This is a genomic window from Endozoicomonas sp. 8E, from assembly GCF_032883915.1.
Lineage (GTDB): Bacteria > Pseudomonadota > Gammaproteobacteria > Pseudomonadales > Endozoicomonadaceae > Endozoicomonas_A.
The window spans coordinates 4371542-4429212 of sequence record NZ_CP120717.1; the positions used below are offsets into that span (position 1 = coordinate 4371542).

The window sequence follows — 57671 nt, forward strand, 5'->3', positions numbered from 1 at the left end:
GGGGTATTACTCGTATTCCAGAACTGCTTGAGGCCGGTGTAAATGTTTGCTTCGGTCAGGACGACATTGTTGACCAATGGTTCCCGATGCAGGGCTGCAATATGCTACAAGTGTTGTTTACAGGTCTGGTGGGCTGTCAAATGACAGGGCTGGACCAGATTAATCAGGGCATTGACCTGATTACCATTAACAGTGCGAAATGCCTGAATATTCAGGACCAATACGGGATTGAAGAAGGGAAACCCGGCAACCTGATTCTGCTGGATTCAGAGACTGTATTTGATGCTATCAGACGTCAGTCAGTGGTAACCCACTCCTTTCGCAACGGTCAGCTGATTGCACAAACCAGACCTGCAGAATCATCCATCAGTGCTAATCACTCGCTGTCTGGCCATATCGATTATTCTTTCTGCCCTCAATAAGCTTTTCACAGCCTCTAATAGAGATTCTGAGAGGCAGATTCTTCCCTCTCAGAATCTACCTGCTAAAAAAATAATTGCCTCCCTCTTGGGGAGGCAATGTAATTCAAGGTAGAATGACTACCTTAAAATTAAAACATAGCCCGGTGCAGTCGCATCCAGGGCAGCCAACCCGCCCTTTTTAATCGTAACCAAACCATGAAAAACAGCGATTTACAGGCTCGCTTCAACGCCATACGCTCCAACAAGCTATTTGAACTCTTTGTCGTTAGTATCATCATCTTCTCTGCCCTGGTCATTGGCGCAAAGACTTATAACCTGCCACCGTACCTTGAAGGCACTATCAGCGTGCTGGATGTTGGTATTACACTCTTTTTTCTGGTGGAAATACTGATCCGCTTTTTTGGTGAAGAGAACAAAAAAAATTTCTTCAAGTCCGGCTGGAATCTCTTTGACACCCTGATAGTGCTCGTCAGCCTGATCCCGGTCAGCGGTACCGAGATGGCTCTGGTGGGTCGATTAATCAGAATTTTCCGGGTACTGCGGATGATATCTGTCATCCCCGAGCTTCGACTTCTGCTGAACTCACTGCTGAAAGCCTTGCCGCAACTCGGTTATGTCATGTTGCTGATGTTCATTATTTTTTATATCTATGCCGCTGTTGGCAGCACCTTCTTCCTGAAAATCAATCCTGAACTCTGGGGTAATATCTCCATCAGTATGCTAACCCTGTTCAGGGTCATGACTTTCGAAGACTGGACCGATGTCATGTATGAAACCATGACTGTCTATCCACTGAGCTGGGCCTACTATCTCAGTTTTATTTTCTTCACGACCTTCGCCTTTCTGAACATGATCATCGGTATTGTCGTCAATGTTCTGGAGGAAGAGCGTCAAAAAGTGCGCAGTGAAGAAGAAGCTATCAAGAGAGAGGGCCAACCCACCCTTGAACATTTGCAGCAACAGTTGAACGAAATCAAACGCCTGCTGCAAAAGAAAAGCTAATCATCGGGTCTTTGCCAGACTGTTTAGTCTGGCAGGTTGGGGATATTCAGAACAAACGGTTCAAACCATCCAAGGTGGCCACACGGTAGGCTTCCGCCATAGTGGGATAGTTGAATGTGGTGTTCAGGAAGTAGCGGATATTATTAGCCTCCCCTTTCTGGGACATCACAGCCTGACCGATGTGCACGATCTCCGATGCCTGGTCACCAAAGCAGTGGATTCCCAGCACTTCACCGGTCTCACGGTGGAACAGGATTTTCAGCATACCCACGGTTTCGCCGGTAATCTGGGCCCGGGCCAGCCTTGAGAAGAAAGCTTTGCCCACTTCATAGGGCACAGCAGCAGCTGTCAACTCTTCTTCGGTTTTACCCAGCGAGCTGATTTCCGGAATGGTATAGATACCGGTCGGTACTTCGTTGACAAAACGCCACTGTCCGATATTTTCCATATTACCTGCCGCGGACCTGCCCTGATCATAAGCGGCACTGGCCAGACTGGGCCAGCCAATGACGTCACCTGCTGCATAGATATGATCGATCTCTGTCTGATAATTCTCATTAACAGACAGCTGTCCGCGGCTGTTTGGCTTCAGACCTATCAGTTCAAGGCCCATATCCTGAGTATTGCCCGTTCTGCCATTGGCCCACAATAGAATATCCGCTTTCAGCTTCTTGCCTGATTTCAGGTGCATCACCACGCCGTCATCCAGCATTTCCACTTTCTGGTATTCCTCATTGTGGCGAATGATGACGTTCATTTTACGCAGCTGATAGCCCAGAGCATCGGAAATCTCTTTATCCAGAAAAGAGAGCAGACGATCACGGGTATCCACCAGATCCACCAGCACACCCAGACCCGAGAAAATGGAAGCATACTCGGAACCGATAACACCAGCTCCATAAATAATCATCCGGCGTGGAGTGGTGGTTAGCTGAAGAATAGAATCACTGTCGTAAATCCGTGGATGACGAAAGTTGACATCCGCAGGCTGGTAAGGACGGGAGCCGGTGGCAATCAGGATATTGGCACCGTGAAGCTTTTCAACATGACCATTATCCTGCTGAACCTCGATGGTATGCTCGTCAACAAAGGAGGCATGGCCAAAATAAAGATCAATCCGGTTTCGGGCATAATATAAGGTGCGCGACTGTACCTGCTTCTGAATGACGCGTTCAGCCGTTTTCAAAACCTTGGGAAAACTGAACCAGCGAGGCTCACCAATTTCACGGAACATGGGATTGGTATTGAAGTCCATGATCTGTTTGACAGAGTGTCGCAGAGCCTTGGAAGGTATAGTGCCCAGGTGGGTACAGTTACCACCTACAAACGCATTCTGTTCAACGACCGCAACCTTCTTGCCCAGCTTGACAGCATTCATTGCCGCCCCTTCGCCCGCCGGCCCGGAACCCAGCACAACCAGATCGTAGTGACTTACGCCCATCCTTTAACCCCTCAAAGCGGTCCAGACAGCATTGCATCAAGTCATGAACTATGTGCCCAGAGGTCCATGATAATGCAAGGCTCCCATATTTTTATTAATTTTCTCAGAGGCTATCCACGAACTTTAGAAGGAACAGCCTCTTAACATTCAATACCGGAACAATCGGTCATCCGTATTGGGAAACTCCGGTTTTTCCAGATATTATTCGCACTCCTCCTACGGAGCAGAAAGCCCATTCAGAGAGCAAATCAGGTCTTCTTAACAGTCTTTTCGGCAGTCGCATCGTAAAACAGATGCTCCATATCCTTATGCTGAACTTCAGAGAAAGGGTCGTTCTTGTCCCCACCACCACAGATCATGCAGCCATCCTTCAGGCCAAGGGTGCTCAAACCACCACAGGACCCCTTGATAGGCTTGTTGGCAACAATTACACCAATGGCCATCAAGGCCATCAGCAGCAAAAAGATTCCAAATGTTATCAGCATCAGTGTCATGATATTGCCCTCCTGACAAGAGGCCCGTAGCTAAAGAAAACACTCATGTTCATCAAGCACCACACGGGCACTGTTAATTTTATATGACAGCTTTTCATTGCCATGAGTGCGCTGTCGTTTGTAATGGCAGCCAGGGTTATCAGCCTGGTCATCACTCAATTCTGTTCTGGCAGATAGGGTTTGAATGCATCACTGCTGACCGCTTCAAAACCCTTTTCTGTATGATAGGTGAAGTAGGCTGCGATTCCCTCCCTGTTAGCCAGCTTCAGACCTTCTTTATCACCTAAAACCATAAACAGGGTGGCCAGTGCGTCGGCCTCTGAAGCATTATCCTCAATCACAGCCACTTCGGCCAGTCGCCCCATCTCAGGATGGCCGGTTCGGGGATTGATCGTATGGGAATACTTCTGGCCATCCACTTCAAAATAATTGAGATAGTCGCCCGATGTCGCCATGGCCCTGTTTTCCAGCTCAACAATCAGGGCCGGATTACTGCCGGTCATGGCAGGGCCCCGGATACCCAGCTTCCATGGAGAGCCATCTGGTTTAGAGTCACCGACTATCACCTCACCACCGATCTCAACCAGATAACTGTTGATGCCTTCTGACTTGAGCAGATAAGCCACTTTGTCGACACCATAACCTTTGGCAATGGAGCTGAGATCCACAAAGACGTCTTTGGTTCGGGTCAGCTTATCGTTTCGGGTATCTGCGATAACCGCCTGATAACCCACTTTGGCTTGAGCTGCAGCAATCTCTTCATCAGAAGGCAGCTCAGCTGGATAATTATTTATCATCCATTGTACAAACTCCGGGGCTTTTTTATCATCGGAACCGGACGATTCTTTTTTACTTTGTGAGGCTTGCCTGCTGGCATCAGAAGGCCCAAAACCCCACAGATTTACCAGAGGGCCTACAGTCACATCGTAGGCACCATCCGACATACGGGAAACCACCAGACTTCTCTCGACAAGGTCCACCAGCTCACCGGAAGCCTTGAATGGCTTCCCGATTTCAGCGCGGTTGAATTGCATCAGCTCGGAATCTTCACGGTAAGTTGACATGCTGTCGTTGATCGCTTCCAGGAGTGTGTCAACCTGCTTTTTAACCCTGTCTGCCGAATGGGAAAAAGGCGTTGAAACGTAAGTAATACTGTAGGTAGTGCCCATGGTTTCACCCTTTATATGCTTCAGGGTAGGACGCAAAGACAGCGCATAAAAGCCAGCAGCCAGAAGAATTAAGCCGATCAACAGTGACCGCTTATAGGATTTGGACAACAACCTGTTTTCTCCCGTAGAAGCTGGAAATGCCATTCTGACACTTCCAGAGTTCGTTCAAGGGGGCGCAGTGTACCACCGGGAACGGTGAATCGTCATCCGTACAGAGCACCAGTGAGTTTTCTTATCTGATAAGACCACCAATTTTGAGTACTGTGCAAGCCGGAGCAGACCTGAATGCTATTCTTCAGACCACCCTCAGGTGTCTTTCCGGTCGAGTTAATGATCTTTTGCCAGGTCGGCCAGATAAAAACACTCTCTGGCCCGGAAGCCCCTGCTATTTTTGATACGATCGAATAGTCGGTCCGTCAGCCCAGGTAGCATGAGTACCACTACTGATACGGTGCGGAAGCAGAATGCGGCACAGGGCTCCTGCTTCTATATCTTTGGCATCAATCAACACACATTCCGAACGGTTTTCATTCATGTCGGTAATAAATGTCACCAGGTAACCGTCATCTTCATCTTTAGCGTTGATACGCGGTACAAAAGGGGCTTCACTGCCAAAGCGTTGTTTGCCGAAGGGCAGGCTCCAGGACTCACCGGTCTGCGTATCATGTTTGACCATGCCTGAGAACAAAAACATATTGGGTTCACCCCAAACGGAATACACGTATCGAGATTTCTGGCCGGCGTATTGTTGATTAAATGTACCAAATTCCAGGTCCCTGTCATCCAACCTACCCTCAACAACCTCACCTGTTACCAGATTAAATCGCCAACGATACAGCTTCGGCTGAAGATGGTTCAGAGCCAGCTGAGCCATCAGTTTGCCAGCGCCTTTCGACAAGCCAGGGAGGGGGGCCGGATCGGGGTTTTCCTGAAAATATCCTTCCAGAACAACTTCATCACCCCCCTCGTAGGCATTAAGCCAGTGCAGTACATAAGTCGGCTTCGCCTCAAACTGAACAATGTCTTTCTCGGTACCGAACCTGGGGATGATAGAAAATCGCGTAGGCAGCTCAGGGTAATAGCAGGGGAAGTAAATATTGTCCTCCAGCAGCTTGGGATCCCAAAACAGCGGCAGGTCGGCAAAAATCGAGTAGTTTTTAGAGAACGCCATGTCGTGGGGCAAGCGGGGACCAGGCAGCGGCACCGGCGTGTAGTGTACCAACTTGCCGACACGATTAATGACTCCATAGTGTTGATAAGGAGGATACCTGGAATAATTGAAGAACAGCATCTCACCGGTATTTTCATCGACTTTCGGATGGGCGGATATCCCATCGATGGGCGCCCAGCTAACAGTGCCTGACTGGTTCAGGGTATAGGGGTCCAGCTGATATCCATCACCGCATTGCCAAAATGTAGAAATTATCTTGCCTGCATGAACCACCACGTCCGTTGATGAACCATCTTTCAAACTGCCCTGAGCGCCTATCCCCGGGCGCTTGGACATCTTATGGTCGTTGACGAAACCAGCCCACAGCGCTTCTCCGGCCTCTTGCTCGGCCAAAAAACCCTTAGTACGAACAAAGCGGTTACTGTATTCAGCCTTTCCATCGCGAATTGACACCGCATGAATCATACCGTCAGCATCAAAAGGGTGGTAATGACCTATGGGTTCCTGCACAGGATTTTCGGTATTTCTTACATACACGCCGTCAATATCGGTCGGTATTTCCCCAATTACCTCCATATCACTGGCGGTGTATTCCGTGAAATTGGGAGTCCAGGCACCACTCAGATAGGGGTGTGAACTGGGTTTCAGGCTGTGTTTGACCTCATTCTTATGGGTAATCTGCATCATTTACCCCCTCTTCTCTGCTAGTGAAATGCGGGGTTTTGCGACACCCTCTAAACGACGGGGACTCCTGCAGCCAGACGGTCATGCCCGACCGCAGTGTATCCCTTACCCAATATCGGGATACACCTTATTCGACAATCTGCTCTACCCTTCGGATTGCTAAAAAACACGGGCAAAAAGCGGAAGGTATTTTACTTTTCCTGTCAGGTAGCGTAATTGCTAAAAACGCCTGACGGAAATTAAAATAGCACAAGAGGCTTGCTCTGCAGGCCGAGCTTACATCCCCGGACTCAAAGAGGGTGTCGCAAAACTCCAACAGCTCGTTCCCATGCTCTGAGGTCGTCATTCCCGCGAAGGCGGGAATCCAGCGCCAACGGTGGATCTCTGCCTTCCCGGGGATGACAAGGCCAGGGGGGCACCGGGCAATATGGTTCTGGTGGTGAGTCAGTGTGGATTCCCGCCTTCGCGGGAATGACGTGAATGAGAGCCGGGAATGTCGTGAGTCAACTCGTTCCCACGCTGGGGAGAGTTTTGCGACACCCTCTCAAAGAACGGGGTTTACGCTCATTCGATAAATAAAAAATGTAACCGCGCAGGAACTCAGTTTCTAAGCGCAAAGCGTGGCGACGCCTGGCTTTCAGGTGAATGCTGCAAAATTACTGCCCGCGTACAATAAACCAGTCCGTAAGGTAATTGACCTGGGGCTTTCACAGTCCTTGTTGCGCCAGTGTAATAAAGAGTTTTCAACAGTCTGGATAGCAATAGGACCTGTGCCAAACTTACCGATGCAGAAACCGGAGCCTATGTAGGTCATGGAATGAATCCACTCTTGTGTAAAGGTATCTGCCAAGTTTAGATAGCTGAATGGCTTAACTGTTTTTATATCAGTGACTATTGCTTCGTTGTAACAGGTTATAACGTTTTTAATAGAGAATTTTTTTACTCCGCAGTGCAAGAAATGTTCGAACTGATGACATGATGGAAGCTGATCCTTATCGTCTTCGCAAGTCGTACAGTAATTGGCCCCTTGTGAAATCCACTGGACAAATCGTTTTCCCCAGAGAGCTGGAGGGTGATATTCACACTCAATGTCATCCTGCTCTTTGACAACAAAAGAAATATCGTCATCTTTGTCTTGAAAAAGTGATCTTATGTACTCATGAGCGCCCTCATCACAAAATGAGCCATAAGCTCTCCCTCCGATTTCAAAGCTATGGATGGTTGTTTTGTTGGTAATAGAGGGATTTATTAATGACTGATGTGTCTGTATAAACGAATCCTTTATATAAACCCTGACAGTTTTTGCATGGCCTGTTTTTTTACCGTCAAATGAGGTGTTGCTGTTTTCCTCTGGACTATTGTTCACGGTTTTTTCGGGGCGAAACACAGTGTTTGCGGTAGATGATATGTTCATCATATTTCCTGTTTTTTTGCGCAAGTACGACTGCATTGCCAATTGGCCACAAGAACACGCCCCCAGCCTTGTTAGAGTTCATCCCTTAAATCAGGGAGGTTAGGATCAACAACGCCTTTCTCATCCACCACCCGGGTAGTAAAAGAATGAAAGTAGTTTAATCCGCTTAATGGATAGCTCAGCCCCTCCAGCTTGTCGGGCCGGGTGTAGTTCGCAGAAGCTTTTTCCCACTGGCATTGTCTGGGCTCTATCCAGGCACCTTTTTTCCAGGCTTCTGCGGATGTCAGACCGGTATCGCATTGATAGACGTATTGACCAAAACCTTCAAAGTCCGCTTCTGCAGAATAGATAATGCCCTTTTTCATGCTGATCATATGATGATGCGCATAACGTTTCTTCGTCTCTTTAGTGGCTGGCAATAGATCAGATTTATCCTGAAAGTCGTGGGTCACTCTGAATGTTTTGGAATAACCATCTTCAAGCAGCGGCGGTTCTTTGCCATCCAATATTTTTGAACTCACTGTTTTTCCCCAAGCTCCAATATAAGCCATGCTGACTGGTTCTACGGGGTATCGAACAACCACCAGCTGGTGGTGCTTGCCTCTGAGCACCATTGAGCGGGTATAAGGGTCAACATTAAGGCCACTGAAGTCTCCTCTTAAAGAAGAGATCTCACCCACTATGTGTATATCTAATACATCACTGGTTGTATAGCGGGTTTCGCCGAACTGTACCAGACCATCGCCTTTCGCATTAATCGGTTCATCCTCTATATCATACCAACGGCTGTCAGGCTCTCCACCGATGAGGGCAAGACTTTGCAGGAGAGCTCTGGCGTAATGACTCTGCGGTTTCTTCAGATTTCTTTGCATCACACCCAGCACATGGAAAGTTCCTTCTTTATCCTGGTAAATATCTAAACCGGTCATGGGTTTGGAGTGATCAACCCCCACCCGGGCATCTCCCATGGGTAGATAGGTTTCGTCTATCCAGCCCGGAACCGTCACCAGTTGCTTCTTGTCGATGTCGATGATAAACAGATGTCCATGCTGGGCGGCAAACAACCAGTTTTTCTTATAGCGCTGATTAAATTCAGCATTATGCGCCAGATAAACAGGCGAATTGGCATAGGGTAAGTTGAAGAAACCAAGATTTGGTGATGGAGAATCGATTGAGAAAAGCTCCTCTGTGTCGCCCCCAACAAATACCAAACCATTGGAACAACCAAAAGCAAAGCGATTATTTCCCAGAGGCTTATGGAATGAGCTCAGACTGTGATGATGAGCCATGGTTTTTCCGGTTAGAGGAATATTGGTAAATTCATTCATCAGACAACCGGGAAGGTTACCATTAAAAACCGTTTTCCAGACTTTGCTGCCAGGCCTGCTTTCGATAACAACTGCGTTACCGTCACTATTGACGGCGCCAAGCTGAAATACCGGGGTTTCCTCAGCATGTGAATTCAGTGACGATACCAGCGTGACAGATGACAACAACAGGGCTTTAAGTGTCCGAATCATAGAAACCTCCTTATCAGTGCGATGAATGCAACCAGGATTTAATGGCTTTAGAAGTTAGACTCAGTAAATTGCAGAGAGTTCAATGAAACGAACAAGTTTAGACAAGTGGGCTGTTTACGCCATTCAATAGAAGAGGCAGGTCACTCAGGCAGTCACCCAGAGAATAACGGCATCCTCCTCACTGAGTGAAATCAGTGCATGACCCATTTCTGCGTCGTAATAGGTGCTGTCACCCTCATTGAGCTCTACCGGTTGATAAAACTCTGTATAAAGCATGATTTTGCCACTGAGAACCAGCAAAAATTCTTCACCCTCATGCCTCACCCAATCCTGATAATCCTCAAATGAGCGGGCACAAACCGTCGTTTTGAAGGGCACCATCTTCTTGCCCGACAACTCAGTCGCCAGCAGCTCATGTTCATAGGTGGTGGTGGGATGTGGGCGCCCCTGCCCCTTTCGGGTAATGTCCCGACGCCCGCTGGCGGCCTTCTTTTCCGCAGGTTGGGTGAACAACTGGGGGATATCAATACCCAGTCCCCTTACCAGTTTGGTCACAGCGGTGAAGGTGGGCGATATCTGCTCATTTTCTATTTTGGAGAGGGTTGATCGGGCCAGGCCGGTTTTCTGGCTGGCTTCTTCCAGTGTCAGATTGAGGCTCAGACGGATTTCCCGGACTCGCTGTCCCAGTTGCAAAGGCTCAACAGCAGCCTCCCTGTTACTGCGGGAGATGATGACCGACTGCTTTTCCTGCTCCAGAAAGTGCGCTTGCTCTGATATTTCCTGTTCTGACATTTATAGTTATCTCTACTTCCAGACGTACTCGATACTATATAAGCTTCCCGTAAAAAGAAATAAGCTTCCCGTAAAAAGAAATAAGCTTCCCGTAAAAAGAAATAAGCTTCCCGGAAATTAAATTTCTCCAAAAATCTGCCAAAGAACATTCAGCGTTGTATTTGCTCAATTATTTCATTAAGTTAGGCGTACCGTCAGGATAAGAAACTTTAGCACTAAAGGTCTCGTCCTGACCCTGATCATATGACTGAACGGACACCCTTTAGTGTCGTATAACAAAGACCTGAGAATAATAACAGAACATCAAATAGCGTGGAGTAAAGTTTCATAATGGAAACACTGACCGAAATCATCGGCGCCATTAATGGCGTCGTATGGGGGCCCATGATGCTGGTTCTCATGCTGGGGGTAGGACTATTCCTGATGCTGGGCCTGCGGCTGATGCCCATCCTGAAGCTGGGCACCGGCTTTAAGCTCCTCTGGCAAGGCCGCAGCGCCGGGGCCGGCGACTCCGGTGAAATCCCTCCCTTCCAGGCTCTGATGACCGCCCTTTCTGCCACCATCGGTACCGGTAATATTGCCGGTGTTGCAACTGCCGTCTTCATGGGGGGCCCCGGTGCGTTGTTCTGGATGTGGTGTACTGCCCTGGTCGGTATGGCTACCAAATTCTCGGAAGCCGTATTGGCCGTAAAATACCGTGAAGTCGACGAAAACGGCAGGCACTACGGTGGCCCAATGTACTACATCAAGAATGGTCTGGGTTCACGCTGGGCATGGCTGGGTACAGCCTTCGCTATTTTCGGTGCGATTGCCGGCTTCGGCATCGGCAACACCGTTCAGTCCAACTCGGTAGCTGACGTTCTGCAAAGTAACTTCAACCTGCCTCCCTTAGTGACCGGTTTTGTTCTGATGTTCCTGGTGGGTGCTGTACTGATTGGCGGCATCCGTAGAATTGGCGCCGTGGCCAGCACTCTGGTTCCCCTGATGGCCATTGCCTACCTGGTCGCTGGTCTTGTTGTTCTGGCTATTAATGCTGAGCAAATTCCTGCCGCCCTGAGCCTGGTCTTCACTCACGCCTTTACGCCTACCGCGGCTACCGGTGGTTTTGCTGGCGCTGCGGTATGGGCTGCTATCCGCTTTGGTGTCGCTCGAGGTGTTTTCTCTAACGAAGCCGGTCTGGGTTCTGCACCTATCGCTCACGCGGCAGCAAAAACCAACGATCCCGTTCGTCAGGGTCTGATTGCCATGCTCGGTACTTTCCTGGACACCATCATCGTCTGCTCCATCACCGGCCTGGTCATCATTACTTCCGGTGCCTGGACCTCAGGTGCGACCGGTGCCGCATTGACTTCTGCCGCATTTGCTGACGCACTGCCGGGTGTCGGTAACTATGTAGTTGCGATTTCTCTGGCTATCTTCGCCTTTACAACCATTCTGGGCTGGAGCTTCTACGGCGAGCGTTGCGTAGTATTCCTGATGGGCCCAAGAGCTGTGAAAGCCTATCGCTTCCTTTGGATTGTCGCGGTTCCTGTGGGCGCTACTGTGAGCCTGGATTTCATCTGGCTTGTAGCTGACACTATGAACGCTATGATGGCTATTCCCAACCTGATTGCCCTGGCGCTGCTGAGCCCCGTTGTATTCAAGCTGGTGCGTGAATACTTCGGCAAGCAATCTGAAGCATCAGAGGCAGTCACTGAGTAAACAGGCCTCTAACCAGATCTAATGAAGGTGCAAACAGATCTACCCTCTGTTTGCACCTCTCTTCCTCACCCTCTCATCATTAAGTACTTCACTCCTTACCCAAACCCTGACAAATATTCAGAGAGCCATAAAAAAGCGCTACCCGCCAGCTCTGTCACTGCTACTATTCCAGAAACCTGTCGTTTCACTTACCGGTCAGGAGTCTTTTTTATGGCCAGTAAAGATATCAGGAACCATCGAATGTCTGACGAGGTTTATCAGGAGAACTTTTCTGATATCAAGCCTCCGTTATCGTGCCATCAGGCCAATATAGAAGCCAGTCGTTGCCTGTATTGTCATGATGCCCCCTGCATTTCTGCCTGCCCGACAGGTATAAATATTCCCTCGTTTATACACCGAATCGCTGATCATAATGAAGACGGCGCCGCCAGGGTTATTCTGGAAGAAAACATTCTGGGGGGGAGCTGTGCCCGGGTCTGTCCAACAGAAGTCCTTTGTGAGCAGGCTTGCGTTCGAAATCACTCGCCAGAATGTAAACCGGTGATGATTGGTCGTTTACAGAGGTACGCTATTGACCACCGACAGAAAGCTGCTCACCCATTCACACGTGCACAGAAAACAGGCCGAAACGTCGCAGTTGTGGGTGCGGGTCCTGCCGGCCTGGCCTGTGCACACAAATTAGCCAGACTGGGTCATGACATCACCCTGTTCGATGCCCGGAGCAAACCCGGCGGGCTCAACGAATACGGCATAGCCGCCTACAAACTGGTGGAGGATTATGCCCAGGAGGAAATCCGGTTCATTTTCGAAATCGGCGGCATAAACCTTGAGACAGGGAGCAGAATCGACCTTGAGCAACAGCTTGCCGACCTGACCATTCAGTTTGATGCCGTCTTTCTTGGCATTGGACTGGGGTCTGCGAAAGCCATTGGACTGCCCGCTGAGCAATCTGCAGGGATTCAAGAAGCACTGGACGGCATCAAAAGGATTCGTCAAACCAAAAACCTCGCAGAACTGCCGGTGGCTTCAAAGGTAGTTGTGATCGGCGGCGGTAATACGGCCATTGATGTGGCCTGCCAAATGCGCCGACTGGGAGCCGATGAAGTGACGATCGCTTATCGAAGAGGTCTTCAACAGATGTCAGCCACTCATCATGAGCAATCATTCGCAAAAGAAAACGGCGTTGGCATTATTCCCTGGTTGAAACCCAAAAGTTTTGAGACAAAAGCCGGGCAATTGCATGGCGTTCGTTTTGTAAAAACCACTCAGGACTCTGCTGGCCAACTGATTGAAACCGGCGAGCTGAGAGTGATTCCCGCTGACCGGGTTTACAAGGCCATTGGCCAGACAATAACAGCAGAGTGCTTTTCTTCCGGAAAGCTTGTCAGAAGTCAGAACGGAAAAATCAAAGTGGACGATCAATTGAGGACCTCTATAGGCAGTGTCTGGGCAGGAGGCGACTGTGTCGATAAAGGGGAAGATCTCACAGTCCATGCAGTCCAGCATGGCAAACTGGCTGCTGAAGATATCAACCGGTTTCTGCAACCGCTCGAAGTATAGGTAGTAAAAGGTGATGGCAGACCTTAGCACCGGCTTTCTCGGGATTCGCTCCCCCAATCCATTCTGGCTAGCCTCAGCACCGCCCACAGATAAGGCGTACAACGTTTACCGGGCATTTTCTGCAGGCTGGGGTGGTGCCGTATGGAAAACTCTGGGTGAAGATCCGGCGCCGGCCAATGTTTGCTCGAGGTACTCCGCCCACCGGGATACTCATGGGCGGATTCTGGGCATCAATAACATTGAGCTGATTTCTGATCGCCCGTTACAAATCAATCTGGATGAAATCAAACAGACTAAAAAAGACTGGCCCGACCGGGCTTTAATTGTCTCTTTGATGGTGCCCTGTGAAGAAGAAAGCTGGCAACGTATTCTCAATCAGGTTGAGGCAACTGGCTGTGACGGCGTCGAACTCAATTTTGGTTGCCCCCATGGCATGCCGGAGCTCGGTATGGGAGCGGCGGTAGGGCAAGTCCCCGAACTCATTACCAAAGTCACCGGATGGTGTAAACAACATACACGCCTGCCGGTTATCGTTAAGCTGACGCCCAATGTCACCGATATTGTCCAGACAGCCAGTGCCGCTCTCGCAGGTGGAGCAGATGCGGTCTCGCTGATCAATACCATTAACTCCATTACCAGCGTCAATCTCGATACCATGGTCGGCTGCCCAGCCGTCGGCAATTATTACACCAGCGGTGGTTATAGCGGCGAGGCCGTCAAACCTGTTGCCCTGAATATGGTGGGACAACTGGCACGACACGATGAAACAGCCAAACTCACGATATCCGCTATGGGCGGAATCACGACCTGGCGGGATGCTGCAGAATATCTGTCACTGGGGGCAACAACCCTGCAAGTCTGCACAGCGGTGATGCTGAATGGATTTAAAATCATTGATGAACTGGTTGACGGACTCTCAAGATGGATGGATCAGAAAGGTTACCGGGTACTTTCTGAGTTTCGTGGGGCTGCGGTTGCCAGCCTTACTGACTGGAACAGACTGGATCTGACCTACAAAAGTGTTGCTCATATTAACCAGAGTCATTGTATCCAGTGTGGCCGTTGTTTTGCGGCCTGCGAAGATACTGAACATCAGGCCATAGCCTTGCAAACATCTGATGATGGAAAAGACCGGACGTTTGAAGTCATTCCGGGGGAGTGCGTCGGTTGCAACCTTTGTCAGATCACCTGTCCCGTTGAGGGGTGCATCACGATGATCAGTCTTCCTGGCTCAAATCCAGAGCTGTAGGTCATTTGAGCCTGTTGGATTTATTGCGTTCCGGCATTGTGTACAATTCTCCATATATCCATAAACACATCACTGTCGCCTCCTGAATCATCTTCATATTTTCCATATCTCTCTTCTGCTATTTTTATGGCAGGTCTGGGGTCTGCTCCATGATCTAAAAGGCATCTGGCGATTTTATAAAACTCTTTCAAATCCTCATCATTTAATAAACAGTCTGAAATACGAAACATGACTAATCTTAAAGGCGTAATCGGTTGTATAAACCCGTTAGGATCATCCTGATCTGTGGACTGCCTATAACTTGGATCAGCTCCTCTGTTCAAACAGTCTTCAACTCTTTCAAAATCGTGGTAACTTACCGCCTCCATTAATTCTTCGTCAACGGCTCTCTTCTGACTTGCTATTACTACCAAGCCTGGATCCGAGGTCAGTAATCCTGTGTCAGAACTGCTCATTGCAATATGTGTAGTCGCGGATGCTACCGGAAACCCTGAATTATATGTTGCTAAAGAATGATCATTTGATGAAGTTGTTTCTGTGCTACCAGCAGTGGTGCTTTCAGCATAACTGCCTGTATTCGATGGGGCCAACCTGACCGTAAAGGTAAACGAACTGTCATCTTCACTACTGCTATATGGCTTGCTTGAACTCGGCATGATCCTCGAGCGATCAAGCCCAGCACCTAAAAATAAAGCACCCGTCCATAACCTTCCAGCCATCGTTGGAGTTGGAGGCAACGACGAATCGAAATCCTGAGTAAAGCCTGACTGTATAGTTAAAGTAGACAGCAAAGGCAATAGATATGAAGCGGAGTATTTCATAATGACGAAATTCCTCTCAAAAGCTACAACCTCTGTAGCCAGAACGAAGCCAAACTTTCAATATTAATCAAAACTCAGGATTTTTCTATTTAACAACTCGTTCCCACGCTCTGAGGGTGTCGCAAAACTCCAACAGCTCGTTCCCATGCTCTGAGTTCGTCATTCCCGCGAAGGCGGGAATCCAGCGCCAACGGTGGATCTCTGCCTTCTCGGGGATGACAAGGCCAGGGGAGCACCGGGCAGTATGGTTCTGGTGGTGAGTCAGTGTGGATTCCCGCCTTCGCGGGAATGACGAGAATGAAATCGGGAATGACGGGGGTGAAGGCGGGAACCAGAGTTTTGCGACAGCCTCGCTCTGCGTGGGAATGCATACCTCCCCTGATGTTGGAGTTTTACGACAGCCTCAAAGGCGGGAATCATTCAGATTGAGTTAATAAGCTTGCAGTTGTAACTGCTGCCGAGCACCCACTCTCCCATTAACAAAGTTGTCAGATTTACTGTCAGAAACGGAACATTCCATTGTGGAGACTGTCTAGGTTTTATGGGTCATAAATAGACAGGGTCAGCAACAATGAATATATCTTCTACTCCGAGTACTTCCTCATTGAATCTTGTGTCGACAAAAGACGCTGAGGGCACTAAGGATGAAACTGATAAGGCTGGTACAAAATGCAGTATTGTGGCACTGGATCATTGTTATGCCAGACTTTCGCAGGAGCTTACTGATACTCCAACGACCACAGAAGAAATGCCTGTTCTGGAAAGGGTGGCAACTTCTTACGTCACCCCGGAGCCTCCTGCAAAAAAAATATCGATTTGCCCGCAGAATTTTTCATTGACAGGCAAGAGCCTGTCGAGTTGGAGCTCCATCACTGCCTGCCAGCTTGATCAAGTTGTTCAGGTAGCTTGTGTCGTGGAAGTCGAAACAGCAGTCAGGAGCAAGAAGTCAGGGGATAAAAAAGCAAGATCACCTGAAAAAAGAAGGCTGGAGAACAAGGAGGCTGCCCGAAGAACCAGACAAAAGGTACAAACTCGTTTCGCATACCTGCAAGAAGAAGTGGAAAACCTCAAAATGGAGAATTTGTACCTGCAGGTTAAGAACACTGAAATGGCAGAGCACATTTCCAACACGGAGGCAGAAAATAAGATTTTAAGAGGAGTATTGCCAGGGGAGAGATTTGTACCTGTTGCTGCCACTTATAAATTGGATTCTAACAAAATGGGCGATCTGGAGGATGAAGACGAGTGCGCAAAGCAAATACCGCCAAAGAAGGAATTTGAATCTGTTCCTGATTACTTCGAACTGGATGATCAAGCAATATTTGATAGCGATGATGATGCCAGCTAAGGACTCAGCCATACGAAATATTCGATTCCCAATGGCTGAGTGCTTAGTCTCAACTACCAGATGAAGTGACATTAAGTGGTGCGAGCGTGAACGAATGAGTTCATACAGAAGTGGACAGGACAGCAGTACTGCTACCATTACCTTCCCCGGACTCTTGTAACTTATTGATTTTTATTTATTTTTACCCGCTTGGTTTCCTATAGGAAACAAATGGGTTGATGTGAAACCTCCAGATTTGCTACTCTGCCAACTCTCTGAATGTATGTTGAATTGTTTTAATCGTTTGATTCAGGGAACTTATCGAGGAAAAACGTTGGTCTCTTTCAGACCAGAATCGTTAGTCCGATAAAAATCTAAAATACAAAAGGTTTTTATGAGATAAGAATACAGAGGGAGCAGATCATGGGACTGAGCATTTTCGACCTTTTTAAAATTGGCATCGGGCCTTCATCCTCACATACCGTGGGCCCCATGGTGGCTGCCAACCGTTTTCTGGATGAACTCCAGGCCAACCAGCACTTCGAGCAGACACAGCGTATTAAGGCCGACCTCTATGGCTCACTGGCCATGACCGGAGAAGGACACGCCACAGATGTTGCCGTCCTTCTGGGACTCCTGGGCGAACAGCCTGACAGCGTAAGTCCTGACAAAGTGCCTGAATACGTCTCTGATATTAAGAACAACGATCGACTCAAGCTGGGTGGAATCAGGACTATAACCTTTCATTTCGATACTGATCTGCAATTTCATTTTGGAAGCTCCCTGCCCAGTCACCCCAATGGCATGTCACTAACGGCTCTGGATGCCAATGGGCAAGTCCTTTACAAGAACCAATATTACTCGGTGGGTGGCGGTTTTGTTCTCAACGAGCAGGAAGCCTCTTCCAATCTATCCACCAACCTTCAAGCTGCCCCCATCCCCTACCCTTTTGAAAAAGGTCAGGACTTACTGGACCACGGCAAAAACAGTGGTTTATCCATTGCCGAGCTGGTGCTTGAAAACGAAAAACATCTGGGTCGCAGCCAAGACATTCCCAAGGATCTGATGGCCATCTGGCAGGTGATGGATCAATGCATCCAGCGCGGTTGCGAGCAAACCGGAAAACTGCCCGGCGGATTGGATGTTGACCGCCGTGCCAGTGATATTCACAAGCGCCTGATCAACAAGCCAAAAGAGCAATGGGATGACCTGCAAAGCATGGACTGGGTAAGTCTTTTTGCCCTGGCCGTGAATGAAGAAAATGCAGCAGGGGGGCGGGTCGTCACCGCACCGACTAATGGTGCTGCCGGTGTCATACCCGCGGTTCTTGCTTATTATGATCGCTTTGTTCCCGGCAACTCCGAACAGGGTATTCAGACATTTCTGGCTACCGCTGCCGCCATAGGTATGCTGTACAAAAAAAACGCCTCTATTTCAGCCGCTGAAGTGGGCTGTCAGGGCGAGATCGGGGTAGCCTGCTCCATGGCAGCAGGAGCACTCTGTGCCGTTTTGGGTGGCACCAATGAACAGATAGAAAATGCGGCAGAAATCGGCATGGAACATAACCTTGGGCTGACCTGTGACCCGGTTGCAGGTCTGGTTCAGGTGCCATGCATAGAAAGAAATACTATGGGTGCAGTCAAAGCCATTAATGCGGCACGACTCGCCTTACAGGGTACCGGCCAGCATCGGGTCTCACTGGACAGCGTGATAGAAACCATGCACCAGACTGGCCTGGACATGCAGGATAAGTACAAAGAAACCGCCACCGGCGGACTGGCAGTCAATGTTGTCGTGTGCTGAGACTCGTGACAGATGCCAATAAAAGCAAAAATAATCAGCACAAATACCCGGAATGCTCCGTATAACTCAGAGCATCCCCATGGGAGCATGGGCCAAGACCCATGGTTCAGGTGTTTTTAGACCATCATAGGGCTGTCCCATCCACCGACAGCCGTCAGAGAAAGGTAGAAACATGGCTGTTGATAAACAGGCACTCAGCGCTCTGGAACAGAGCAACGCATTTACCGGCCGTCACATTGGCCCGGATCAGGCTCAGCAACAGGCAATGCTGTCCGAACTGAAACTGGAGTCACTGTCTGATCTGATTGAACAGACCGTTCCCAAAGCTATTCGCCCAAACGTTACGTCAGGAGAGAGCACCCTGGCTGTAGCAGCGGGCAAGACGGAAGTTCAGGCGCTGGAATACCTGCGTTCACTGGCTGACCAGAACAAGGTGAACAAGTCCTACATTGGTATGGGCTACTACAACACCCATATTCCAAACGTGATCCTCAGAAACGTTCTGGAAAACCCCGGCTGGTACACTGCCTACACGCCTTATCAACCCGAAATCTCCCAGGGCCGTCTGGAAGCCTTGTTAAACTTCCAGCAAATGGTCATGGACCTGACCGGTATGGAAGTCGCCAATGCTTCTTTGCTGGACGAAGCTACCGCTGCTGCAGAAGCTATGGCACTTTGCTACAGATCCAGCCGCAGCAAGAACACGGTGTTCTTTGTTGCTGACGACGTCCACCCGCAAACCATCGACGTCATCAAGACCCGTGCTGAACACATGGGTATCCAGGTAGAAGTTGGCAACCCCATTACCGACCTGGAAAAACACGACATCTTCGGTGTCCAGCTGCAATACCCCGGCACTTACGGACAGATTACCGATGTCGCCAGCATCGTCACCAAAGCCAAAGAACAAAATGCCATGGTATCTGTCGCCACTGACCTGATGGCTCTGATGCTGTTGAAGTCACCCGGTGAGCTGGGGGCTGACATTGCTTTGGGCAGCAGCCAGCGTTTTGGTGTCCCTATGGGCTTTGGTGGTCCGCACGCCGCTTTCTTTGCCGCCAGCGAAAAACTGAAGCGCTCCCTTCCCGGCCGTATTATCGGTGTCTCCATCGACCGTCGTGGTAATCAGGCTTACCGTATGGCGATGCAGACCCGCGAGCAGCACATCCGTCGTGAAAAAGCGACGTCCAACATCTGTACTGCCCAGGCTTTGCTGGCCAATATTTCTGCATTCTATGCCGTTTATCACGGGCCAGAAGGTCTGAAGACCATTGCCGAGCGCATCCACCGCCTGACCACTATTCTGCATAAAGGCCTGACCACTCTGGGCGTTCAGTGCAATAACACTTTCTTCGACACCCTGACCCTGAAAGTGGGCAGCCAGCAGGAAGCGATCTATAACCGCGCTCTCGAAGCAGGCTGCAATCTGCGTCGCATCAGCTTCGATCAACTGGGTATCAGCATTGATGAGACCACAACAGCGGAAGACATCACGCAGCTGTTCAATGTCATTCTGGGGCAGGGTCAGGATCTGGATATTCAGACCATCGACAGTCAGATTGCAGTGTCCGGTCTCAAAGACGAGCATCGTCGTACTGATGCCGTACTGACTCATCCGACCTTCAACAGCTATCATTCCGAAACCGATATGATGCGCTACCTGAAGCGCCTGGAGAACAAGGATTACTCCCTGACCCACGGCATGATTCCTCTGGGCTCCTGCACCATGAAACTGAATGCCGCCGCTGAAATGATTCCGGTGTCCTGGCCTGAATTTGCCAACATCCACCCGTTTGCGCCCAGAGATCAGGTCAAGGGTTATATGACCATGATCAACGAACTGGAAGCGGCACTGGAAGAAATCACCGGTTACGACAAAATCTCCATGCAACCCAACTCCGGGGCCCAGGGAGAATACGCCGGTCTGCTGGCCATCCGTAACTATCAGGAAGCCAATAATCAGGCTCACAGAAATATCTGCCTGATCCCCTCTTCTGCTCACGGCACCAACCCAGCTTCTGCCGCTATGGTCGGCATGAAAGTGGTCGTCGTTGACTGTGACGAGAATGGTAATGTCGATGTTACGGATCTTCAGGCCAAAGCTGAACAGCACAGTGACAACCTGTCCTGCCTGATGGTTACCTACCCTTCCACCCACGGTGTTTATGAAGAAGAGATTCGCAACATCTGCGACATCGTTCACAAACACGGGGGTCAGGTCTACATGGATGGCGCCAACATGAACGCCCTGGTTGGTATCGCCAAACCCGGCAAGTTCGGCTCCGACGTTTCGCACCTGAACCTGCATAAAACCTTCGCTATTCCTCACGGCGGCGGTGGTCCCGGTATGGGCCCCATTGGTGTCAGAAGCCACCTGGCGCCTTACCTGCCCAACCACTGTGTCAGCCCGATTGAAGGCGATAACGAAGGCATGGGTGCAGTATCAGCAGCGCCATTTGGCAGCGCCTCCATCCTGCCCATCAGTTATCTGTACATTGTCATGTTGGGACAGCAGGGCCTTCAGCAATCCAGTGAAGTCGCCATTCTGAACGCTAACTACATGGCTGATAAGCTGGCTGCACATTACGACGTACTGTACCGTGGCCGCAACAACAAGGTGGCTCATGAGTGCATTATTGATATCCGTCCTATTAAGGAAGCCTGCGGCGTCACTGAAGAAGACATTGCCAAGCGCCTGATGGATTACGGTTTCCATGCACCGACCATGTCCTTCCCGGTTGCCGGCACTTTGATGATTGAGCCGACCGAATCCGAATCCAAAGACGAGATCGATCGTTTCGTGAGTGCCATGATTGCGATCCGCAAAGAAGTTCGCAAGGTACAGGAAGGCGAATGGCCTGCCGAAGACAACCCTCTGTGCAACGCTCCACACACCATGGAAGATCTGGTAGACAGCGAATGGAGCCATCCTTACAGCCGTGAAGAAGCCGTCTTCCCTCTGAAAGGCTCTATCGATGGCAAATACTGGCCCACTGCCAACCGTATCGATAATGTCTATGGCGATCGCAACTTTATCTGCTCCTGCCCGTCTATCGAAAGCTATCAAGAACAAGACTAAAGTCGTCTGAGAGCCAGCCTTGAACCGGGGAAACCACCTCCCCGGTTTTTACATTATTTTCAGGAAGTGTCCCTAATGACCGAACTCAAAAAAACACCTCTGCATGGCCTGCACCTGGAGCTGGGCGCGAAAATGGTTCCTTTCGCAGGCTTCGATATGCCGGTTCAGTACCCTCTGGGGGTTAAAGCCGAGCATCTGCATACCCGTGCACAGGCGGGTCTGTTTGATGTCTCCCACATGGGGCAGGTTCGTCTGACAGGCAATAATCCGGCCAGGGCTCTGGAAGCTCTGGTACCTGTCGACATTATTGATCTGCCTGAGCGCAAGCAGCGCTACGCTCTGTTCACCAATGAACAGGGGGGCGTGATGGACGACCTGATGGTGACCAACGAAGGTAATGACAGCCTGTACGTTGTAGTCAATGCCGCCTGCAAGGATCAGGACATTGCTCACATGAAGGCTCATCTGCCTGAGGATGTTAAGCTGGAGGTTCTGGATGACCGTGCTCTGGTCGCTATTCAGGGTCCTGAAGCGAAATCCGTTATGGCCCGCTTTGCGCCTGAAACAGAGAAGATGGTTTTCATGGACTCCGTTCACATGACCATTGAAGGCGTTGACGTTTACATCAGCCGCTCGGGTTACACCGGTGAAGATGGTTTTGAAATCTCAATCCCGGAAGCAGACGCTGACAAATTCTGTCGTATGCTGCTGGATCAGCCAGAAGTCGAGTTCATTGGTCTGGGTGCCCGCGACTCACTGCGTCTGGAAAGTGGTTTGTGCCTGTATGGTCACGATCTGGATACAGAAACTACCCCCATCGAAAGCAGCCTGATCTGGGCCATCAGCAAAAACCGTCGTAAGGATGGTGAGCGTGCTGGCGGCTTCCCCGGCGCAGACAAGATCCTGAGCCAGATTGAAAACAAGGACTTCACCCGCAAACGTGTTGGCTTGATCGGCAGCAGTCGCGCACCGGTTCGTGAAGGGACTGAAGTGGTCAATGCCGAAGGTGAAAAGATCGGTGTGGTGACTTCGGGAACCTTTGGACCCACTGTTGGTGCTCCGGTCGCTATGGCCTATGTTGCGACTGAATATGCCGCTCTGGAAACAGAAGTTTTCGCACAGGTACGTGGTAAGAAACTGCCTATGACTGTCAGTCGTATGCCGTTTATTGAACAGCGTTACTATCGCGGTTAACCCCCGCAAAAAAGCCCGGCTAACCGGGCTTTTTTTCGTTCATTGAAAACTGGTTTCTGCTTTGCCCACTTAAATAACCATTGGTGCAAAAGCAAAACCAAAGGCAACACAAAGTGCAATACAGACTGTGCCCGGCAGAAAGAATGGGTGGTTAAACACCAGTTTGCCGATACGGGTAGATCCTGTATCGTCCATTTCTACAGCTGCCAGCAGTGTTGGATAAGTAGGCAGAACAAACAGAGCGGATACCGCTGCGAAAGAAGCGATAGCGGTCACAGGATCAACCAGAGCCAGAGCAGCAGGCATCAAGGCTCGAGTGGTAGCAGCCTGAGAGTAAAGTAGCATAGAGGCGAAGAACAGTGTAACCGCCAGCAGCCATGGGTAGCTGTTCAGTACATTGCCCGCCAGAGCCTGGATAGAATCAATGTGTGCCCCCACAAACGTATTACCCAGCCAGGCAACACCCAGTACGCAGACGCAGGCACTCATACCGGACTTGAAGGTCTGGGCATTGAGGATATTGCCAGAATCAATCTTGCAGAAGATAGTAATCAGGCCAGCCGCAATCATCATAAATACCATGATGGCAGAGTCGCGGGGCAAAACAGGATTTTCAATCAGACCGACGTTACCGCTGATAGCTGTAGCGTATAGCACCACAGCCAAAATACTCAGAGTAAAAATACCAACAGACAGGCCAGCGCCTTTCCTGCCGCCCTGACGGGCTTTAGTCTCACGCAAAGTAATCAGACCAGCTTTCAGTCTTTCCTGATAGATAGAATCCTTGTCCAGATCCACACCCATGAAATTACAGATAACAGCGGTCAGCATAACCGCTGCATAAGTAGTAGGAATGCAGATGGCCAGCAGTTGCAGGTAATCAATGCCATAGGGCTCAAGAAAGCCACTAAACACGACCACTGCGGCAGAGACAGGTGACGCAGTAATGGCAATCTGGGAAGCAATCACAGCGATACTCAGTGGACGAGATGGACGGACACCGTTTTCTTTAGCCACTTCTGCAATCACCGGCAGAGTAGAGTAAGAAGTATGACCTGTACCTGCCAGCAGAGTCATAACGTAAGTGACAGTCGGTGCAAGAAAAGTAATATACTTTGGCTTACTGCGAAGGAGCTTCTCGGCCAGCTCAACCAGATAATCCAGACCCCCAGCCACCTGCATGGCTGCCACTGCACCGATCACCGACATAATGATCAGGATAACATCTATAGGTATTGCCCCGGGTTCAAGCCCCAGGCCCAGTGTCAATACCAGCACCCCCATACCACCGGCAAAACCAATCCCGATACTACCCAGCCGAGCCCCAAGAAAAATAGCCCCAAGTACAACCGCTAACTGAACCCAAAGCATGAAGAGATCCCCTCTATCGTAATAATGCTTCACCCAGGCAATAGCAATGTCATTGCCTGAAATAAACAACCTTAGCATTAACATATTAACTAGTTTTCAACAGAGAAATAATAAGTTTATATGCTAACTATTTTCGGATTTCCGAAACATCTTTCTACACTCTGCCTACGAATAAAACTCGACTTCCTGTTAAGTCTTTTCCCGTCATATCAGCACTTAGTCGTCAGATCTGCAAAAAAATAAATAGCAAGGCAAAATGCTTCAGTCGAAAAATAGCTGAGCGAAAGCTCAACAGATCATGAAATTTATGGGTCAACTGTGGGCCACTGCCACAGTTTTTGAAGATAATGCCTGATAGAACTCACCATCGACATAATTTAGGGCGGCAATGTCATCAGCAATTACTCTGCCTTAACCTACAAGTCGATGTTATATGGCTCGCGCCGGTAATGTGTTCTAGCCTTATGCCTTCGATTTTCATAATTTGAAGGTAAATAGATGAATTTACTGAAATATGTGTTCACATTTTTTATCTTATGTTACTCAATGCAGTTGTTGGCAAGAGACAGGGTGGCAAGGTACACCGATCCAGCAGAAGTAGTTCCTGAAGGGCAGCTTCCCTGGATTGTACAGCTAAATAATATTTTTGATCCCTGTTGTATAACAAGGTGTACCGCATTTTTGATCACTCAAAGACATGTTTTAAGTGCGGCTCACTGTTTCCTTTCTGAAAAAAAAGCATTAGATTCATATGTAGATTTCAAAAACATGGATAGCAAAAAAAGAATTAAAGTTAAAAGATTCATTCTTCATCCGGATCTTGAAATGCCAAAAACAGATATTGCAATTATGGAACTTTCAGAAGATGTCATTCTTGACAACCATCCCCTTCTTGATTTTTCAATATATAATTGTTCAAATCTAGCCAGTTTTATAAGAAACCCTTTTGCAGCAGGCTACCAGGGAACCTCAGTACTTAAAAAAGTGAGCTTATCATGGCTAACACGGCGGATGTGCCAACATAAGGATCTTAGATATATCTTAAACTATCCAGGGGATGGAAAAGGTGGAGATTCAGGCTCACCGCTATTTTATAAGTTTAATAATACTGAATATCTAATTGGTATACATTCAACCGGGTCTACTTACAATGGAAGCCCGATAATCTATACGCCAATATTCACTAACGCTGATTTTATAACCAAAAGCATTTACCTCAATTCATCAGCTAATCGAACATACTTTTATGATGCATTGACATCAAATGATTCTGAGTGGACTGATTTAGTTACTTCAACTGATCCGGCTACTTCAACTACCTCGACTGCTTCAACTACTTCAACTACTTCAACTACCTCGACTGCTTCAACTACTTCAACAACATCTATTACTTCTGCTAGTCGAATTTACACATTGATTATACCAATAGCTATTATTTTTTTTGCTGAGTGACGTGATTATCTCTTGAGATAGTCATGGGCAAAAAGTTTCTGAAGTTAACCGTCGGATATTGGCTCAATGATAAACCCAACAAAAAAACCGGTGAACTCTGAGAGTATCACCGGTTTTTTGTATCGAGAACAACTGAGCGCTCTCGAATAAACATCTGTGTCAGACTGCTGGATTAACCACCGAAGTTATTAACCACCAAAGTCGTCCAGCAGGATGTTTTCAGGTTCAACGCCCTGGTCTTCAAGCATCTTGATTACCGCCGCGTTCATCATGGGAGGACCACACATGTAGAACTCGCAGTCTTCAGGCGCAGCGTGTTCTTTCAGGTAGTTGTCGAACAACACCTGGTGGATAAAGCCGGTATCACCTTCCCAGTTATCTTCTGGCTGAGGGTCAGACAGCGCCAGATGCCAGGTGAAGTTAGGGTTATCTTCTGCCAGCTTGTCGAACTCGTCTACGTAGAATGCCTCACGCAGGGAGCGGGCACCGTACCAGAAAGAGATTTTACGGGTAGAAGAAAGACGCTTAAGCTGGTCGAAGATATGGGAACGCATGGGCGCCATACCTGCACCACCGCCGACAAAGACCATTTCGTTGTCGGTGTCTTTCGCGAAGAATTCACCGAAGGGTCCGTAAACGGTCATCTTATCACCCGGCTTCAGGTTAAAGACATAAGAAGACATCTTGCCCGGCTCAAAGTCAGTACCCGGAGGCGGTGAAGCGATACGGATATTGAATTTGAGGATACCTTTCTCTTCAGGGTAGTTAGCCATGGAGTAGGCACGGATGGTCTCTTCATCCACCTTGGAAACGTACTTCCACTGGTCAAACTTGTCCCAGTCGCCACGGTACTCATCCTGAATCTCGAAGTTCTTGTACTCAACCGTGTGAGCAGGCGCTTCCAGCTGCACATAACCACCGGCGCGGAAGTTAACGTCTTCGCCCTCTGGCAGCTTCAGAACCAGCTCTTTGATGAAGGTGGCAACGTTCTCGTTGGAAACAACTTCACACTCCCACTTCTTGACACCGAAGAGTTCTTCTTCAACTTCGATCTCCATGTCCTGCTTGACGTTCACCTGACAGGACAAGCGCCAGCCTTCCTTCTCTTCACGCTTGGTGAAGTGAGAGCGTTCGGTAGGCAACATCTCGCCGCCACCGTCGAGTACTTTACACTTGCACTGCGCACAGGTACCACCACCACCACAAGCAGAAGGCAGGAAGACGCCGGCACCTGACAGAGTCGTCAGAAGCTTGCCACCGGCCACCGTAGTGACCGCCTTATCGGGATCTTCGTTGATGTTGATGGTCACATCACCGGTGCTAACCAGTCTCGAGCGTGCCGCAAGGATGATCGCTACGAGCGTCAGCACTATGACGGAAAACATGACTACGCCATAAATTATGACTTGAGTATTTTCCATATTTACACGACCTCCTTACAGCTGTACGCCAGAGAATGACAGGAAGCCCAGTGACATCAGACCAACTGTTATGAAGGTGATGCCCAGGCCACGCAGGCCCGAAGGCACGTCACTGTACTTCAGCTTTTCACGGATACCGGCAAGGGCGGCGATTGCCAGAGCCCAGCCAACACCAGCCCCCAACCCATATACCGCAGACTCGCCCAGATTGTAGTCACGCTCAACCATGAACAGGGAAGCACCCATAATAGCGCAGTTCACGGTAATCAGCGGCAGGAATACACCCAGCGCGTTATAGAGAGACGGTACAAACTTATCCAGGAACATTTCCAGAATCTGGACCAGAGCAGCGATAACACCGATGTAGGTGATCAGACCCAGGAAGCTCAGATCGATACCGGGTGCCAGCGCGCCATCTTTCAGGATATTCTGATAAATCAGATTGTTAATGGGTACAGTAATGGTCAATACGGCCACTACAGCAACACCCAGACCCAGGGCTGTTTTAACCTGCTTGGACACCGCCAGGAAGGTACACATACCCAGGAAGAAAGCCAATGCCATGTTTTCCACGAACACTGCTTTCACAAAAAGTGAGATGAAATGTTCCATGGCTTAGTGGGCCTCGCTGAACTTGGTGTTAGGAGCCATTTTGAACTCGTTATCTTCAACCTGATCCGGCTTGCGGCTGCGAATCACCCAGATCAGCAGACCGATCAGGAAGAACGCGCTTGGCGCCAGCAGCATAAGCCCGTTAGGCTGGTACCAGCCACCGTTGTTAACAGTCTTCAGGATTTCAACACCGAACAGGTTACCGGCACCAAACAGTTCACGGAAGAATGCCACAATCAGCAGTACCGCACCGTAACCCAGACCGTTACCAATACCGTCCAGGAACGACAGCTTGGGACCGTTCTTCATAGCAAAGGCTTCGGCACGACCCATTACGATGCAGTTGGTGATGATCAGACCTACGAATACTGACAACTGCTTGGAGATGTCGTAAGCGTAGGCTTTCAGAATCTGATCCACCACGATTACCAAGGAAGCGATTACGGTCATCTGACAGATGATACGAATGCTGTTGGGAATGTAGTTACGAATCAGGGACACAGCCAGGTTAGAACAGGCGGTTACGCCAATTACCGCCATGGCCATTACCAGGCTGACCTGCATGCTGGTGGTCACCGCCAGTGCCGAGCAGATACCGAGAATCTGCAGGGTTATGGGGTTGTTGTTAACGACCGGTTCCAGCAGGATATCCTTAGTCTTCTCAGACATTATGCATCCCCCGCTTTCAAATTAGTAAGGAACGGTTTGAAGCCATCTTTACCCATCCAGAAATGAATCAGGTTGGTAACACCGTTACTGGTCAGAGTAGCGCCGGAAAGACCGTCGACCTTGTAAGGTGACCTGGGATCTGCACCGCCTTTTACCAGGCCTGCTTCCACTGCACCTTTATTGTCGTAGATCTTCTTGCCAGGCCATTTGTCCTTCCAGAGTGGGTTGTCCACCTCGCCACCCAGTCCCGGAGTTTCCTTCTGGTCGTAGAAACCGAACCCCTTAACGGTGTTCAGGTCGCTATCCAGAGCCATAAAACCGTACATGGTAGACCAAAGACCGTAGCCGTGTACGGGCAAAATGATGGTTTCCAGCTTGCCATTTTTCTCAACGATATAGACCTTGGCAATGTCAGCCTGACGCTTGATGCTGGCAATATCTTCAGCACCACTGAGGGCACGGGACTCATCAGGAATCTTGGCAGCAACACGCTGGTCGTAGTTGTCAGCGGTTTGACCTTCAGGCGTTTTCTCTACGAACTTGCCGGTTTTCAGATCAACCAGACGCGGCTGAACCTGCTTGTAGAGCTCTGCCACTTCGCTGTTGCTCAGCGCCTTGGCATCTTTGGTCAGACCAGAAATGCTCAGGATGTTGCGCTGAACGTCGAGTTCAACATTCTGGGTCTGCTGCGGCTTCAGGAAAACGGCTGCAGCAGATACCACAACGGAACACACCAGAGAGAGCAGAATCGTTACAAACAACGTTTTCTTGATACTATCGTTACCCATCAGGCACGAGCCTCCCTACGCTTGATGTTGGCTTCAACCACGAAGTGGTCAATCAGCGGCGCAAACAGGTTGGCGAACAGAATGGCCAACATCATACCCTCTGGATAAGCCGGGTTAACGGTACGGATCAGGATGACCATGACGCCAATCAGAATACCGTAATACCAGCGACCGGTATTGGTCATGGAAGCTGATACAGGGTCGGTTGTCATAAAGATCAGACCGAAAGCAAAGCCACCCATAACCAGGTGCCAGTACCATGGAGTACTGAACATCATGTTGGTTTCGGAACCAATCGTGTTAAACAGGGTTGCCGTTGCAATCATACCCAGCATGGTACCAGCAACAATTCTCCAGGAAGCAATACGGGTCGCCAGCAGCACAGCACCACCAATGAAGATCGCCAGAGTAGAGGTCTCACCGACAGAACCCTGGATGGTACCCAGGAAAGCGTCGAACCAGGTAATGCCATTGGAGACTACCTGATCTATGCCACCTTGCTGCGCCAGACTCAGGGCAGTCGCACCGGAGAAGCCATCTACAGCAGTCCAGACCAGGTCACCGGAAATCTGTGCAGGGTAAGCAAAGAAGAGGAACGCACGACCTGTCAGCGCCGGGTTAAGGAAGTTCTTGCCGGTACCACCAAACACTTCCTTACCGATGACAACACCGAAGGAAATACCCAGGGCTACCTGCCAAAGCGGAATGCTGGGAGGAACAATCAGGGCGAACAGGACAGAAGTGACAAAGAAACCTTCGTTGACTTCGTGACCACGAACGATAGCGAACAGTACTTCCCAGAAACCGCCGACCAGGAATGTCACGGCATATATAGGCAGGAAATAAACAGCGCCATAGATGAAATTATCCCACAGACTTGCCGGATCATGACCCGCCAGCAGGCTAATGAGGACACCGTGCCAGTCAGCAGGAGCAGCCAGACCACCGGCAATAGCTGTGTTGGCCTGAAAGCCGACATTCCACATACCAAAGAACATGGCCGGGAAGGTGCAGAGCCAAACCATGCCCATCATTCGCTTCAGGTCGATCGCATCGCGAACGTGAGCGGTATTATGGGTCTTGTTAGGGGCTGTATAGAGCAGAGTGTCTACTGCCTCATACAGTGCATACCACTTCTCGTGCTTGCCACCTTTGACAAAGTGGGGCTCGAGGGAGTTAAGGAGTTTTCTCAAAGCCATTTCTCAGCCCTCCAGCTCGATACGGGTCAGGTTGTCGCGCAGGATGGGACCGTATTCATACTTGCCGGCACACACGTATGTACACAGTGCCAGATCGTCTTCTTCCAGTTCCAGGGCGCCCAGTTTCTGGGCCATTTCCGTATCGCCAACCACAATCGCACGCAGCAATTGAGTCGCCAGGATATCCAGAGGCATGACTTTTTCATACTGTCCCACTGGTACCATGGCACGTTCACTACCGTTGGTGGTGGTTGTGAAGTTGAACAGTTTGCTTCTGCTCAAACCGGAAGTCAGAACGTTCAGGACTGAGTAACGGTTCACCGTAGGGTTTATCCACCCCATGAACAAACGCTCATTGCCTTCTTCCAGAACGGAAACCTGTGTGTGATAACGACCCAGGAATGCAAAAGAGCCTTTAGCAGTACGGCCACCAAACACAGAACCTGAGATAATACGGTTATCACCCTGTTTCAGTTCACCTGCAGCCAGTTCATCAGTACTGGCACCCAGACGGGTCCGCACCAGACGAGGCTTCTCAACCTGAGGGCCTGCCAGAGCTACAACTCGATCAGTAAAGAGTTTACCAGTGGTAAACAGTTTGCCTACGGCAATGACGTCCTGGTAGTTAATCTGCCAAACGGTCTTTCCAGCACTCACCGGATCCAGAAAGTGAATATGGGTACTGGGCTGTCCAGCCGGATGAGGCCCGTCAAACTCTTCTGCAGTAGCGATACCGGCCGGAATACGGGCACCGGGAGCTTTACACAGGAAGATTTTGCCACCGCTGAGTTTGCCGAGGATGTTGATGCCCTGCTCAAACGCTTCAGCATGTTCACTGATGATGACTTCAGGGTCAGCTGAGAGAGGATTGGTATCGATGGCAGTAACAAAAATGGAAACCGGGCGTGAACCCAAAGCTGGCACTTTGCTGAAGGGTCGGGTGCGAAGGGCAGTCCACAATCCGGATTCATTCAGTTGAGCTTCTACCTGATCAGCAGTCAGGGCTGACAGTGCTTCTGGCTTGTGTTCAGTAAACGAGACTTCATCGTCACCATCGACATCAATGACAACGGACTGAAGCACCCGCTTTTCACCACGGTTAATCGCAGCAACCACACCACCGGCAGGCGCAGTGTAGCGCACACCCGGTGTTTTCTTATCGGTAAAGAGCTCTTGCCCTTTTTTAACTCGATCCCCGACAGCAACGGCCATAGTAGGTTTCATACCTACATAATCAAAGCCAATCACGGCGACAGAGCGAACTGCTCGGCCATCGGATATGCTTTGATCAGGCGCCCCTGTAATCGGAAGATCCAGCCCCTGTTTGATTTTGATCATACCTTTCGCCTAATCAATCAATTTTCAGGTCCGGAATAAACCCGCCTCTCCGGTGATAACCGACAACTGACCAGAACAACCCCGAATACCCAGCTTCTTTCCAACGGAAAGTCAGAATTCAAGCTATGATATCTGCCTCAATCAGATACACAGCAGGGAGCCAGTCAGACCTGAGTCCGTCCTGCAGGCTCCCTGAAGAACGCACCCCGGTGGAATGCCCCCTGTTTGTCAGTATTCTGATCCAAGCAAAATGACGGTTAACATCCCCAAGCCTCATGCTGTCGAAAAGCGTGTCGGCCTCATGCCTGAAAGCATAAGTCCGAAAGGCTTCTGTCTGTGACTCGAGTACAATCGCACATCAATTCATCGTTATGTGGCCGCAGCGGCTCACCATAGAAAAAAATGGTTGCGCAATTATAAAGACAGTCTTCTGGATATGCCATAGGCGAATGATCGTGGAATCCCTTAATGTAGAAAGAAGTCACCATTATCTTCAAAGTGGAGATCGACTCAGTGAATATCCACTCATTGATCGCTATGGACAATCTGGAGTGTCGATTGGATGTCTGCATTTACAACCAGCACTCTCTTCAGCCGGAAGCAGCTTTGGAGAACAGCCGGAAAAAGTTTTCAGAAGTGACCTCCCCCAGTTTTTCCGGTGAGATACCTTTTAACTCTGCCACACATTTTGCGACATCAGGCAAATAACGAGGCTCATTGGGTCTGCCTCGATGAGGAACGGGTGCCAGGTAAGGGGAATCGGTTTCTATCAGCAGCCGATCAAGTGGCACTTTCTTAACAACCTCTCTTAATTCAGCCGCATTCCTGAAGGTTATGATGCCGGAAATAGAAATGAAGTAGTTCAGTTCCATCGCCTCTTTCGCCATCTCCCAGCTCTCTGTAAAGCAGTGCAGTACACCTGCTTTTTCCAGATCGCCATGCTGGCGAATCAACTCAAGGGTATCCTCCCTTGCGTCTCTGGTATGAACAATCATTGGAAGTTGTGACTGCTGAGCTGCCTGTAAATGAATTCTGAACCGTTCCTGCTGCTTTTCTTTATTGTCCGCCGAGTAATAATAATCAAGACCACTCTCACCCAGCGCAATCACTTTTGGGTGTGCCGCGTACTTTAACAGCGTTTGCAGATCCGGCTCGGCAGCCTCTTTTTCGAGAGGGTGTATTCCAACCGAGGCATACACATCCTGATATTTGTCAGCCAGACCAACCACAGCATCTGCATGCTCAAGATCAATCCCCACGCAAAGTATTCTTTCAACACCCGCCTGTCTTGCTGCATTGAGCGCTGCTTCCAGGTCACCGTTATAGCTGTCGAGCTTGAGACGGTCGAGATGGCAATGTGAATCAATCAACATATTCAGTCGTAAAAAATTTAATACTGTTCAGATAATCTATGAAGATAAAACCCCAGGCAACAAGACTGCTTGAGGTCAGAGCCTTACATGGTACTGGTTTCGCGATCGGACTTGAGCGCCCCCGCCAGATACATTTCTATTTTAGTTCTGACCGTGTCTGTCGCGTCGGTAAACTGAACACCTATCCCGGCCATTCGGGCAGAGCCCTGGGGGGTGATCCAGACCACTCTCCCGGGGACAGGTAATTTATCCGCTTCATCCATCAGAGTCAGACGAATAAAAACCTCATCTCCCAGTGAGTAACGCTTTGAGGTCGGAATAAACAATCCACCACCGGTTATAAAAGGCATATAGGATGAATAGAGAGAAGAGGAGTCTTTGATCGTCAAAGACAAAATGCCTGACATACCACCCTTTGCACGGTTCATCATTCTTCTCCAGTTGTTATGATTCTTCTTTTTCTCATGGCACAGACGGATTTTGAGCTTCTCTTTCAGTCAGTGTAACCCGTCCAACGCTGAGTTGACAGAGACTATTTTCGCAACAAAAACTCAGAACTGTGTGCACAAAAACATCTGATCGATAGTTCCTGTGGCATCGTCAGTGACGGCATGGAAGCTTGCAGGAGTATTGCCGATACAGGACATCAACACACTACCATCGAGAAGGTGATGGTCATGAGTCGTTAATGACCCCCCTGTCCGATGGTCTATCCTGCTATCTGGCATTGAATTCGTTATGGGCTGAACGCACCCATCTCTGGACAACTGATCGGACGGAAAAGCATCTGGTCGGCATTGCGGAAAGTCCTTCGACAGTAATTTTTATGTTCGGTCACAGGTACGAAGCAATTTATTCCTGACCGGGATAATGCATGACGGATACCAGAGTGATATGAAAAAAACATATTACGCACTTGCTGTTTGCAGATTTCTTTCGTCCTGTTTTATGATGCAACTGGCGACGATACAGCTAGCAGAGGCCGTCAATAATCTCTCCGGGCAGATGTCATTAAGTTCGCTCTTGCCTCTGATTGCCACTGTTTACCGGAATATCCCCGAAACAAAACACCATCTGCCTGACTTGAATACGCCACCGCAGCCTGCACAGCATGTCGGAGGTCGTTCATGCCCTTTTGATACAAGGATTTCTGTCGTTTCTCCACAATACAGTCAGATAAAATTACAGGCCACTCTGGCTGCAGGAAATGGTTTTGATAGCTCTGATAACAGAGACCTTGACGCAGTAGAAAACCCGTTAACCTGTCTCCTTCGAAGCCCCTTGCCCCTGTCAATCCGTTATGCTGAATCCGGTATTCCGGTTTTATTTGAGGATGCAATCTGGCTAAGGCTTAATCAGGAAGAATCGCTGATTCTTGCGCCTTCTGAGCTTCCTGCCGTGGTGAGAGTCGGCGATATTGCTGGGGAAAACTGGCCGCAACTCATTGCGGCTGAATCTGTTCAGAGTTATACCGGCAGTATCAGATCTGTCTTCAGATGGGCTAATAAACTGATACTGGACTCATTATCCGATGACCCGCTACTAAGATTTCTCGCATTCACTCACGGGACCGCTTTTTATATTCAGGACAGTAATGGACAACCGTCATATATCATCCAACACAACGGCAAGCTGTTATTCATCAGCAGGGTTGAGGCCTGCTTGCGGTTCAGTCAGTTCAGCCAGAACTTTCTCGAGTCATTGTATCCAGAGATTTTCGGCCCATCGCTGCCAGCGGGAGGCGGTTGGCATGAATGGAACCGCTTCATTCGCAAGAAGCCTTTTCATCCTGGCCATTCAGAACGCACCCCGGAACCCGACACAGCTTCTACCGAGAGGGATGGAAGGCAAAAACAAATCAACCCGCAGAAAATTGAGGCTGCTGGTGGCAATCCGCCCTCTGGAGACGGTCGTATGTTCTCTGGAGACGGTCGTCTGTTACAAGTGGAGTATGCTGGAGAGGCTGTCAGTCTGGGTCTCTGCGTTGTCGGAGTAAAGTCTGCTGACACCGTCGTCCTGGCTGCGAGAAAGAAGTCGCTGCAGCTGCTGGAGAGCCACACTATCGGTAAAATCGTCAGGCTTGATGAGCACGTTCACCTGGCCTTCGCTGGTCTGTCTGCTGACGCCCGTATTCTGATCCGGAAGGCTCAGCTGGAGTGCCAGAGTTTCCGTTTGTCCTACGAGGACGCCATGGATATCAACTGCATAGCCCGTCATATTGCTGAAATCCAGCAGAAAGCTACTCACTCTGCGGGTTGTCGCCCTTATGGTGTTGCCTGTATCATTGGCGGATTCAACATGGATGGCACTCCTCAGCTCTGGCAGACTGAGCCCGCCGGTGTCTGCGCTAGCTGGAAGGCCTGCTCTGTCGGACAGAAGAGTAAGGCTGTGTTGGAGCTTATGGAGAAAGAATACAAGGATGACATGAGCCGCGATGAAACGATTAAATTCGCCCTGAAGGGCCTACTGGAGGTTGCCGACTCCAGTGCTCGCAACGTTGAGCTGTTAGTCCTTGAACGTGATCACTCCTCCAGGTGGTTGGATGACGCCGAGCTTGAGCAGCTGGTGACTGTTCTGAACAAGGAGCGTGAAGAGGAGGCCGCCACGAAGAAGCGTCCCCGTGATGTGCAAAAATCAGCAGCAGACTGATTACCCGGATGCGACGATGCGTTTTTATTTTCCTGCCGCCACTTTTTAGGAGGGCGTTAGGAGGGCGTTAGGAGGGCGCTAATCCTGACCTTGCAGTCTGTCTAATGAAAAACTGACATTATTCATTCGACATCATTTACAACACCCACTCAAGACAGCGACAGAAGACACCTTCCATCAACATCTGCGGGTTAAGATTCCCCCCTTCGAGCAGTGACTGTCTTTGCGACATCAACCACTCCCTCTCTTGCAGAAGGACTTTGGCATCACTTTTACGAGCCAGATACTCGAGCATTTTCAACTGGTCGCGATTTCGAAGGTCTGAAGGGTCGCCGTTTAAACCCAGCTTAACGGCATCATCGAGCCAACCAATGATCCAGCTAATCGTGAGAGTCAAATCTGCTGACTGCCAGTTTTTTGCTAATTCAACAGGGGTTAGCTTTCCCTTGAAAAGTCCTTTTATACCATCAGCCAGGGCTTCTCTTTTTTCAAGGAGCCCCTGATCGGCAAATCGTTTTGCCTCCAAAGGCGAGTTAGCGGTGAGGTCCAACAATTGCGGTACCAGACTCGAGTCTTCCAGTTGCAAAGCTAACCATTGCTCCGCTTCTGCTCTTTTGGGAGTGGCAAACTTTAATTGCTGGCAACGACTGCGAATGGTGGGCAACATATCGCCGGAGCGAGCACTGACCAGCAGGAAAATGGTATCTTCTCCCGGCTCTTCGAGACACTTGAGCAGCGCATTGGCCGCATTGACATTCATCGCCTCTGCCGGACTCAGGATAATCACCCTGCGCCCTCCCTGCTGAGCTGTTTTATGGGCAAACTCGTTCAACTTTCGAATACTGTCAATCCGAATAGGTCGACCGGGGTCATCAGGCTCCAGCAGTGTAAAATCAGGATGCGTGCCGGCCTTCAGTAGCTCACACTCCTTGCAGTGACCACAAGCCCCTGTCGCCTGGGGATTCATACACAACAGATAAGCCGCTAGTGCTTTGGCAAACTGGAGCTTTCCGGTACCTGGCAGGCCTCTCAACAAATAGGCATGGGCCAGGTTGTCCGACTGCTGACAGTGAACCATCTGCTCCCACTGAGCGTTTTGCCAGGGAAAAATACTCCAGTCTTTCATTATCGACCTCCCAGTCTTCTCTCAAGCACTTCCAGCAACTGTTGTTGAACACTTTCAAGGGACTGCCCGGCATCAATCACTTCAAACCGCCCCGGAGACTGCTTTGCCCTTTCCAGGTAGGCAGTACGAACCCGGATAAAAAAGTCCATTTTTTCCTGCTCAATCCGATCCAGCCTGCCGCCTCGTCCTTTGGCTCTGGCCATACCAGTTTCAGGATCAACATCCAGCAGAATGGTCATATCCGGACGCAGGGTGCCCTGCACCAGGTTTTCCAACATCTCAACCGGTTGCATATTCAGACCACGACCGCCCCCCTGATAGGCATAGGTGGCATCGGTAAAGCGATCACAGAGTACGATTTTTCCCGCTTCCAACCCGGGCAAAATATTATGAAAAATATTTTGCGAGCGAGCAGCAAACATCATCAACAATTCAGTCATATCAGATAAGGGTTCGCCATGGTGCCCCAGCAACAGCGAGCGAAGCTCTTCAGCTACCAGAGTGCCGCCCGGCTCACGGGTTTCATTGAATGCCAGCTGATGCTCAGTCATCCAGCTCTTGATGAAATCAACCGCCGTCGTTTTACCCGCACCTTCGCCACCTTCAATTGTCAGGAAAAAACCGGAGGGAGCATTAGCCATTATTGAGTCTCCACAGTCGATCGGTAATCCTCTCGACGCTGTTCAATCTGATACTTTCTGACAGCACGATTATGCTCTGCCAGAGTTTTCGAAAAATAGTGAGTACCGTCACCCTTGGCGACAAAATAGAGTGTTTTACCATCTTTCGGATGCAAAGCAGCATGAATCGCTTCCCGACCGGCTATGGCAATAGGCGTCGGAGGTAATCCTTTTATCACATAAGTGTTGTATGGAGTGGCTCTGCGAAGCATTTGACGACTAATGTTTCCTTTATAGCTATCACCCAGACCATAAATCACAGTGGGATCAGTTTGCAGCCTCATACCTTTTTGCAAGCGCCTGACAAAAACACCTGCTATTTCACCTCGCTCATAAGCGACACCCGTCTCTTTTTCCACCAGAGAAGCCATAATCAGTGCCTCGTAGGGATTTTTGTAAGGGAGTCCTTCAGCACGTCTTCCCCATTCTTCGGCGAGTACTGAATCCATCCGGTTGTATGCTCGCCTGAGTATGGATTCAACAGTAGCACCGGACTGGAAGAAATAAGTATCAGGAAAAAACAGACCTTCCGGGTTCAATTCTATTGCCAGACTTTTGAAGAGTGATTGCAACGCCTTGTCATCCATGGGTGAGGATAGTTTTTCGTGTTGATTCAAGGCGGCCACGACCTCTTTCAGCGTATGACCTTCAACCAGTGTCACGTTGTAGTAACGCACCTGGCCAGAAGTAAAAATCTTCAGCAACTCCCTGTGACTAATGCCGGCCGGAATCAGATAATCCCCGGCATGAATCCCGGCGGCAGCCTTCTCTATTCTGGCCAGCAGAACAAAGATTTTCGGGTGTTGAAGCCAACCCAACTCAGCCAGACTGTCTGCTACAGCAGTCATGGACTCGCCCTGGGAAATAATAAACTCCAGGTTATCATTACCGTCCGGCCCCATCACAGGTTGATCGCCGTACCAGCCCAACGCCTCCCAAAATACAATGGCTGTCAGCAACCCTGCAAGACAGAGACCCACCACAATAAATAACAACTTCTTAAGCATTCAAAACTTCCTGAACCTTGTCTCTGACTGTCCGGGTCACACTACCTACTGACCAGTGTAAATGTCCGCAGGCGATCACCGGCCAGACTCCATTGACGCTGTTACAAACGAATACTTCATCGGCCTTTGCAAGATCCTGCAAGTGATAATCCCCCACCTCTGCTTGAAAGCCCCATTGACAGGCCTGCTCCAGAATCAGATCCCTGCAAACCCCTTTGACACCTGATTTGCCGAGACCGGGCGTCCTCAAGGTTTTACCCGATATCAGGAATAAATTGCTCATGGTTCCCTCTATAAGCCTGTCGTCCATACCCAGCAATAGACCTTCCAGACATTCGGTACCCTGCCATTCAGAACGAGCCATGACATTCTCAAGACGATTAAGGTGTTTAATTCCTGCAAAGACATTATCACCGAGCCTGATTTTACATCGATGCAACCTGACACCTTTGATGGCGGGGTCGTCAGGATAGGCCGGCAATGGATGAAAGGAGAGAATCCGGCTGGGACGATCACAACCCTCCGGGTTGTATCCACGGCCGCCAGAACCACGGGTCACAATCGCTTTGAGCACTCCTTCCTTCAGATTCCGCTTTTGCAGAAAATCTCTGACTTCATTTTTAAAAGCTTCCAGATCAAAAGGAATGCCCAGCACAACAACACCGGAACAGAGCCTTTTACAATGAAGATCAAAAAGAGTGGGGACCCCGGCCCGAACCCGGATGGTTTCAAAAAGACCATCTCCATAAGCCAGACCTCTGTCGCTGACCAATACTTCAGAAGCTGGCTCTCCATTGACCCAGCTGACAGGGTGATGATTATCCAAAGTTTTTAACCCAGTTTCGAGAAAGCCAGAGTCACATTAGTACCCCCGAACCCAAAGGAGTTGGTGAGCACATGCTCCATCTCAATGGGTCTGGCTTTTCCGGGTACATAATCCAGATCACAACCTTCACCCGGATTTTCCAGATTAATCGTGGGAGGTGCCATATTATCCTGCAGCGATTTCACTGCAAACACGGCCTCCAACGAACCGGCCGCTCCCAACAAATGACCGGTCATGGATTTGGTGGAGCTGACGGCAACCCGCCTGGCAGCCTGACCAAAAACAGTGTGCACTGCCCTGGTTTCAGCGATATCACCGGCAGGCGTGGAGGTACCATGGGCATTAATATAGGCCACCTGTTCTGCCCTGAGGCCCGCGTCATCCAATGCTGATTGCATGGCTCTGGCGGCTCCACGACCATCTTCAGGTGGTGATGTCATGTGATAAGCATCACCACTCATGCCTACGCCACTGAGTTCAGCGTAAATCGTGGCTCCACGTCGTACAGCATGCTCGTATTCTTCCAAAACCATAACACCGGCACCATCACCCAGCACAAAGCCATCGCGATCTTTATCCCAGGGGCGGCTGGCCGCTTCCGGTTGGTCATTCCTGGTAGACAGGGCTCTGGCCGCCGCGAAACCAGCTACCCCCAATGCTGAAGAGGCTTTCTCAGCACCGCCTGCGACCATGATGTCAGCATCACCGTAGGCAATGGTTCTGGCAGCCAGAGCAAGGGCATGACTACCCGTTGCACAGGCAGTGGAGGTGGAAAAATTAGGTCCTTGCAGGTTGTAGTGCATGGACAACCAGCCCGCCGCCATATTGATGATAGCCGCTGGTATGAAGAAGGGAGATATACGACGAGGACCAGACTTCTGAAGCGTATCATAGCTCTGTTCAATAGAAGTGATACCACCAATACCGGAACCAATGACAACACCATAGCGACCAACATTATCGCCTTTCAGCAAATCACTGCCATCAAGCCCTGCATCTTTCATCGCTTCAACAGAAGCCGCCAGTGCGTACTGAATAAAGACATCCATTTTTCGGGCATCTTTAGGGTTGAAGTGGTCACCTGCTCGAAAGCCTTTTACTGTTCCACAGATACTGACACTGAATTTCTCAGTATCCAGATGATCGATGGTATGAATACCACTGCGACCCGCCAACACCGACTGCCAGCTCTGATCAACACCCAGACCTACTGGAGATAAAGCTCCAAGCCCTGTTACCACTACCCTTCTGTGCGACAAAACAATTCACTCCTGCATCAGATCTTCTGACTTTCTTTTTTTATACACGGGCATTGGGGACGCTGACAATTAATCATCGAGTTCAGCCCTTTCATGAGTCATAAACCAGGTAAGGCCACAGGTTTACAAAAAATCATGCTAAATGATTATGTAAAAATGATGACATTATGTTTGTGTGAGTAGCTTATACCCGTCGTGCTTTCTAACTTCCGTGATGAGCACGGAGATTTGAGCCTTAAGACAAGACGGCGTGAGGAGTCATAGCCTTAGCTATGGCGACGATCGCCAACGCCGGATTAAGGCTCAAATCTTCAGCGCAACAGGGAGTCAGAAAGTTCGATTGGTATTATATCCCAGTCAGGTTACTCACTGTATAAACACAAAAGCCGCACGCATTTTATTGCGTACGGCTTTTTTAGGATACATTTACTCGTATGCAACCCGGACAGAATCAGGAATGAGCAACAACGTAATCGATGGCTTCCTGAACTGTGGTGATCTTTTCAGCTTCCTCGTCCGGAATCTCAGTTTCAAACTCTTCTTCCAGAGCCATTACCAGCTCAACAGTGTCCAGAGAGTCCGCGCCGAGGTCCTCTACGAATGACGCACTGTTGGTGACTTCCTCTGCTTTTACGCCAAGCTGTTCGCAAACGATCTTTTTGACGCGCTCTTCAATGGTACTCATACCTGGTTGTGCTCCTATGGATATTCGGGTGCAGAAGGGCGATTCAAAGCCACCCAATCTGCGGTCAGTTACTATATATAAACGCTTGCGGTAATTTCAAGGACAGGCCTGTTATATTACCGAAAATTTCATCTTTATCGGAGGGGTCTTTGACACCAGTCAAGTGTAAATGACTAGCCCATGTACATCCCACCATTCACGTGAATGGTTTCTCCGGTAATGTAACCTGCTGCGTCACTGGCCAGAAAAGCCACCACACCGGAAATTTCTTCGGGCTGCCCAAGACGGGCCATGGGCACCTGGGACTGCAAAAAGGTTCTTTGCTCTTCCGACAACTCACGGGTCATATCGGTATCAATAAAGCCTGGAGCTACTGTATTCACAGAGATCTGGCGAGAGCCAATTTCTCTGGCCAGAGAGCGACTGAAGCCTTCTATTCCGGCCTTGGCCGCCGCATAATTGGCTTGCCCCTGATTGCCCATGGAACCTACCACGGAACTGATGTTGATAATACGACCCCAACGGGCTTTGGTCATGCCTCTCAATACCGCCTTACTCATTCTGTATATGGAGCTCAGGTTAGTATTGACGACATCGTCCCACTCATCATCCTTCATTCTCATCAGGATATTGTCACGAGTAATGCCAGCATTATTAACCAGAATCTGCGGGGCACCAAATTCGGATGTCACTGCTTTTACCACTTCAGTACAGCTTTCAGTCTCAGAGACATTCAACACCATACCACAGCCTTTTATTCCCTCAGCCTGCAGCATTTCAGTGATTCTTGCAGCACCCGGACCGGAAGTAGCGGTACCTACCACCACAGCCCCCTGCTGGCCCAGATCAAAGGCAATGGCCTTGCCAATTCCGCGACTGGCGCCGGTAACCAGAGCCACCTTGCCTTCAAGGTTCGACATAGTTCTATCCTGTTGTTCTAGTGCGAAACTACTTCTAACCGCCTAAAATAAAGGCATTTTTTTTGCTTATTGCTATCAGTCACAGAAGTGCATACCAGTCAGCCCTGCAGACTTGAATGTAACGCAAGCCTGACAAACAGCCGGAAAACGCACACCTGAAAATGACAATCAAGACCGACCTGGCAAATCATCGAAAGAGGATGCCGATTCAAGAGTCAGTACAGGTGACCTGCGCACGATCCGCTTATTAAGGCCCGCAAGCACCTTGCCAGCACCACACTCAACAAACCGGGCCACTCCTGCTTCATTCAAAAACTGAATCGTCTCCACCCAACGAACAGGACTATAAAGCTGCCTGACCAGGTTTTCACGCATTTTTTCCGGCTCTGAACAAGGCGCTGCAGTGACATTCTGAATCACAGCGATTGAAGGTTGGCTCAACTCAACAAGCTCCAGCTCAACAGCCAGCTTCTGTGCCGCTGGCTTCATCAATGCGCAGTGAGAAGGCACGCTCACTGGCAAAGGCATCGCCTTTCTGGCACCCGCCTCCTTAGCCAGATCAACTGCACGGGCCACCGCTTCTTTTTCACCGGCAATAACCACCTGACCGGGAGAATTAAAGTTAACCGCCTCTACCACTCCTCCCCGGGCAGCCTCCTGACAGAGTGAAATCACTTGCTGATCTTCAAGCCCGAGGATGGCAGCCATGGCACCCGTACCCGTTGGAACAGCCTCTTGCATAAAGAGACCACGCTGACGAACAACCCGAACGGCATCAGCAAACTTCATTGCCTCCGAACAGACCAGTGCCGAGTACTCACCCAGACTGTGACCCGCCATAAAAACAGGTTGCTCACCGCCCTTCTCAAGCCAGAGACGACACAAGGCTACGCTGGCAGCGAGCAGTGCTGGCTGGGTATTCTCCGTTTTGTTGAGTTCCTCTGCCGGCCCCTCACTGATCAGCCTGAGCAAATCAAATCCGAGCACTTCAGAAGCTTCAGTGAATGTTTGAACGACAACAGGATCGCCGATATGGTCGGCAAGCATGCCCACCGACTGGGATCCCTGCCCCGGAAAAACAAATGCAAGTAAATCCGTCATTGCTTTGGGTCTAGTCCTGATATAGCCAATCTTTGAAAGAAGCACGCCTTTCACGGCGATTCAGTTCTTCCTGAAAATTCTGGCAATTATAGAAAAAGTCGAACCTCAGGTTGGTAAATTTATGTTTACTTCTGAAACAGCCACGCACGCAATGAAATTAACCCATGACTTATTAAGCTCAATTTCTATGATTGCGGATAGCCTTCAACCAACAAACGGGCAGAGGTAAGCAATGCTTGCGAGGAACAAGTCTTTGAACTAACTTTTCTCCTGCCTCCTGCAGACCTGCCGAGGCACCCGGGAGAGGCGATAACACCCCGGGGGCAACTCATCACCAAGATCATAACATTCTGTAAATTGCTTCAGAAATAGTATATCTCCTCACCTGCGCACCGAATGACCAACAATCATCAGGAGAAAGACTCAGATGAATTATCTAAAAGGCTTTGCCGGGGAGTTTATAGGCACGTTTATCCTTGTTTTATTCGGCTGCGGCTCCGTGGCCGTGACGGTGCTATTTTCTGCCCATGCCGGACTCTTTCAGGTGGCCATGGTCTGGGGACTGGCAGTGATGCTGGCGATTTACGCCACCCGACGTCTTTCCTGCGCGCATCTCAATCCGGCAGTGACTATTGCTATGGTGATCAGTCGTCGAATGCCTTTGACCTTGCTACCCTGCTATCTGATTGCTCAGTTTGCCGGAGCATTTATGGCAGCTGCCCTGCTTTACCTGCTCTTCTCCAGCTCAATCGTGCAGTACGAATTAGCCCATGACATTATCCGCGGTTCCGAGTCATCCATAGCCAGTGCAATGATCTTTGGTGATTACTACCCCAACCCGATGGCCGGAGAAACAGCCTCTGTCTCCACTACCAATGCTTTTTTTGCCGAGTGTACCGGCACATTCACCCTCGTATTTATGATTCTCGCCCTTACCGAAACCTGCAACACGGGGCGACCGGATCAGGCTCTGGCGCCGCTATTTATCGGTTTAACCGTTGCCGCCATCATCTCAGTTATTGCGCCACTGACCCAGGCAGGACTGAACCCGGCCAGAGATTTATCCCCTCGTCTGTTAGCCTCAATGTCCGGCTGGGCAAGCGCGGCGTTTCCCGATAACCATTATGGCTTTTTGACGGTGTATGTTTTGGGCCCCATTACCGGAGGAATCATGGCCGCTTTGTGTTTCACGAGGATTATTGAACCGCTGATGAAGAAAGCACCAGCTGAAGAACCTGGCAAAAACAACAAAGCAGCAGCCCCCGGTAAATAACAACCTTCTGGCCAAGACGGCCTGACAGCGACTCCAGCCATGGATGGCCTGCCAGAGCAAAAGGATAGCCAGACAAACAGGCTTTCTCAGAGCAACCGCTCTTCAACCTCTCGAGCAATCTTGGCCGGAACATCATTTTGTGCCTCTTTTACCGCCTGAAGAATCGCTCGATAGAAACCCTCTTCATCAGCCCCACCATGACTTTTAATCACAACCCCCTGCAAACCGAGCAAACTGGCCCCGTTATGCAACACCGGGTCAACCTTGCGATTAAATTCCTCCAGCAGTGGTGATATAAAAAAATAAAGAAATCGGTTTAACAGAGAGCGCTGAAAAATAGCCCTCAGGCCATCACGCACCAGGTTTGCAACTCCCTCTCCGGTTTTAAGGGCAACATTGCCGACAAAGCCATCACAGACAATCACATCAGCCCGGCCACTGAAAATATCGTGCCCTTCTACAAAGCCGATATAATCCAGTCCCTGCTGTAGCTCAAGCTTTTCCAGAAGCAGATGATGAGCCAGCCTGACCTGCTCATTCCCCTTCATTTCCTCAGTACCAATATTCAGCAAAGCTACTTTTGGAGACTCCACACCATAAACCGACGAGGCTAACTGAGCTCCCATAATGGCAAACTGGTAGAGATGCATCGAAGTACAATCAACATTCGCACCCATATCCATTAGCAGAGCACTGCCATTAGAGGTAGGCACACTGGCCGCTATTGCCGGACGATCGATACCAGCAAAGGTTTTAAGCACATAACGCCCCATGGCCATGAGCGCACCGGTATTACCTGCACTCACACAGGCTTGCGCTTCACCTTTTGAGACCAGCTCAAGCACCTTCCACATGGAGGAATCTTTTTTTCCACGAAGTGCCAGCGAAGGCCTTTCATGCATGGCTACCGTTTTGTTGGCGTGAACCAAGGCATAACGTGACTGATCAGAGAAATCGATATCGGAGAGATAATCTTCCATGAGCTGTCGATCACCGACAAGCAGAAGATGAAGAGAAGAATAATGTTCTAACGACCTGACAGCCGCCCGGATACGAGAACGGGGACTATCGTCCCCGCTCATTACATCTAGCGCAACCGTTATTTTTGAGTCTTCGTTTGCACCTGATGTCATTTTATCTTATGCCTCTGGAAGACAGCGAAACATTCACTGTATCACTCCTTGGGGCAAAAAGCCTGAAGACTTAGTCTTCGCTGGTTTCAACCACTTTCTTGCCACGGTAGAAGCCTTCAGCAGAAACATGGTGACGACGATGAGTTTCGCCGGAAGCTGCTTCTACAGACAGCTGAGCAGAAGTCAGACTGTCGTGGGAACGGCGCATGTTACGCTTGGAACGGGTTTTACGGTTTTGCTGAACAGCCATGTGTCAACTCTCCTGGGTCGTAGTATCTGTTTTCAATTTGGCCAGAACGCTGAAAGGGTTACTGCTCCTGCGCTCTTTATCTGCCTCAAGGGCAGCAGCCTGAGCCTCTTCTTCAGACTCAGTGGTGTAATATTGCTGAGCTGAACAGTCTTCAGGCGGATGATAGGCCACCAGCGGAAGTGCCAGAATCAGCTCTTCCTCGAGAATAGGCAATAATTCTACCGGCTCATCACCGTACATTAACGGCTCAAAGTCTTCCGGCAGGGCTTTGGCCTGCTCGTCGGTCAGCACCCCCATCAAATGGAGATCAGCTCGCACCGGCAGCTTGGCCACATCCAGACAGCGCTGGCAGATCATGCTCAGTTCCGCCTCAACATGTCCCTCCAGCACAACCCGGTTGTTTTCACTCAACGAAAAGCGAAGGTCAACCTGGACTTCGCCTCTGTCATCAACCAGACTGCCTACCAGCCGGTCGAATTGACTCAGCGCCAGCGAACCTTGAAACTGCCTGCCCTGACGCGCAAATTTACGCGGGTCGAAGGTTTTGGGTAATTGTCCGATAGCCATGAGCTCACGGGTTGGTTGTCATAAGCGCGCAATAATAGGGGCAAGAAAAGCCCCTGTCAAAGGGTTTAAACGCATTAGACTTTTTAACGCTCAGACATGCGGCCAGCAGACTTCAGAACAACAAAAACAATATGTAATTTCCGCGTCTGACACACCTTGTTCTGGCCTTCCGGGCAGTTATCCCTTACTGCTTGTAATAACTGCCAAAAACCTCTATCAATGAAAGCTATTCCAACCTGCCCAACCAAAGTTTATGAAAATCATTCTGGCTTCCAGCTCTCCCTACCGAAAATCCTTATTGGCAAGGCTAAACCTTACCTTTGAATGTCATTCACCTGATATTGATGAAACACCTGTTGAAGGCGAATCCGCAGAGATGCTAACTCAACGGCTTGCCAGGGAAAAAGCCGATATTCTCAAAGCGCAATATCCCGAGCATCTGATTATCGCTTCAGACCAGGCAGCACAACTCAACAACACCGTTCTTGGCAAGCCCGGAACCGAACAGCAAGCCATAGAGCAACTACTGAAGTGCAACGGCCAGTCAGTGACCTTTTATACCAGCCTTTGCCTACTCAACACCCAAACTGACCAATATCAGCTTGATGTGGTGCCTTACACCGTTCATTTCAGAACCCTGAAAAGGGTCGAAGTTGAGAACTATATAAAGAAAGAAAAACCGCTCGATTGTGCAGGCAGCTTTAAATGTGAAGGACTGGGCATCAGCCTTTTTTCCAGAATGGAGGGTGATGATCCAAACAGCCTGATTGGCTTACCCCTGATTCAGCTAAACCACATGCTGATCAACGAAGGCATCAACCCTCTGCTTAATCATTAGTTAATATTTTAACCATCAAGAAAAAAGTTGACCCGGATCAATACCCCACCGCTTCCCCCGTTCTATCCTGTGGAAAACAAAAACTCAGGAGAGTCAATTATGTATATAGACACGGTCGTGGTCGCAGGATTATTGGTGGTTGCAGCCACACTCATTTTTGGTTGCGCAGTAGCGGGCTTCATTATCAACGACAACCGTAAAAACCAGGGCAAATAAGCCCTGGTTCACCAACTCAAAGCCTTTCGAACGGTTTGAAAAATTCCTGGAATTTACTTAACAGAAAACTTCTCATCCACTGATGCGCCTGGTTAAACTGCCAATGCTCTGGCCACACCAGTTCAAATGTCAGGGGCGGAGAATCTGACAAGATAGGAAGAAGGACATAATCCTCAAACAGGTCCATTGCCAAATACTCTACATTGGTCACAATGGTAAATGCGTCATTGGATCGAATCGCCTTCAAGGCAGCTTCGAGGCTTGGCAGCTTCAGCCAGGGGTTTTGTAAAAAGGCATAACGTTCACGCAATCCATTGATATACGGACTGGCGGCAATCACTGCCTGGGTAACAACAAAAGGATACTGATCCATCTCAGTCAGATCGAGCGTGTCCCGACCACTCATCGGATGCCCCTTGCGCATCAGCACATTAAACGACGCTGAAGTAATCACTTCTTTGCAGAGGTTCTCAGTGGTATCAGGAAAAGCAACAATCGCCCCAAGATCCAACTCACCCGACTCCATTGAGTAAATCGTTTCCTCATCCGGCAGCGACACCGAACTGCTGATACCCGGCGCAATCTGCTTAAGCTCAATCAGAGCCTGAATCAGAAAATTATCAAGAACGACCGAACTTGTACCTATCCGGAAGTGATGCTCACTGGTTGCAGGATCAAAATTCTGATTCTCAAACAGCGTTTCAGAATCTGCCATCAGTTTTGAAACCAGCGGCTGAACCTGACGCGCTTTTTCAGAAAGAAAAATATGATTCCCCTCCCTGACAAGGATGGGATCATTCAAAGCTTCTCGCAGCTGTGACAAAGTCCTGCTCATGGTGGATTGAGTCACATGCATCTGATCTGCTGCGCGGGTTACACTTCCGGTATCCAGAATCGCCTGTAAAGCGGGCAGCAAACTCATTTTCAGCCGATTACTGGCCATGAGTACAACTCTCTCTGTTAGACATTGAAATGCCCATATCGCAAAAAAGGTTGCCTAGACTACTCATTCGATGCACTGAAACAAACTGTTTTTACGCTCTATGAAAGCACTTTGTTTTAGCCTCTTCTAATAAAGAGGAGAAGACAAAACCCTTTCACCAACCCGGTTATGCCGGAAACACTTTAAAGACAATAAACCCTGAAAATAAAAAAGCCGGCATCAATGACTCTGGGTTGATGCCGGCAAATACACACAACACATGAATCGGAGTAGACGATTCATGGCGAGTAGATTAACCACTCCAACCCCTCTCATCCAGTGAAAGAAATCACTCAACCCATTGAACTGACCGATAAGTAATTTACACGGTAAGTGGCGAATTAACACATTCGCGATTTCGATATAACCATTGATGCTTTCAACGTGACCCATTAGTACAACTACATAACAATCTCGGTTCAACATTGAACACAATCAGTTGGGATACGTAATCATGCACAAAAAGATTCTGGCCGCAGCAGTAGCCACGGCAGTGGCAGGTCCAGCGATGGCAGTGAACGTTTTTGACGACGGCACAAGCAGCCTCAGCATTGGTGGCCGTGTCGGTGTTGTTGCCAAAAATTATGATGGTGAAAACACTCTGAACAACGACAGCGCTCGTATTAACTTTAAATTCGCGCACAAGTTTGACAGCGGATGGACCGGCCAAGGCGTTGCAGAGTGGGGCTTCCGCGCTCAAGATGAATACGAAAATGGTGAGAAGAAAGACACCTTCTTTAACCGTCTGGGCTATGTTGGCCTGAGCCATGAAGAAATGGGTGCATTCGCTGCCGGTAAAAACTGGAGCGTAACTTATGACGTTTCAGGCTGGACAGACAGTTATGCTATCGGTGGTGGTAGCGCCCTGGGTATCTACGAAGGCCGTGAAGACGGTGACATCGACGGTTCTGCCCGTGCCGATGATGTTATCCAGTACCGCAACAGCTTCGGCGGTCTGAACATCGGCCTTCAATACCAAATGGAAGATCATTCAGTAACAAACGCCCAGCGTGATTCCGGTTACGGCATCTCTGCCAGCTATGATCTCGCCATGGGCCTCTCTCTGGGTGCCGCCTACTCTGAAACGAAGTACGTTGACCAGGACAAATCCAAGTCTGCCACTGCTGGTCTGAAATTTGAGAACGAAAGGCTGTACCTGGCTGCCATGTACGGCGAGCTAACAAATAAAACCAAACTGGCCGACAAACTGAACGCCAAGTCCAAAGGTATTGAACTTTACGGCCGACTGGCTATGAACAATGTTCTACAAGGCTTCTCCCTGGAAGCAGGTTACAACGAGCTGAAAGATGACAGTTCAGCAGCTGTTGACCAGACTGAGGCTACCCTCAAGGAAACCATGATTGGCGCCATTTATGAAACTGGCCCAATGCAGTTTGCCGTTGAATACGCCATCGACGACAGCAAAAATGACGCTGGCAAGAAGAACGGTGACAACACCCTGTCTCTGCAGGCTCGTTACTTCTTCTAATTAGCCACCAGACACAATCGGGATAGGGCGTAGCCTCACAGCTACGCTCACCGGGTAGAAGGAGCTACCAATTGTAGCTCCAACCCCCTCAGATCCCGGCGTGCGGATTTCCCGCACCGGGCTCTTCGATATTTGACTCACAGCACAGCCATGGATTTCATTGCCATAAAAGGCAGCATTATCCTCGGTTTCTGTAACGGCAGAAGCTGCTTGAGATTATGGTACTTTTCCCATGGAATCTTGCCTTTCCGGCATCGGCTACACAGCATCTTGTACCAGTAGCGGTCAACAAACCGGTAAAGCTTCTCCATACTTCGGAAGTTTCCTCCCAGACCGTAATACGCATAATGCCCTCTCAACCGTCGATTGATCGCTGTCACTTGTTCGTGCAGCGGATCATGGCGTATTCGTCTCAGCAGTTCCTTCAGTTTGGCTATGCTGCGTCTTAGGCGGGATTTTTCCGTTCTCCTTCCCACCATGAAGTTTCCTTTCAGATTCCTTGTGCAGTAGTGCGTAAAGCCAAGGAAGTAAACCGTCTCCGATCGTCTTCCCCACGACTGGCAAAACGTCCGAACCTGACTAACCGGGTTTTATCCGGCTCCAGTTTCAACGCAAATTTCTCCAGTCGCTGTGGCAGCACATTCATGAACCGCTCCGCATCACTGCGATACTGAAAACACACCACAAAGTCATCAATGTACCTGATCAGCCATGCCTCGCCTTTTAGCCGGGGCTTGACCTTGCACTCGAACCAGAGGTCAAGCACATAATGCAGGTACAGGTTGCTCAGAACTACGCTGATCGGCCCACCCTGAGGCGTACCTTCTTCACACTCTTGCAACTCCCCGGCCTCCATCACCCCGGCTTTCAACCAGCGCCGTATAAGGTTCAGAATTCTGGGATCACCGACCCGGTGTTCCACAAAACGAAGCAGCCATCCATGGTCAAGACTCCCAAAGAAGTTCTTCAAGTCCGCTTCCAGCACCCAGCTGACCTTTCGGCCTGAAACCACCTCGTTAAAAGTGGACAGGGCATGGTGCGCTCCCAGTCGTGGCCTGCCACCCATGGAACAGGGCAAAAAGTCCTGCTCATAAATAGCATTCAGCACATCAGCAACACTTCGCTGCAAAGCCCGGTCATTGATGCAGGGAACACCCAGAGTGGCGCTTTTCCTTTTTCCCCGGCTTGGGTATCCATGCCCTTTTGACCGGCGGTGCCTTGTAGCCTTGCCGATGGATAGACGTCAGTGTCTGTTGCAACCACCGCTTAAAGTCTTTCTTTGTCTCTTCGACAGTCAGCCCATCGACTCCGGGCGATGTGTTGTGTGGAATCTTGTTCAGATTCATACACAGGCTCGCCGGGGTAATATGATGTGCCAGACTTGTGAAGCGAAGTTTCGGATAACTCCGGGCTTTCGCTGCTACCCTCTCCAGTCCCGTTGCCATGGCTGGTTTACCTTCTCACTGCGTAAAAGACCGTAACTCCCTCAGATGTGGAGCCCATGTTTCCCTGGAAAGGCTCAAATACCGCCAGCCGCTTCCCCATGTGACGGGCTCTCCCCGCCTCGGAGTACTATCAGCTGGTCTGACTTCCTGAACGTCATCAAGTCGTTCTTGCTTTACAGGCTCGTCGGACCCTACAGGCTCCGCCTGAACGTTCAGGATCTCCCTTGTTCACGTAAAATCATTCGATAACATGCCGTGGGTACGAACCCCGGAAGCAGTCGGGATGCCTTGTCATTAGCGGAGCTCCCGACTTCCGCTTTCCCCATTGAGAGAGAAGGTCAGCCACTTCAACCACGTTCAATTTCGGGGCTAATTATCCCTTAGCAGACGTTACGGCCTGTTATCACCCTGTCTACGCTTCGCAGTAGTCGTTACCTTCTACCACGCAAGACTCGGTACACGGCTGCCGACCACAGCTTTACCGCGATGACCATTTCAGGTCACAAGATTTTACGCGCTTGCAAGGCGCAACTCCCACAACACCCAGCATACGGGTCCGTACTGGGCGTTTCGGTCAGTTAAGCAGCCAATAATCTAATCAAACCTAATTCATCGAACCAACTATTCGGCAATGCTAAGTGTAGCGCAGGACTCCGGCTTATCCGCCAGTACCCTTTGCTCGATCCTACTGTCTGCCTCGTCAGCTCTTCACTGACTCCTCGCCTTCTTAGCTCCGCATATCGCTTCGGACTTTTCTTCCATTGATACCAGAGCAAACTTCTCAATCGTCGCCTGATCCAGCAGTCAAAGTTTTCAAACTCCGAACGGGTTTCAACTTCTCGAAAGTAGTTCTTCCAGCCCCGTAAATAGCGATTCAGAGACTCCAATCTCTGCTCCAGTGACCGCCCGCCTTTGCGGGTTAGTTGTTTGACCTTGTCCCTGAACCGCTTGCAGGTTTTATCTGCCAGCTTCTTCCTGCCATCTCTGGTAAAGCTGTATCCCAGGAACGCCCGCCTCCATGCCTTGTCAACTGCACTTTTCGCAACGTTGACCTTTAGCTTCAGCTTACTTTCGATGTAACGAGTCAAACTTGCCATCACTCTCTCGCCTGCTTTCTTGCTTCGCACAAACACCCGACAGTCGTCAGCATAACGTACAAATCGTAAATCACGCTTTTCTAACTCTTTATCGAGTTCATCCAGTACGATGTTAGATAACACAGGTGAGAGCGGTCCTCCCTGAGGCACTCCTTCAGTCTGCGGTTTTACCAGCCCGTTCTCCATCACTCCGGACTGTAGGAATCGTCGAATTAAACGTAATACATCCTTGTCATCTGTGTGAACGGCCAGTTTTGCCATCAGTCGATCATGGTTAACCCGGTCGAAGAATTTCGACAGGTCAATGTCCACAACCCAGTTATATCCTTCTCGGATATACGACTGAGCCTGATTAATCGCCTGATGAGCTGACCGGTTCGGCCTGAACCCGTAACTGAAAGATGAGAACCTTAGTTCCCACTCGGCCTGCAATACTTGCTGTATCGCTTGCTGCACCATTCGGTCTAAGGCGATTGGTATACCCAACTGCCTTTCTCCTCCGTCCGGTTTGGGAATCAGTACTCGCCTTACGGGAGCAGGACGCCATTCTCCCTGCAAAAGACATTGTCGCAGTTCATGACCATGTTCTTGTAGATGGGTGTACAACCCTTCCACTGTCATACGGTCGATGCCTGCTGCGCCTTTATTGCGTTTAACTCGCTGAAAGGCTCTTGTTAAATTATTGGGGTTGGCGATACGCTCCATCAGTCTCGTACCACCCGCCGGGCTTTCGTAATCCTGTGATACCGACACGACCTCAGCTCTCATAGCCTTGCAGCCTCCGGTTCCGCCGTGACCACTTGGCATGAGTTCCAGTGTTTGCTGGATTTGTCTGCGTCCAGTGTATCGAATAACAGAAACTACTCACCACTCTGTACCGTTCAGGCCTTCACTGACATACGCCAGCTACTATGCCATCTGCTGACTTCTGTGTGGCGGTCAAGTCACCTTACGATGACCTCAGTCCGAAATATCAGACACCACACAGACCTCCCGAGGTAAGTCACACCGCCTTCGCCGCACAACCGCCAGATCTACTGCCTGAATGTCCGGATGAGTATGGACTTCATCATCATACGCTGACTCGTCCTCACGCAAACAGCCTCATATCTGATTTCTGTTCGTCGGCTCGCGGTTTTGCTCCACACTGCCTTCAGCCTGCACCTCGCGATACAAACCTTGTGCTTCACTAGTCCTTCGCCCTCATCTGGCTGGACAGGGGACTTTCACCCCCAAGCTGTGTGACATGCTCGGCACACGTATGAAAAAGGCCAGCAAATCGCTGGCTTTTTTTTTACAGAAATCCACTTCAGCCTTTATTTGTCAACCACTCAATTACAAAGACACATTCTGACTTTTAAAGATCAGCATACCACCCACTTTGCATACGGTTCGTTTTTTTGAACTATTGTCCCAAAAAAGACTCTAATCTACTAAATCAACTCTGCTTCCTTAAGCGCCGATGGCCGCCATATGATAACCGTTGGTGACGATCATACGTTGAAAATCTATGCTCTGGGGGAGGATGGCACACTGGAAGAGAAACTCACTATTTCCCATAATGACCGTATCAAATCAGCCAGATTCAGCGACGATGGCAGCAAGGTCGTGACCATCAGCGACGATCACAGTGTGAAAATCCTTGGCCAGGAGGTCGATGGATCATGGAAAGAAAAAACCACCATTTTCCATAGTGGCAATATCAGGTCAGCTGAGTTCAGCCCCGATGGAAGCCATCTGGTGACCGCCAGTGACGATCACACGGCGAAAATCTATGGCCAGAACGTCGATGGATCATGGGAAGAAAATGCCACCATTTATAATAAAGGCTCTGTTAACTCAGCCACCTTCAGCATCAAGGGCCACCACCTGGTGACCATCAGTAACGACTATACAGCGAAAATCTACGACTGGGGTATCAATGTATCATGGAAAGCAAAAACCATCGTTTCCCATAATGATAAGATCAACTCAGCCACCTTCAGCACCGATGGTTGTCATCTGGCAACCGCCAGTGACGATCACACAGCAAAAATTTATGGCAGGGAGACCGATGGATCATGGGTAGAAAAAGCCACTATTTTCCATAAAGACAAGGTCAGATCAGCCATCTTCAGCGCTGATGGTTGTCACTTAGTGACCATCTGTGACGATCACACGGCCAAAGTCTATGACAAGATGGCCGACGGCTCGTGGGTAGAAAAAGTCACCATTACCCATAAGGATCGAATCAGTTCAGTCGCTTTCAGCGCCAATGGTCGCCATCTGGTGACCACCAGTGACGATCAGACGGCAAACATTTATGAACTGGGGGCCGATGAATCATGGACAAAAAAAGTCACCATTTCTCATAATGACAAGGTCATATCAGCCAACATCAGCGCTGATGGGAGCCACGTGGTAACGGCCAGTGACGATCACACGAATAGTCTATGGCAAGATGGCCGACGGATCATGGGTAAAAAAAACCACCATTCCCCATGAGGGGCCAATCACATCAGCCACCTTCAGCGCCGATCAACGCCATGTGGTGACCACCAGTAAGGATAAAACAGTGCGAGTCACTAAATTGCTGAGGAGTGAGAGCAAGCTGCCATAATTGATGCAATCCGGAGGGCATGGATGATGACTGGATTCAGAGTAGGTGGAACTTCAAAGAGATACTGGAAAATGACCAAAACGCAGAGGTTCCGTTGCACGCAAGAAAAGCTGATCCCAACAGGATCTACAACAAGCAAGGCCAGCAAGTCGCTGGCCTTTTCGGGTTTAGTTATACCCATCGAAAAACATCACTGCAACGATAAGGAGTTCAACCCGAGCACCTTAACCGCTGTCGAAGCAACCCCGGCACCAAAATCTCTCGCAAAACGCTCGAAAGGTGTCAAACGCAGGGAAAAGTCGACAATTTCTTCTTCACCAATCACTTCACGGGCCACATAACCCGCACTACCCAGACCATCCAGCAAACCCAGCTTTACTGCCTGCTCACCTGTCCAGACCATACCGGAAAAGATATCTTTATTATCAGACAGACGATCACCACGCCCCTGCTTTACTACATTGATAAATTGATTATGGATGGTATCCAGAGACTGCTGCCAGCGCTGAGTTGCTTCCAGGTCTTCGGGCTGAAAGGGGTCATTGAAGGCTTTGAACTCACCTGCCGTATAGTTACGGCGGGTCACACCCAGCTTTTTCATAGCCCCGACAAAGCCAAAACCGGAAGAAATCACACCAATGGAACCGACCAGACTGGCTTTATCTGCATAAATCTTATCTGCCGCCGCCGCCACATAGTAGCCACCAGAAGCACCAATATCCATGACTACTGCGTAGAGAGGAGTCTGAGGATACAGCCCCCTCAGTCGTCTGATCTCGTCATAGATATAGCCAGACTGAACCGGGCTGCCACCAGGGCTGTTGATACGAAGAATAACCCCCTTGGTACCTTTATCTTCAAAAGCTGCACGCAACCCGGTAACCACCGAGTCGGCATTGACATCATCGGTTCCGATAACACCGTCCAACTCTACAAGGGCAGTATGGGATGCACTGGCTGGAGCACCGGAAAGATCTACATGCATGGCGTTATAGAAAACACCAACGGATACAAACAACCAGATAAAAGTCAGAAGCTTGAAGAAAATCCCCCAGCGCCGTGCACGACGCTGCTCTTTCAAGGCACCCTGGGCCAAGTTCTCAACCAGCTTCCAGGCACGCCCTTCCTTATCACCTGACTGTTCATAGTCATCACTCTCATTCCATGAACTACTCACTCAACTCACTCCTGTTATTTTCAACAAACTTCTCTGCTCCTTATTCGAACGGAGCACAAAAAAAGTTCTTTTTCTATGACTGTCAGTGTCTGCCCAGCCAATCAATCAATTCATCAAAAGAGTCCACCGTATGCACGGGATCATACTCTTTCAGCTTGCCTTCATCCTGAGCGCCATAAGTAACCGCCACACTATCCATACCGGCATTGGCAGCCATGGCCATATCAAACCCGGAATCTCCAACCATAAGCGCCTGATCTGCAGTTACACCGAACCCAGCAAGCAACTGTTCAAGCATCATCGGATGAGGTTTGGAATGGGCATCATCGGCCGTCCGACTGGCCTCAAAATAGGACTGGTAACCGTTAGCGGTCATTGAGCGTTCCAGGCCCGCTCTTTTTTTACCCGTAGCCACCGCCATTTTGATCCTCGTACCTTTCAGATGCTCCAACCCCCGGGTAACCCCGGGGAAAGGACGGGATGGCTTCTGCTCCAGCTCAAGATGAAAGGACCGGTACGCTTCACGATAAGCGGCGACCTGCCCGTCATCCAGCTCAGGATAGAGTTTTGTAACCGCCTCCCCCAGGCTCAGTCCAATAATGCTTTTATAAGTCTCATTTGAAAGAACAGGCAACGCCATGCTCTTTGCCGCCTTGACCAGTGCGGTTACGATATTGGGCACAGAATCAATTAAGGTTCCATCCCAGTCAAATACAACCAGTGAATACTCTTTTCTTTCCTTCATACCTGATCAATCTTCTACTGCTTGTCCAGATGTCTGTAACGCGAGAAAAAACACGCCATCAATATCCAAAAAATATTAATTCCTGATCGTCTCAAGGACCTCCTCAAGATCTTCCGGCAAAGGGGCATCAATTGTCAAAGACTGGCCATCCGGCAGAACCAGTTTAAGTTTGGCGGCATGAAGAAACAGCCGCTTCAACCCAAACTCCCTGAATCGTCTATTATCTTCATCCGGCGTGTATTTATCATCTCCAAGGATCGGGTACCCGGCGTGCAGACAATGCACCCTGATCTGGTGCGTTCTACCGGAAACCGGACTGGCCTCTACCAGAGTGACCGCTTCATTGGCGCAACTGAATCTCTCAAGCACCTGATAAAGGGTTTTTGAACGCTTACCCTCTATGTCCACCGTCACCATCCGCTCTCCGGATCGAAGGGTATTTTTCAGCAAAGGGGCATTCACAAGAACTTTCCTGCTCGGCCAACGTCCCAGGACGAGGGCGTTGTAGATTTTACTGATTTTATCTTCCTTCAGCTGAACA

55 protein-coding genes (2 of these 55 running past the window's edge) are annotated in these 57671 nt (G+C 49.6%); 17 read left to right on the forward strand and 38 right to left on the reverse strand.

The window, feature by feature from the left end:
- Positions 1 to 422: the 3' portion of a cytosine deaminase gene (gene codA / locus P6910_RS14210; RefSeq protein WP_317141944.1), read on the forward strand. 862 nt of this gene lie to the left of the window's left edge; the window shows 422 of its 1284 coding nt (coding positions 863-1284); its start codon lies beyond the left edge, outside the window; its stop codon occupies positions 420 to 422.
- 195 nt (positions 423 to 617) lie between these two features.
- A complete protein-coding gene (locus P6910_RS14215) occupies positions 618 to 1424 on the forward strand; it encodes an ion transporter (protein WP_317141945.1) in 807 nt (268 codons plus the stop codon).
- Between the two features lie 46 nt (positions 1425 to 1470).
- Here the strand turns inward: P6910_RS14215 and sthA are convergent, their stop codons facing one another.
- From sthA to P6910_RS14255, 8 genes are all read right to left on the reverse strand, one after another.
- On the reverse strand, positions 1471 to 2865 hold the full coding sequence (gene sthA, locus P6910_RS14220; RefSeq protein ID WP_317141946.1) for a Si-specific NAD(P)(+) transhydrogenase: 1395 nt from the start codon (positions 2863 to 2865) through the stop codon (positions 1471 to 1473).
- A 248-nt stretch (positions 2866 to 3113) separates the two neighbouring features.
- Positions 3114 to 3359 (reverse strand): (Na+)-NQR maturation NqrM, encoded by a 246-nt coding sequence (gene nqrM / locus P6910_RS14225; RefSeq protein WP_317141947.1) that lies wholly within the window; start codon positions 3357 to 3359, stop codon positions 3114 to 3116.
- Between the two features lie 155 nt (positions 3360 to 3514).
- Positions 3515 to 4672: an FAD:protein FMN transferase gene (locus P6910_RS14230; RefSeq protein WP_317141948.1), complete on the reverse strand. Its 1158-nt coding sequence runs from the start codon at positions 4670 to 4672 to the stop codon at positions 3515 to 3517.
- A gap of 241 nt (positions 4673 to 4913) precedes the next feature.
- On the reverse strand, positions 4914 to 6386 hold the full coding sequence (locus P6910_RS14235) for a carotenoid oxygenase family protein (RefSeq protein WP_317141949.1): 1473 nt from the start codon (positions 6384 to 6386) through the stop codon (positions 4914 to 4916).
- A gap of 287 nt (positions 6387 to 6673) precedes the next feature.
- Complete coding sequence (locus P6910_RS14240; protein WP_317141950.1) at positions 6674 to 6802, reverse strand: hypothetical protein; 129 nt, start codon at positions 6800 to 6802, stop codon at positions 6674 to 6676.
- A 218-nt stretch (positions 6803 to 7020) separates the two neighbouring features.
- On the reverse strand, positions 7021 to 7821 hold the full coding sequence (locus P6910_RS14245) for a hypothetical protein (RefSeq protein ID WP_317141951.1): 801 nt from the start codon (positions 7819 to 7821) through the stop codon (positions 7021 to 7023).
- Positions 7822 to 7868: 47 nt separating this feature from the next.
- Positions 7869 to 9317 (reverse strand): hypothetical protein, encoded by a 1449-nt coding sequence (locus tag P6910_RS14250; RefSeq protein WP_317141952.1) that lies wholly within the window; start codon positions 9315 to 9317, stop codon positions 7869 to 7871.
- Positions 9318 to 9461: 144 nt separating this feature from the next.
- A complete protein-coding gene (locus P6910_RS14255; RefSeq protein WP_410493934.1) occupies positions 9462 to 10049 on the reverse strand; it encodes a helix-turn-helix domain-containing protein in 588 nt (195 codons plus the stop codon).
- A 390-nt stretch (positions 10050 to 10439) separates the two neighbouring features.
- On the opposite strand from P6910_RS14255, the gene P6910_RS14260 reads away from it, so the two are divergent.
- From P6910_RS14260 to preA, 3 genes are read left to right on the forward strand one after another with little or no spacing between them, the layout of a single operon-like run.
- Positions 10440 to 11810, forward strand: a complete 1371-nt coding sequence (locus tag P6910_RS14260; RefSeq protein ID WP_317141954.1) for a sodium:alanine symporter family protein — start codon at positions 10440 to 10442, stop codon at positions 11808 to 11810.
- 21 nt (positions 11811 to 11831) lie between these two features.
- The gene (locus P6910_RS14265) at positions 11832 to 13370 is read left to right on the forward strand and encodes an NAD(P)-dependent oxidoreductase (protein WP_317141955.1); all 1539 of its coding nucleotides are present in this window, start codon (positions 11832 to 11834) and stop codon (positions 13368 to 13370) included.
- A 13-nt stretch (positions 13371 to 13383) separates the two neighbouring features.
- Positions 13384 to 14619, forward strand: a complete 1236-nt coding sequence (gene preA, locus P6910_RS14270) for an NAD-dependent dihydropyrimidine dehydrogenase subunit PreA (RefSeq protein WP_317141956.1) — start codon at positions 13384 to 13386, stop codon at positions 14617 to 14619.
- Between the two features lie 20 nt (positions 14620 to 14639).
- On the opposite strand, the gene P6910_RS14275 is transcribed toward preA, so the two are convergent.
- Together P6910_RS14275 and P6910_RS14280 are read right to left on the reverse strand one after the other, a co-directional pair.
- On the reverse strand, positions 14640 to 15440 hold the full coding sequence (locus P6910_RS14275; protein WP_317141957.1) for a hypothetical protein: 801 nt from the start codon (positions 15438 to 15440) through the stop codon (positions 14640 to 14642).
- An 89-nt stretch (positions 15441 to 15529) separates the two neighbouring features.
- A complete protein-coding gene (locus P6910_RS14280; protein ID WP_317141958.1) occupies positions 15530 to 15811 on the reverse strand; it encodes a hypothetical protein in 282 nt (93 codons plus the stop codon).
- A gap of 200 nt (positions 15812 to 16011) precedes the next feature.
- Between P6910_RS14280 and P6910_RS14285 the strand changes: the two genes are divergently transcribed.
- From P6910_RS14285 to gcvT, 4 genes are all read left to right on the forward strand, one after another.
- Positions 16012 to 16788, forward strand: a complete 777-nt coding sequence (locus tag P6910_RS14285) for a bZIP transcription factor (RefSeq protein WP_317141959.1) — start codon at positions 16012 to 16014, stop codon at positions 16786 to 16788.
- Positions 16789 to 17190: 402 nt separating this feature from the next.
- Positions 17191 to 18570 carry an L-serine ammonia-lyase gene (locus tag P6910_RS14290; protein WP_317141960.1) on the forward strand — a complete coding sequence of 460 codons (1380 nt, stop codon included), beginning with the start codon at positions 17191 to 17193 and terminating at the stop codon, positions 18568 to 18570.
- 172 nt (positions 18571 to 18742) lie between these two features.
- Entirely contained in the window at positions 18743 to 21649 is a 2907-nt protein-coding gene (gene gcvP / locus P6910_RS14295; RefSeq protein WP_317141961.1) for an aminomethyl-transferring glycine dehydrogenase, read from the forward strand.
- A 75-nt stretch (positions 21650 to 21724) separates the two neighbouring features.
- A complete protein-coding gene (gene gcvT / locus P6910_RS14300; RefSeq protein WP_317141962.1) occupies positions 21725 to 22843 on the forward strand; it encodes a glycine cleavage system aminomethyltransferase GcvT in 1119 nt (372 codons plus the stop codon).
- Between the two features lie 69 nt (positions 22844 to 22912).
- On the opposite strand, the gene P6910_RS14305 is transcribed toward gcvT, so the two are convergent.
- Positions 22913 to 24214, reverse strand: a complete 1302-nt coding sequence (locus tag P6910_RS14305) for an anaerobic C4-dicarboxylate transporter (RefSeq protein ID WP_317146553.1) — start codon at positions 24212 to 24214, stop codon at positions 22913 to 22915.
- A 498-nt stretch (positions 24215 to 24712) separates the two neighbouring features.
- On the opposite strand from P6910_RS14305, the gene P6910_RS14310 reads away from it, so the two are divergent.
- The gene (locus P6910_RS14310; RefSeq protein ID WP_317141963.1) at positions 24713 to 25666 is read left to right on the forward strand and encodes a trypsin-like serine protease; all 954 of its coding nucleotides are present in this window, start codon (positions 24713 to 24715) and stop codon (positions 25664 to 25666) included.
- Between the two features lie 188 nt (positions 25667 to 25854).
- Here P6910_RS14310 and nqrF read toward each other — a convergent pair whose 3' ends face one another.
- From nqrF to P6910_RS14350, 8 genes are all read right to left on the reverse strand, one after another.
- Positions 25855 to 27087, reverse strand: a complete 1233-nt coding sequence (nqrF, locus tag P6910_RS14315; RefSeq protein WP_317141964.1) for an NADH:ubiquinone reductase (Na(+)-transporting) subunit F — start codon at positions 27085 to 27087, stop codon at positions 25855 to 25857.
- A gap of 15 nt (positions 27088 to 27102) precedes the next feature.
- Positions 27103 to 27699 (reverse strand): NADH:ubiquinone reductase (Na(+)-transporting) subunit E, encoded by a 597-nt coding sequence (gene nqrE / locus P6910_RS14320; RefSeq protein WP_317141965.1) that lies wholly within the window; start codon positions 27697 to 27699, stop codon positions 27103 to 27105.
- A 3-nt stretch (positions 27700 to 27702) separates the two neighbouring features.
- Complete coding sequence (locus P6910_RS14325) at positions 27703 to 28368, reverse strand: NADH:ubiquinone reductase (Na(+)-transporting) subunit D (protein WP_317141966.1); 666 nt, start codon at positions 28366 to 28368, stop codon at positions 27703 to 27705.
- Positions 28368 to 29156 (reverse strand): Na(+)-translocating NADH-quinone reductase subunit C, encoded by a 789-nt coding sequence (locus P6910_RS14330; protein WP_317141967.1) that lies wholly within the window; start codon positions 29154 to 29156, stop codon positions 28368 to 28370. The genes P6910_RS14325 and P6910_RS14330 overlap by 1 nt, the downstream gene beginning before the upstream one ends.
- The gene (locus tag P6910_RS14335) at positions 29156 to 30355 is read right to left on the reverse strand and encodes an NADH:ubiquinone reductase (Na(+)-transporting) subunit B (protein ID WP_317141968.1); all 1200 of its coding nucleotides are present in this window, start codon (positions 30353 to 30355) and stop codon (positions 29156 to 29158) included. Before P6910_RS14335 ends, P6910_RS14330 begins: the two co-directional genes overlap by 1 nt.
- Positions 30356 to 30358: 3 nt before the next feature.
- Complete coding sequence (locus P6910_RS14340) at positions 30359 to 31693, reverse strand: Na(+)-translocating NADH-quinone reductase subunit A (protein ID WP_317141969.1); 1335 nt, start codon at positions 31691 to 31693, stop codon at positions 30359 to 30361.
- A 590-nt stretch (positions 31694 to 32283) separates the two neighbouring features.
- Complete coding sequence (locus P6910_RS14345; RefSeq protein WP_317141970.1) at positions 32284 to 33066, reverse strand: TatD family hydrolase; 783 nt, start codon at positions 33064 to 33066, stop codon at positions 32284 to 32286.
- An 83-nt stretch (positions 33067 to 33149) separates the two neighbouring features.
- The gene (locus P6910_RS14350; RefSeq protein ID WP_410493835.1) at positions 33150 to 33497 is read right to left on the reverse strand and encodes a PilZ domain-containing protein; all 348 of its coding nucleotides are present in this window, start codon (positions 33495 to 33497) and stop codon (positions 33150 to 33152) included.
- Positions 33498 to 33960: 463 nt separating this feature from the next.
- Here P6910_RS14350 and P6910_RS14355 point away from each other — a divergent pair, with 463 nt between their 5' ends.
- Positions 33961 to 35715, forward strand: a complete 1755-nt coding sequence (locus tag P6910_RS14355; protein WP_317141971.1) for a hypothetical protein — start codon at positions 33961 to 33963, stop codon at positions 35713 to 35715.
- 136 nt (positions 35716 to 35851) lie between these two features.
- Here the strand turns inward: P6910_RS14355 and P6910_RS14360 are convergent, their stop codons facing one another.
- The 8 genes from P6910_RS14360 to fabD form a co-directional block, all read right to left on the reverse strand.
- Positions 35852 to 36841, reverse strand: a complete 990-nt coding sequence (locus P6910_RS14360; RefSeq protein ID WP_317141972.1) for a DNA polymerase III subunit delta' — start codon at positions 36839 to 36841, stop codon at positions 35852 to 35854.
- On the reverse strand, positions 36841 to 37482 hold the full coding sequence (tmk, locus tag P6910_RS14365; RefSeq protein WP_317141973.1) for a dTMP kinase: 642 nt from the start codon (positions 37480 to 37482) through the stop codon (positions 36841 to 36843). Before tmk ends, P6910_RS14360 begins: the two co-directional genes overlap by 1 nt.
- A complete protein-coding gene (gene mltG, locus P6910_RS14370) occupies positions 37482 to 38528 on the reverse strand; it encodes an endolytic transglycosylase MltG (RefSeq protein WP_317141974.1) in 1047 nt (348 codons plus the stop codon). The genes tmk and mltG overlap by 1 nt, the downstream gene beginning before the upstream one ends.
- The gene (pabC, locus tag P6910_RS14375; protein ID WP_317141975.1) at positions 38521 to 39354 is read right to left on the reverse strand and encodes an aminodeoxychorismate lyase; all 834 of its coding nucleotides are present in this window, start codon (positions 39352 to 39354) and stop codon (positions 38521 to 38523) included. Before pabC ends, mltG begins: the two co-directional genes overlap by 8 nt.
- 5 nt (positions 39355 to 39359) lie before the next feature.
- Positions 39360 to 40613: a beta-ketoacyl-ACP synthase II gene (gene fabF, locus P6910_RS14380; RefSeq protein ID WP_317141976.1), complete on the reverse strand. Its 1254-nt coding sequence runs from the start codon at positions 40611 to 40613 to the stop codon at positions 39360 to 39362.
- A 451-nt stretch (positions 40614 to 41064) separates the two neighbouring features.
- Positions 41065 to 41298 carry an acyl carrier protein gene (gene acpP, locus P6910_RS14385; RefSeq protein WP_034842413.1) on the reverse strand — a complete coding sequence of 78 codons (234 nt, stop codon included), beginning with the start codon at positions 41296 to 41298 and terminating at the stop codon, positions 41065 to 41067.
- Positions 41299 to 41471: 173 nt separating this feature from the next.
- Complete coding sequence (fabG, locus tag P6910_RS14390; RefSeq protein ID WP_317141977.1) at positions 41472 to 42218, reverse strand: 3-oxoacyl-ACP reductase FabG; 747 nt, start codon at positions 42216 to 42218, stop codon at positions 41472 to 41474.
- 168 nt (positions 42219 to 42386) lie between these two features.
- Positions 42387 to 43319, reverse strand: coding sequence for an ACP S-malonyltransferase (gene fabD / locus P6910_RS14395; RefSeq protein WP_317141978.1), 933 nt, complete (start codon positions 43317 to 43319; stop codon positions 42387 to 42389).
- 427 nt (positions 43320 to 43746) lie between these two features.
- On the opposite strand from fabD, the gene P6910_RS14400 reads away from it, so the two are divergent.
- Positions 43747 to 44592: an MIP/aquaporin family protein gene (locus P6910_RS14400; protein WP_317141979.1), complete on the forward strand. Its 846-nt coding sequence runs from the start codon at positions 43747 to 43749 to the stop codon at positions 44590 to 44592.
- A gap of 86 nt (positions 44593 to 44678) precedes the next feature.
- Here the strand turns inward: P6910_RS14400 and plsX are convergent, their stop codons facing one another.
- The 3 genes from plsX to P6910_RS14415 form a co-directional block, all read right to left on the reverse strand.
- Positions 44679 to 45725, reverse strand: coding sequence for a phosphate acyltransferase PlsX (gene plsX / locus P6910_RS14405; protein ID WP_317141980.1), 1047 nt, complete (start codon positions 45723 to 45725; stop codon positions 44679 to 44681).
- A gap of 70 nt (positions 45726 to 45795) precedes the next feature.
- A complete protein-coding gene (gene rpmF, locus P6910_RS14410) occupies positions 45796 to 45975 on the reverse strand; it encodes a 50S ribosomal protein L32 (RefSeq protein WP_034842420.1) in 180 nt (59 codons plus the stop codon).
- Positions 45976 to 45978: 3 nt separating this feature from the next.
- Complete coding sequence (locus tag P6910_RS14415) at positions 45979 to 46542, reverse strand: YceD family protein (protein WP_317141981.1); 564 nt, start codon at positions 46540 to 46542, stop codon at positions 45979 to 45981.
- A 253-nt stretch (positions 46543 to 46795) separates the two neighbouring features.
- On the opposite strand from P6910_RS14415, the gene P6910_RS14420 reads away from it, so the two are divergent.
- Both P6910_RS14420 and ccoM read left to right on the forward strand, forming a co-directional pair.
- Positions 46796 to 47380 carry a Maf family protein gene (locus tag P6910_RS14420; protein WP_317141982.1) on the forward strand — a complete coding sequence of 195 codons (585 nt, stop codon included), beginning with the start codon at positions 46796 to 46798 and terminating at the stop codon, positions 47378 to 47380.
- A 99-nt stretch (positions 47381 to 47479) separates the two neighbouring features.
- Positions 47480 to 47596, forward strand: coding sequence for a cytochrome c oxidase subunit CcoM (ccoM, locus tag P6910_RS14425; protein ID WP_317141983.1), 117 nt, complete (start codon positions 47480 to 47482; stop codon positions 47594 to 47596).
- Between the two features lie 16 nt (positions 47597 to 47612).
- Here ccoM and P6910_RS14430 read toward each other — a convergent pair whose 3' ends face one another.
- Positions 47613 to 48539, reverse strand: coding sequence for a LysR family transcriptional regulator (locus tag P6910_RS14430; protein ID WP_317141984.1), 927 nt, complete (start codon positions 48537 to 48539; stop codon positions 47613 to 47615).
- A 493-nt stretch (positions 48540 to 49032) separates the two neighbouring features.
- Here P6910_RS14430 and P6910_RS14435 point away from each other — a divergent pair, with 493 nt between their 5' ends.
- A complete protein-coding gene (locus P6910_RS14435; protein WP_317141985.1) occupies positions 49033 to 50067 on the forward strand; it encodes a porin in 1035 nt (344 codons plus the stop codon).
- A gap of 137 nt (positions 50068 to 50204) precedes the next feature.
- Here P6910_RS14435 and P6910_RS14440 read toward each other — a convergent pair whose 3' ends face one another.
- The 4 genes from P6910_RS14440 to ltrA form a co-directional block, all read right to left on the reverse strand.
- Positions 50205 to 50546: a group II intron maturase-specific domain-containing protein gene (locus P6910_RS14440; RefSeq protein WP_317141879.1), complete on the reverse strand. Its 342-nt coding sequence runs from the start codon at positions 50544 to 50546 to the stop codon at positions 50205 to 50207.
- A gap of 11 nt (positions 50547 to 50557) precedes the next feature.
- Positions 50558 to 51196: a reverse transcriptase domain-containing protein gene (locus P6910_RS14445; protein WP_317141986.1), complete on the reverse strand. Its 639-nt coding sequence runs from the start codon at positions 51194 to 51196 to the stop codon at positions 50558 to 50560.
- Positions 51197 to 51203: 7 nt separating this feature from the next.
- Positions 51204 to 51512, reverse strand: coding sequence for a hypothetical protein (locus tag P6910_RS14450; RefSeq protein WP_317141987.1), 309 nt, complete (start codon positions 51510 to 51512; stop codon positions 51204 to 51206).
- A gap of 578 nt (positions 51513 to 52090) precedes the next feature.
- Positions 52091 to 53416, reverse strand: coding sequence for a group II intron reverse transcriptase/maturase (ltrA, locus tag P6910_RS14455; protein ID WP_252176896.1), 1326 nt, complete (start codon positions 53414 to 53416; stop codon positions 52091 to 52093).
- 666 nt (positions 53417 to 54082) lie between these two features.
- On the opposite strand from ltrA, the gene P6910_RS14460 reads away from it, so the two are divergent.
- Complete coding sequence (locus tag P6910_RS14460; RefSeq protein ID WP_317141988.1) at positions 54083 to 55093, forward strand: hypothetical protein; 1011 nt, start codon at positions 54083 to 54085, stop codon at positions 55091 to 55093.
- Positions 55020 to 55208 (forward strand): WD40 repeat domain-containing protein, encoded by a 189-nt coding sequence (locus P6910_RS14465; RefSeq protein ID WP_317141989.1) that lies wholly within the window; start codon positions 55020 to 55022, stop codon positions 55206 to 55208. Before P6910_RS14460 ends, P6910_RS14465 begins: the two co-directional genes overlap by 74 nt.
- 190 nt (positions 55209 to 55398) lie before the next feature.
- Here P6910_RS14465 and P6910_RS14470 read toward each other — a convergent pair whose 3' ends face one another.
- The 3 genes from P6910_RS14470 to rluC all read right to left on the reverse strand — a co-directional run.
- Positions 55399 to 56385: a S49 family peptidase gene (locus P6910_RS14470; RefSeq protein ID WP_317141990.1), complete on the reverse strand. Its 987-nt coding sequence runs from the start codon at positions 56383 to 56385 to the stop codon at positions 55399 to 55401.
- Positions 56386 to 56467: 82 nt separating this feature from the next.
- Entirely contained in the window at positions 56468 to 57130 is a 663-nt protein-coding gene (locus P6910_RS14475; RefSeq protein ID WP_317141991.1) for an HAD-IA family hydrolase, read from the reverse strand.
- Positions 57131 to 57205: 75 nt separating this feature from the next.
- Positions 57206 to 57671, reverse strand: the end of a protein-coding gene (gene rluC, locus P6910_RS14480) for a 23S rRNA pseudouridine(955/2504/2580) synthase RluC (RefSeq protein WP_317141992.1). Its footprint extends 518 nt past the window's final position; the window shows 466 of its 984 coding nt (coding positions 519-984); its start codon lies off the right edge, out of view — the gene reads right to left on this strand; it ends in the stop codon at positions 57206 to 57208.

Bases quoted from the DNA above. Each gene is read 5' to 3' on its own strand.
- P6910_RS14215 (WP_317141945.1), top strand. From the start codon at position 618: ATGAAAAACAGCGATTTACAGGCTCGCTTCAACGCCATACGCTCCAAC.
- sthA (WP_317141946.1), bottom strand. From the start codon at position 2,865: ATGGGCGTAAGTCACTACGATCTGGTTGTGCTGGGTTCCGGGCCGGCG.
- nqrM (WP_317141947.1), bottom strand. From the start codon at position 3,359: ATGACACTGATGCTGATAACATTTGGAATCTTTTTGCTGCTGATGGCC.
- P6910_RS14230 (WP_317141948.1), bottom strand. From the start codon at position 4,672: ATGGCATTTCCAGCTTCTACGGGAGAAAACAGGTTGTTGTCCAAATCC.
- P6910_RS14235 (WP_317141949.1), bottom strand. From the start codon at position 6,386: ATGATGCAGATTACCCATAAGAATGAGGTCAAACACAGCCTGAAACCC.
- P6910_RS14250 (WP_317141952.1), bottom strand. From the start codon at position 9,317: ATGATTCGGACACTTAAAGCCCTGTTGTTGTCATCTGTCACGCTGGTA.
- P6910_RS14260 (WP_317141954.1), top strand. From the start codon at position 10,440: ATGGAAACACTGACCGAAATCATCGGCGCCATTAATGGCGTCGTATGG.
- P6910_RS14265 (WP_317141955.1), top strand. From the start codon at position 11,832: ATGAAGGTGCAAACAGATCTACCCTCTGTTTGCACCTCTCTTCCTCAC.
- preA (WP_317141956.1), top strand. From the start codon at position 13,384: ATGGCAGACCTTAGCACCGGCTTTCTCGGGATTCGCTCCCCCAATCCA.
- P6910_RS14275 (WP_317141957.1), bottom strand. From the start codon at position 15,440: ATGAAATACTCCGCTTCATATCTATTGCCTTTGCTGTCTACTTTAACT.
- P6910_RS14280 (WP_317141958.1), bottom strand. From the start codon at position 15,811: ATGCATTCCCACGCAGAGCGAGGCTGTCGCAAAACTCTGGTTCCCGCC.
- P6910_RS14285 (WP_317141959.1), top strand. From the start codon at position 16,012: ATGAATATATCTTCTACTCCGAGTACTTCCTCATTGAATCTTGTGTCG.
- P6910_RS14290 (WP_317141960.1), top strand. From the start codon at position 17,191: ATGGGACTGAGCATTTTCGACCTTTTTAAAATTGGCATCGGGCCTTCA.
- gcvP (WP_317141961.1), top strand. From the start codon at position 18,743: ATGGCTGTTGATAAACAGGCACTCAGCGCTCTGGAACAGAGCAACGCA.
- gcvT (WP_317141962.1), top strand. From the start codon at position 21,725: ATGACCGAACTCAAAAAAACACCTCTGCATGGCCTGCACCTGGAGCTG.
- P6910_RS14305 (WP_317146553.1), bottom strand. From the start codon at position 24,214: ATGCTTTGGGTTCAGTTAGCGGTTGTACTTGGGGCTATTTTTCTTGGG.
- P6910_RS14310 (WP_317141963.1), top strand. From the start codon at position 24,713: ATGAATTTACTGAAATATGTGTTCACATTTTTTATCTTATGTTACTCA.
- nqrF (WP_317141964.1), bottom strand. From the start codon at position 27,087: ATGGAAAATACTCAAGTCATAATTTATGGCGTAGTCATGTTTTCCGTC.
- nqrE (WP_317141965.1), bottom strand. From the start codon at position 27,699: ATGGAACATTTCATCTCACTTTTTGTGAAAGCAGTGTTCGTGGAAAAC.
- P6910_RS14325 (WP_317141966.1), bottom strand. From the start codon at position 28,368: ATGTCTGAGAAGACTAAGGATATCCTGCTGGAACCGGTCGTTAACAAC.
- P6910_RS14330 (WP_317141967.1), bottom strand. From the start codon at position 29,156: ATGGGTAACGATAGTATCAAGAAAACGTTGTTTGTAACGATTCTGCTC.
- P6910_RS14335 (WP_317141968.1), bottom strand. From the start codon at position 30,355: ATGGCTTTGAGAAAACTCCTTAACTCCCTCGAGCCCCACTTTGTCAAA.
- P6910_RS14340 (WP_317141969.1), bottom strand. From the start codon at position 31,693: ATGATCAAAATCAAACAGGGGCTGGATCTTCCGATTACAGGGGCGCCT.
- P6910_RS14345 (WP_317141970.1), bottom strand. From the start codon at position 33,066: ATGTTGATTGATTCACATTGCCATCTCGACCGTCTCAAGCTCGACAGC.
- P6910_RS14350 (WP_410493835.1), bottom strand. From the start codon at position 33,497: ATGATGAACCGTGCAAAGGGTGGTATGTCAGGCATTTTGTCTTTGACG.
- P6910_RS14355 (WP_317141971.1), top strand. From the start codon at position 33,961: ATGAAAAAAACATATTACGCACTTGCTGTTTGCAGATTTCTTTCGTCC.
- P6910_RS14360 (WP_317141972.1), bottom strand. From the start codon at position 36,841: ATGAAAGACTGGAGTATTTTTCCCTGGCAAAACGCTCAGTGGGAGCAG.
- tmk (WP_317141973.1), bottom strand. From the start codon at position 37,482: ATGGCTAATGCTCCCTCCGGTTTTTTCCTGACAATTGAAGGTGGCGAA.
- mltG (WP_317141974.1), bottom strand. From the start codon at position 38,528: ATGCTTAAGAAGTTGTTATTTATTGTGGTGGGTCTCTGTCTTGCAGGG.
- acpP (WP_034842413.1), bottom strand. From the start codon at position 41,298: ATGAGTACCATTGAAGAGCGCGTCAAAAAGATCGTTTGCGAACAGCTT.
- fabG (WP_317141977.1), bottom strand. From the start codon at position 42,218: ATGTCGAACCTTGAAGGCAAGGTGGCTCTGGTTACCGGCGCCAGTCGC.
- fabD (WP_317141978.1), bottom strand. From the start codon at position 43,319: ATGACGGATTTACTTGCATTTGTTTTTCCGGGGCAGGGATCCCAGTCG.
- P6910_RS14400 (WP_317141979.1), top strand. From the start codon at position 43,747: ATGAATTATCTAAAAGGCTTTGCCGGGGAGTTTATAGGCACGTTTATC.
- plsX (WP_317141980.1), bottom strand. From the start codon at position 45,725: ATGACATCAGGTGCAAACGAAGACTCAAAAATAACGGTTGCGCTAGAT.
- rpmF (WP_034842420.1), bottom strand. From the start codon at position 45,975: ATGGCTGTTCAGCAAAACCGTAAAACCCGTTCCAAGCGTAACATGCGC.
- P6910_RS14415 (WP_317141981.1), bottom strand. From the start codon at position 46,542: ATGGCTATCGGACAATTACCCAAAACCTTCGACCCGCGTAAATTTGCG.
- P6910_RS14420 (WP_317141982.1), top strand. From the start codon at position 46,796: ATGAAAATCATTCTGGCTTCCAGCTCTCCCTACCGAAAATCCTTATTG.
- ccoM (WP_317141983.1), top strand. From the start codon at position 47,480: ATGTATATAGACACGGTCGTGGTCGCAGGATTATTGGTGGTTGCAGCC.
- P6910_RS14430 (WP_317141984.1), bottom strand. From the start codon at position 48,539: ATGGCCAGTAATCGGCTGAAAATGAGTTTGCTGCCCGCTTTACAGGCG.
- P6910_RS14435 (WP_317141985.1), top strand. From the start codon at position 49,033: ATGCACAAAAAGATTCTGGCCGCAGCAGTAGCCACGGCAGTGGCAGGT.
- P6910_RS14440 (WP_317141879.1), bottom strand. From the start codon at position 50,546: ATGGTGGGAAGGAGAACGGAAAAATCCCGCCTAAGACGCAGCATAGCC.
- P6910_RS14450 (WP_317141987.1), bottom strand. From the start codon at position 51,512: ATGGCAACGGGACTGGAGAGGGTAGCAGCGAAAGCCCGGAGTTATCCG.
- ltrA (WP_252176896.1), bottom strand. From the start codon at position 53,416: ATGCCAAGTGGTCACGGCGGAACCGGAGGCTGCAAGGCTATGAGAGCT.
- P6910_RS14460 (WP_317141988.1), top strand. From the start codon at position 54,083: ATGATAACCGTTGGTGACGATCATACGTTGAAAATCTATGCTCTGGGG.
- P6910_RS14475 (WP_317141991.1), bottom strand. From the start codon at position 57,130: ATGAAGGAAAGAAAAGAGTATTCACTGGTTGTATTTGACTGGGATGGA.